Annotated in this window: 51 protein-coding genes (1 of these 51 running past the window's edge); 40 read left to right on the top strand and 11 right to left on the bottom strand. The window is 33.9% G+C overall.

All coding sequences use genetic code 11. The features are described 5' to 3' along the window. The 6 genes from rpoC to tuf form a co-directional block, all read left to right on the top strand. Positions 1-3413: the 3' portion of a DNA-directed RNA polymerase subunit beta' gene (gene rpoC / locus HMPREF2586_RS04110; RefSeq protein WP_169926877.1), read on the top strand. 181 nt of this gene lie to the left of the window's left edge; 3413 of the gene's 3594 nt are visible here — the last part of the coding sequence; its start codon lies beyond the left edge, outside the window; its stop codon occupies positions 3411-3413. Positions 3414-3696: 283 nt separating this feature from the next. Continuing rightward, positions 3697-3951: a ribosomal L7Ae/L30e/S12e/Gadd45 family protein gene (locus HMPREF2586_RS04105; RefSeq protein WP_070039467.1), complete on the top strand. Its 255-nt coding sequence runs from the start codon at positions 3697-3699 to the stop codon at positions 3949-3951. Positions 3952-4045: 94 nt separating this feature from the next. Continuing rightward, positions 4046-4459, top strand: coding sequence for a 30S ribosomal protein S12 (gene rpsL, locus HMPREF2586_RS04100; RefSeq protein ID WP_019468565.1), 414 nt, complete (start codon positions 4046-4048; stop codon positions 4457-4459). A 71-nt stretch (positions 4460-4530) separates the two neighbouring features. Next, the gene (rpsG, locus tag HMPREF2586_RS04095) at positions 4531-5001 is read left to right on the top strand and encodes a 30S ribosomal protein S7 (protein WP_019468564.1); all 471 of its coding nucleotides are present in this window, start codon (positions 4531-4533) and stop codon (positions 4999-5001) included. Positions 5002-5119: 118 nt separating this feature from the next. After that, positions 5120-7213: an elongation factor G gene (gene fusA, locus HMPREF2586_RS04090; protein WP_046207678.1), complete on the top strand. Its 2094-nt coding sequence runs from the start codon at positions 5120-5122 to the stop codon at positions 7211-7213. A 215-nt stretch (positions 7214-7428) separates the two neighbouring features. Continuing rightward, positions 7429-8616, top strand: coding sequence for an elongation factor Tu (tuf, locus tag HMPREF2586_RS04085; RefSeq protein WP_046207677.1), 1188 nt, complete (start codon positions 7429-7431; stop codon positions 8614-8616). A 154-nt stretch (positions 8617-8770) separates the two neighbouring features. Here tuf and HMPREF2586_RS04080 read toward each other — a convergent pair whose 3' ends face one another. Beyond that, entirely contained in the window at positions 8771-9949 is a 1179-nt protein-coding gene (locus HMPREF2586_RS04080; protein ID WP_070657488.1) for a M20 family metallopeptidase, read from the bottom strand. Positions 9950-10139: 190 nt separating this feature from the next. Here HMPREF2586_RS04080 and HMPREF2586_RS04075 point away from each other — a divergent pair, with 190 nt between their 5' ends. The 10 genes from HMPREF2586_RS04075 to HMPREF2586_RS04030 all read left to right on the top strand — a co-directional run bounded on the left by HMPREF2586_RS04075 (position 10140) and on the right by HMPREF2586_RS04030 (position 20193). Next, on the top strand, positions 10140-11327 hold the full coding sequence (locus HMPREF2586_RS04075; RefSeq protein ID WP_070812639.1) for a glycine C-acetyltransferase: 1188 nt from the start codon (positions 10140-10142) through the stop codon (positions 11325-11327). 194 nt (positions 11328-11521) lie between these two features. Beyond that, positions 11522-12016, top strand: coding sequence for an AAA family ATPase (locus tag HMPREF2586_RS04070; RefSeq protein ID WP_070657490.1), 495 nt, complete (start codon positions 11522-11524; stop codon positions 12014-12016). A 107-nt stretch (positions 12017-12123) separates the two neighbouring features. Continuing rightward, on the top strand, positions 12124-12693 hold the full coding sequence (locus HMPREF2586_RS04065) for a GNAT family N-acetyltransferase (RefSeq protein WP_070657492.1): 570 nt from the start codon (positions 12124-12126) through the stop codon (positions 12691-12693). A gap of 24 nt (positions 12694-12717) precedes the next feature. Next, positions 12718-13224 carry a GNAT family N-acetyltransferase gene (locus HMPREF2586_RS04060; protein ID WP_064209885.1) on the top strand — a complete coding sequence of 169 codons (507 nt, stop codon included), beginning with the start codon at positions 12718-12720 and terminating at the stop codon, positions 13222-13224. 150 nt (positions 13225-13374) lie between these two features. Continuing rightward, entirely contained in the window at positions 13375-14079 is a 705-nt protein-coding gene (locus tag HMPREF2586_RS04055) for a CoA transferase subunit A (RefSeq protein ID WP_070039461.1), read from the top strand. Next, entirely contained in the window at positions 14072-14722 is a 651-nt protein-coding gene (locus HMPREF2586_RS04050) for a 3-oxoacid CoA-transferase subunit B (protein ID WP_046207218.1), read from the top strand. Before HMPREF2586_RS04055 ends, HMPREF2586_RS04050 begins: the two co-directional genes overlap by 8 nt. 147 nt (positions 14723-14869) lie before the next feature. After that, on the top strand, positions 14870-15280 hold the full coding sequence (locus tag HMPREF2586_RS04045) for a hypothetical protein (protein ID WP_070657494.1): 411 nt from the start codon (positions 14870-14872) through the stop codon (positions 15278-15280). A 9-nt stretch (positions 15281-15289) separates the two neighbouring features. Beyond that, positions 15290-16255, top strand: a complete 966-nt coding sequence (locus HMPREF2586_RS04040) for an ornithine cyclodeaminase family protein (RefSeq protein ID WP_070657496.1) — start codon at positions 15290-15292, stop codon at positions 16253-16255. A gap of 468 nt (positions 16256-16723) precedes the next feature. After that, the gene (locus HMPREF2586_RS04035; protein WP_070657498.1) at positions 16724-17665 is read left to right on the top strand and encodes an NAD-dependent epimerase/dehydratase family protein; all 942 of its coding nucleotides are present in this window, start codon (positions 16724-16726) and stop codon (positions 17663-17665) included. Between the two features lie 11 nt (positions 17666-17676). Further along, the gene (locus HMPREF2586_RS04030) at positions 17677-20193 is read left to right on the top strand and encodes a glycosyltransferase (protein WP_070657500.1); all 2517 of its coding nucleotides are present in this window, start codon (positions 17677-17679) and stop codon (positions 20191-20193) included. Positions 20194-20349: 156 nt separating this feature from the next. Here HMPREF2586_RS04030 and HMPREF2586_RS04025 read toward each other — a convergent pair whose 3' ends face one another. Continuing rightward, positions 20350-21417 carry an acyltransferase family protein gene (locus tag HMPREF2586_RS04025; protein ID WP_046207223.1) on the bottom strand — a complete coding sequence of 356 codons (1068 nt, stop codon included), beginning with the start codon at positions 21415-21417 and terminating at the stop codon, positions 20350-20352. A gap of 229 nt (positions 21418-21646) precedes the next feature. Between HMPREF2586_RS04025 and HMPREF2586_RS04020 the strand changes: the two genes are divergently transcribed. Continuing rightward, positions 21647-22489 (top strand): sialate O-acetylesterase, encoded by an 843-nt coding sequence (locus HMPREF2586_RS04020; protein ID WP_040029904.1) that lies wholly within the window; start codon positions 21647-21649, stop codon positions 22487-22489. A gap of 129 nt (positions 22490-22618) precedes the next feature. Here the strand turns inward: HMPREF2586_RS04020 and HMPREF2586_RS04015 are convergent, their stop codons facing one another. Continuing rightward, complete coding sequence (locus HMPREF2586_RS04015; RefSeq protein ID WP_040029905.1) at positions 22619-22924, bottom strand: monooxygenase; 306 nt, start codon at positions 22922-22924, stop codon at positions 22619-22621. A 271-nt stretch (positions 22925-23195) separates the two neighbouring features. Between HMPREF2586_RS04015 and HMPREF2586_RS04010 the strand changes: the two genes are divergently transcribed. The 3 genes from HMPREF2586_RS04010 (at position 23196) to HMPREF2586_RS04000 (ending at position 25925) form a co-directional block, all read left to right on the top strand. Then, complete coding sequence (locus tag HMPREF2586_RS04010; RefSeq protein ID WP_070657502.1) at positions 23196-23783, top strand: immunodominant staphylococcal antigen IsaB family protein; 588 nt, start codon at positions 23196-23198, stop codon at positions 23781-23783. A 375-nt stretch (positions 23784-24158) separates the two neighbouring features. Next, positions 24159-25007 (top strand): class A beta-lactamase, encoded by an 849-nt coding sequence (gene bla, locus HMPREF2586_RS04005; protein ID WP_070657504.1) that lies wholly within the window; start codon positions 24159-24161, stop codon positions 25005-25007. 42 nt (positions 25008-25049) lie between these two features. Continuing rightward, a complete protein-coding gene (locus tag HMPREF2586_RS04000) occupies positions 25050-25925 on the top strand; it encodes a cidABC operon transcriptional activator CidR (RefSeq protein WP_040029908.1) in 876 nt (291 codons plus the stop codon). A gap of 443 nt (positions 25926-26368) precedes the next feature. Here HMPREF2586_RS04000 and HMPREF2586_RS03995 read toward each other — a convergent pair whose 3' ends face one another. Next, a complete protein-coding gene (locus tag HMPREF2586_RS03995; RefSeq protein WP_064209878.1) occupies positions 26369-27313 on the bottom strand; it encodes a LacI family DNA-binding transcriptional regulator in 945 nt (314 codons plus the stop codon). A 145-nt stretch (positions 27314-27458) separates the two neighbouring features. On the opposite strand from HMPREF2586_RS03995, the gene eda reads away from it, so the two are divergent. The 8 genes from eda to HMPREF2586_RS03955 are packed head-to-tail and all read left to right on the top strand — an operon-like array spanning position 27459 to position 35169. Beyond that, positions 27459-28076 (top strand): bifunctional 4-hydroxy-2-oxoglutarate aldolase/2-dehydro-3-deoxy-phosphogluconate aldolase, encoded by a 618-nt coding sequence (gene eda, locus HMPREF2586_RS03990; RefSeq protein WP_046207228.1) that lies wholly within the window; start codon positions 27459-27461, stop codon positions 28074-28076. Positions 28077-28078: 2 nt separating this feature from the next. After that, positions 28079-29050 carry a sugar kinase gene (locus HMPREF2586_RS03985; RefSeq protein ID WP_070657506.1) on the top strand — a complete coding sequence of 324 codons (972 nt, stop codon included), beginning with the start codon at positions 28079-28081 and terminating at the stop codon, positions 29048-29050. 28 nt (positions 29051-29078) lie between these two features. Continuing rightward, positions 29079-30116 carry a TRAP transporter substrate-binding protein gene (locus HMPREF2586_RS03980; protein WP_070657509.1) on the top strand — a complete coding sequence of 346 codons (1038 nt, stop codon included), beginning with the start codon at positions 29079-29081 and terminating at the stop codon, positions 30114-30116. Beyond that, complete coding sequence (locus tag HMPREF2586_RS03975) at positions 30091-30600, top strand: TRAP transporter small permease (RefSeq protein ID WP_070657511.1); 510 nt, start codon at positions 30091-30093, stop codon at positions 30598-30600. The genes HMPREF2586_RS03980 and HMPREF2586_RS03975 overlap by 26 nt, the downstream gene beginning before the upstream one ends. Then, on the top strand, positions 30597-31892 hold the full coding sequence (locus HMPREF2586_RS03970) for a TRAP transporter large permease (protein ID WP_070657513.1): 1296 nt from the start codon (positions 30597-30599) through the stop codon (positions 31890-31892). The genes HMPREF2586_RS03975 and HMPREF2586_RS03970 overlap by 4 nt, the downstream gene beginning before the upstream one ends. Before the next feature lie 15 nt (positions 31893-31907). Then, a complete protein-coding gene (uxaC, locus tag HMPREF2586_RS03965) occupies positions 31908-33314 on the top strand; it encodes a glucuronate isomerase (RefSeq protein ID WP_064209873.1) in 1407 nt (468 codons plus the stop codon). A gap of 2 nt (positions 33315-33316) precedes the next feature. Beyond that, positions 33317-34348, top strand: a complete 1032-nt coding sequence (gene uxuA, locus HMPREF2586_RS03960; RefSeq protein WP_070657515.1) for a mannonate dehydratase — start codon at positions 33317-33319, stop codon at positions 34346-34348. Continuing rightward, on the top strand, positions 34348-35169 hold the full coding sequence (locus HMPREF2586_RS03955; RefSeq protein ID WP_070657517.1) for an SDR family oxidoreductase: 822 nt from the start codon (positions 34348-34350) through the stop codon (positions 35167-35169). Before uxuA ends, HMPREF2586_RS03955 begins: the two co-directional genes overlap by 1 nt. Positions 35170-35269: 100 nt before the next feature. Here HMPREF2586_RS03955 and HMPREF2586_RS03950 read toward each other — a convergent pair whose 3' ends face one another. Continuing rightward, positions 35270-36130: a MurR/RpiR family transcriptional regulator gene (locus HMPREF2586_RS03950; protein ID WP_070657519.1), complete on the bottom strand. Its 861-nt coding sequence runs from the start codon at positions 36128-36130 to the stop codon at positions 35270-35272. 177 nt (positions 36131-36307) lie between these two features. Here HMPREF2586_RS03950 and HMPREF2586_RS03945 point away from each other — a divergent pair, with 177 nt between their 5' ends. From HMPREF2586_RS03945 to HMPREF2586_RS03925, 5 genes are all read left to right on the top strand, one after another. Continuing rightward, positions 36308-37798: an aldehyde dehydrogenase family protein gene (locus HMPREF2586_RS03945; protein ID WP_070039444.1), complete on the top strand. Its 1491-nt coding sequence runs from the start codon at positions 36308-36310 to the stop codon at positions 37796-37798. Positions 37799-37825: 27 nt separating this feature from the next. Then, complete coding sequence (gene dapA, locus HMPREF2586_RS03940) at positions 37826-38707, top strand: 4-hydroxy-tetrahydrodipicolinate synthase (RefSeq protein ID WP_070039443.1); 882 nt, start codon at positions 37826-37828, stop codon at positions 38705-38707. Between the two features lie 32 nt (positions 38708-38739). Continuing rightward, a complete protein-coding gene (locus HMPREF2586_RS03935) occupies positions 38740-40110 on the top strand; it encodes a flavin monoamine oxidase family protein (RefSeq protein WP_070812638.1) in 1371 nt (456 codons plus the stop codon). Positions 40111-40186: 76 nt separating this feature from the next. Further along, a complete protein-coding gene (locus HMPREF2586_RS03930; protein ID WP_256324332.1) occupies positions 40187-41461 on the top strand; it encodes an MFS transporter in 1275 nt (424 codons plus the stop codon). 291 nt (positions 41462-41752) lie between these two features. Continuing rightward, a complete protein-coding gene (locus tag HMPREF2586_RS03925; protein ID WP_070657524.1) occupies positions 41753-42826 on the top strand; it encodes a YkvI family membrane protein in 1074 nt (357 codons plus the stop codon). A 71-nt stretch (positions 42827-42897) separates the two neighbouring features. On the opposite strand, the gene HMPREF2586_RS03920 is transcribed toward HMPREF2586_RS03925, so the two are convergent. From HMPREF2586_RS03920 to HMPREF2586_RS03910, 3 genes are all read right to left on the bottom strand, one after another. Next, positions 42898-44073, bottom strand: a complete 1176-nt coding sequence (locus HMPREF2586_RS03920; protein WP_371090922.1) for an Nramp family divalent metal transporter — start codon at positions 44071-44073, stop codon at positions 42898-42900. 61 nt (positions 44074-44134) lie between these two features. After that, positions 44135-45079: an agmatinase family protein gene (locus HMPREF2586_RS03915; protein ID WP_040029920.1), complete on the bottom strand. Its 945-nt coding sequence runs from the start codon at positions 45077-45079 to the stop codon at positions 44135-44137. A 223-nt stretch (positions 45080-45302) separates the two neighbouring features. Next, on the bottom strand, positions 45303-46547 hold the full coding sequence (locus HMPREF2586_RS03910) for a Glu/Leu/Phe/Val family dehydrogenase (protein ID WP_070657526.1): 1245 nt from the start codon (positions 46545-46547) through the stop codon (positions 45303-45305). Between the two features lie 835 nt (positions 46548-47382). Between HMPREF2586_RS03910 and HMPREF2586_RS03905 the strand changes: the two genes are divergently transcribed. Next, positions 47383-48765 (top strand): amino acid permease, encoded by a 1383-nt coding sequence (locus HMPREF2586_RS03905; RefSeq protein WP_070657528.1) that lies wholly within the window; start codon positions 47383-47385, stop codon positions 48763-48765. A gap of 75 nt (positions 48766-48840) precedes the next feature. Beyond that, a complete protein-coding gene (locus tag HMPREF2586_RS03900; protein ID WP_040029923.1) occupies positions 48841-49317 on the top strand; it encodes an SRPBCC domain-containing protein in 477 nt (158 codons plus the stop codon). A gap of 151 nt (positions 49318-49468) precedes the next feature. Here HMPREF2586_RS03900 and HMPREF2586_RS03895 read toward each other — a convergent pair whose 3' ends face one another. Beyond that, positions 49469-50650 (bottom strand): MFS transporter, encoded by a 1182-nt coding sequence (locus HMPREF2586_RS03895; RefSeq protein WP_070657531.1) that lies wholly within the window; start codon positions 50648-50650, stop codon positions 49469-49471. A 123-nt stretch (positions 50651-50773) separates the two neighbouring features. Between HMPREF2586_RS03895 and HMPREF2586_RS03890 the strand changes: the two genes are divergently transcribed. Then, positions 50774-51664 carry a LysR family transcriptional regulator gene (locus HMPREF2586_RS03890; protein WP_040029925.1) on the top strand — a complete coding sequence of 297 codons (891 nt, stop codon included), beginning with the start codon at positions 50774-50776 and terminating at the stop codon, positions 51662-51664. A 250-nt stretch (positions 51665-51914) separates the two neighbouring features. Here the strand turns inward: HMPREF2586_RS03890 and fusF are convergent, their stop codons facing one another. Then, on the bottom strand, positions 51915-52559 hold the full coding sequence (gene fusF / locus HMPREF2586_RS03885) for a fusidic acid resistance EF-G-binding protein FusF (protein WP_070657533.1): 645 nt from the start codon (positions 52557-52559) through the stop codon (positions 51915-51917). Between the two features lie 408 nt (positions 52560-52967). Here fusF and HMPREF2586_RS03880 point away from each other — a divergent pair, with 408 nt between their 5' ends. Further along, positions 52968-53924, top strand: coding sequence for an NAD-dependent epimerase/dehydratase family protein (locus HMPREF2586_RS03880; RefSeq protein ID WP_046207245.1), 957 nt, complete (start codon positions 52968-52970; stop codon positions 53922-53924). 529 nt (positions 53925-54453) lie between these two features. Next, positions 54454-55530 (top strand): branched-chain amino acid aminotransferase, encoded by a 1077-nt coding sequence (locus HMPREF2586_RS03875; RefSeq protein ID WP_070657535.1) that lies wholly within the window; start codon positions 54454-54456, stop codon positions 55528-55530. 135 nt (positions 55531-55665) lie between these two features. Here the strand turns inward: HMPREF2586_RS03875 and HMPREF2586_RS03870 are convergent, their stop codons facing one another. Further along, complete coding sequence (locus HMPREF2586_RS03870; RefSeq protein WP_064209861.1) at positions 55666-56208, bottom strand: cupin domain-containing protein; 543 nt, start codon at positions 56206-56208, stop codon at positions 55666-55668. 138 nt (positions 56209-56346) lie between these two features. Between HMPREF2586_RS03870 and HMPREF2586_RS03865 the strand changes: the two genes are divergently transcribed. Both HMPREF2586_RS03865 and HMPREF2586_RS03860 read left to right on the top strand, forming a co-directional pair. Next, a complete protein-coding gene (locus HMPREF2586_RS03865; RefSeq protein ID WP_070657538.1) occupies positions 56347-57033 on the top strand; it encodes an HAD family hydrolase in 687 nt (228 codons plus the stop codon). 217 nt (positions 57034-57250) lie between these two features. Beyond that, entirely contained in the window at positions 57251-57640 is a 390-nt protein-coding gene (locus HMPREF2586_RS03860; protein WP_046207248.1) for a hypothetical protein, read from the top strand. Positions 57641-57671: the final 31 nt, after the last annotated feature.

Below are 57671 nucleotides of genomic sequence, written 5' to 3'. Positions count from 1 at the left end.
ATAAAGGTATGGTTTGTGATAGATGTGGAGTAGAAGTAACTAAATCTAAAGTGCGCCGTGAAAGAATGGGACACATTGAATTAGCTGCGCCAGTTTCACATATTTGGTACTTCAAAGGTATTCCAAGCCGCATGGGACTATTATTAGATATGTCACCAAGAGCATTAGAAGAAGTCATTTATTTTGCTTCTTATGTTGTTGTAAATCCTGGCCCAACTGGATTAGAGAAAAAGACGTTACTATCTGAAGCAGAATTCAGAGAGTACTATGATAAATTCCCTGGTCAATTTACAGCTAAAATGGGTGCTGAAGGTATCAAAGAATTATTAGATGAAATTGATTTGGATACAGAATTAAAAGAATTGCGTGATGAGTTAGAGTCTGCAACAGGACAAAGACTTACACGTGCGATTAAACGATTAGAAGTAGTTGAATCATTCAGACATTCTGGTAATAATCCAGCTTGGATGGTATTAGATGTACTTCCAATAATTCCACCAGAAATCAGACCAATGGTTCAATTAGACGGTGGACGTTTTGCAACAAGTGATTTAAATGATTTATATCGCCGTGTCATCAACCGTAACAACCGTTTAAAACGTTTATTAGATTTAGGTGCTCCTGGCATCATCGTACAAAACGAAAAACGTATGTTACAAGAAGCAGTTGATGCACTTATCGATAATGGTCGCCGTGGTCGTCCAGTAACTGGACCAGGTAACCGTCCATTAAAATCATTGTCACATATGCTTAAAGGTAAACAAGGTCGTTTCCGTCAAAACTTATTAGGTAAACGTGTTGACTATTCAGGCCGTTCCGTTATCGCTGTTGGACCAAGCTTGAAAATGTATCAATGTGGCTTACCTAAAGAAATGGCTTTAGAGTTGTTTAAACCTTTCATCATGAAAGAATTAGTTCAACGTGAAATTGCGACAAACATTAAAAATGCGAAAAGCAAGATTGAACGTATGGATGATGAAGTATGGGATGTACTAGAAGACGTCATTAAAGAACATCCAGTTCTTTTAAACCGTGCACCAACGCTGCATAGATTAGGTATCCAAGCATTTGAACCTACACTTGTAGAAGGTCGTGCGATTCGTCTACATCCACTTGCAACTACAGCTTATAACGCTGACTTTGATGGTGACCAAATGGCTGTTCACGTACCATTATCTAAAGAAGCACAAGCAGAAGCACGCATGCTCATGCTTGCAGCACAAAACATCTTAAACCCTAAAGATGGTAAACCTGTTGTTACACCATCACAAGATATGGTATTAGGTAACTATTACCTTACTTTAGAACGTAAAGATGCAGTAAATACTGGTACAATTTATAATGATACAAACGAAGTGTTGAAAGCTTATGCGAATGGTTATGTACATTTACACACACGTATAGGTGTGCATGCAAGTTCATTTAATAACCCAACATTTACAGAAGCGCAAAATCATAAAATTTTAACAACATCTGTTGGTAAAGTAATCTTTAATGAAATCATTCCTGATTCATTTGCATATATTAACGAACCAACAAAATATAACCTTGAAAACAGTACGCCAGACAAATACTTTGTTTCTGCGACAGAATTAGGTGAGGGTGGATTAAAAGCATATTTTGATGAACAACCACTCATCGAACCATTCAACAAGAATTTCTTAGGAAATATCATTGCAGAAGTCTTTAATCGATTCAGCATCACAGATACATCTATGATGTTAGATAGAATGAAAGACTTAGGATTCAAATTCTCTTCTAAAGCTGGTATCACTGTCGGTGTATCTGACATTGTGGTTTTACCAGATAAGCAACAAATTTTAGATGAACATGAAAAACTAGTTGAAAAAGTACAAAAACAATTCAACCGTGGTTTAATTACTGAATTTGAACGTTACAATGCAGTTGTTGAAATTTGGACTGATGCCAAAGACCAAATTCAAAACGAATTAATGGGGTCACTTGAAAAAACAAACCCAATCTTTATGATGAGTGACTCTGGTGCCCGTGGTAACGCATCTAACTTTACACAGTTAGCAGGTATGCGTGGACTTATGGCTGCACCATCCGGTAAGATTATTGAATTACCAATCACTTCATCATTCCGTGAAGGTTTAACAGTGTTAGAATACTTTATCTCTACACATGGTGCACGTAAAGGTCTTGCCGATACAGCACTTAAAACAGCGGACTCTGGTTATCTTACTCGTCGTCTTGTTGATGTGGCACAAGATGTTATCGTTCGTGAAGAAGACTGTGGTACGGACCGTGGTTTACTTGTATCTGATATTAAAGAAGGTACTGAAATGATTGAACCATTCAGCGAACGTATTGAAGGTCGTTATTCTAAAGAAACGATTCGCCATCCAGAAACAGATGAAGTCATCGTTCGTCCAGATGAGTTAGTAACAGCAGAAATTGCTAAGAAAATCACAGACGCTGGTATAGAAGAAATGTATATCCGTTCAGCATTCACATGTAATACACGTCATGGTGTATGTGAAAAATGTTATGGTAAAAACCTTGCTACTGGTGAAAAAGTTGAAGTTGGTGAAGCAGTTGGTACAATTGCTGCCCAATCCATCGGTGAACCAGGTACACAGCTTACAATGCGTACATTCCACACAGGTGGTGTAGCAGGTAGTGATATCACGCAAGGTCTTCCTCGTATCCAAGAGATTTTCGAGGCGCGTAACCCTAAAGGTCAAGCAGTCGTGACTGAAATTGAAGGTGTCGTAGATGACATTAGCGTTGCCAAAGATCGTCAACAAGAAATCGTCATCAAAGGCGCAAATGAAACGAAATCTTACCTAGCTTCAGGTACTTCAAGATTAAAAGTTGAAGTTGGCCAAAGTGTTGAACGTGGTGAAGCACTCACAGAAGGTTCAATTGAACCTAAGAACTTCTTATCTATATCTGGCTTGAATGCAACAGAAAGTTATTTATTAAAAGAAGTTCAAAAAGTTTACCGTATGCAAGGTGTTGAAATTGATGATAAACACGTTGAAGTTATGGTAAGACAAATGTTACGTAAAGTACGTATCATTGAAGCTGGAGATACGAAATTACTTCCAGGTGCACTTGTAGATATTCATAACTTTACAGATGCGAACCGTGAAGCATTCAAAGAACGTAAACGTCCAGCAACATCTAAACCTGTATTATTAGGTATAACAAAAGCTTCTCTTGAAACTGAAAGCTTCTTATCAGCAGCTTCATTCCAAGAAACAACACGTGTACTTACAGATGCTGCTATCAAAGGTAAACGTGATAACTTACTTGGACTTAAAGAGAACGTTATTATCGGTAAGCTCATCCCAGCTGGTACAGGTATGAGACGTTACAGTGATGTACAGTATGATAAAGCGACACCAGAAGAAGTTGTTGAAGAGATTCAACCAACTGAAATCTAGTATTGCTTTTAAAATATGAAATGGTTTAGCATTCATTTGAGCTTGTATAAACATATAGACATGTGTTGAAGTTGTAGGACTGCAACACGTGTCTATGTCTTAAGTGACTGACCATTTTACTTTGGGCGAAATAAAAGATGAGATGGTAACATTTGATCTTTATTTCGCTCTTTTATTTTTTTATATATTTTCTGCAAAAAATGTTAATTAAAGTTGACTACGCAGTAATTTTGATGTTATTATTATTAAGGTTGATGCAAGCAGAACTTTGGAGGATATTTAGATGTCTAATGAAAAAGTTGCACGCTTTAACAAACAACACTATGTTATTGGTCTTAAACAGACGCTAAAAGCTTTGAATAAAGATCAAGTGACATCATTGATTATCGCTGAAGACGTTGAAGTTCATCTAATGACTCGCGTGTTAAGTCAAATCAATCAAAAAAACATATCTATCTCATTTTTCGAGAGCAAACAAGCTTTAGGAAAGTATGTAGGTATAAACGTTAATGCGACTGTTGTTGCATTATTGAAATGAGATTAGTAAGATTTTTCTTACTAAATTTTATTTACCTTTAAAATGAACCACCTGGATGTGTGGGATTATAAAAGAAGAGAGGAGGACATATTTCATGCCAACTATTAACCAATTAGTACGTAAACCAAGACAAAGCAAATCAAAAAACTATGATTCACCAGCATTGAACAGAAACTACAACAGTAAAAAGAAAAAGTACACTAGCTTAAACTCACCGCAAAAACGTGGTGTTTGTACACGTGTAGGTACTATGACACCTAAAAAACCTAACTCTGCGTTACGTAAATATGCTCGTGTGCGTTTGTCTAACAACATCGAAATTAACGCGTATATCCCTGGTATCGGACACAACTTACAAGAACACAGTGTTGTACTTGTACGTGGTGGACGTGTAAAAGACTTACCTGGTGTGCGTTACCACATCGTACGTGGTGCACTTGATACTTCAGGTGTTGACGGTCGTAGACAAGGTCGTTCATTATACGGAACTAAAAAACCTAAAAAATAAGTTTAAGATTGCGTAAATTTTCGTTATAAAGAATGAAAATATATTATAATTAGGAAGGGAGGATTTATATTATGCCTCGTAAAGGATCAGTACCAAAAAGAGACGTATTACCAGATCCAATTCATAACTCAAAATTAGTTACTAAATTAATTAACAAAATTATGTTAGATGGTAAACGTGGAACAGCTCAAAAAATTCTTTATTCTGCATTTGAATTAGTTCAAGAACGCAGTGGTCGTGAAGCTATCGAAGTTTTCGAAGAAGCTATCGACAACATTATGCCAGTATTAGAAGTTAAAGCACGTCGTGTAGGTGGCTCTAACTATCAAGTACCTGTAGAAGTTCGTCCAGAACGTCGTACTACTTTAGGCCTTCGTTGGTTAGTTAACTATTCACGTCTTCGTGGTGAAAAAACGATGGAAGAACGTTTAGCTAACGAAATTTTAGACGCTGCAAACAACACTGGTGGTGCAGTTAAGAAACGTGAAGACGTTCATAAAATGGCTGAAGCTAACAAAGCCTTCGCTCACTATCGTTGGTAGGATAGTAGGTTTTTCCCTGAGCATGTTCCACATTGATAGTTTACTATCTAGGTGCATGCTTAGGGCATCGCCATATTTATAGTATTTATTCGCAGTTATACTGGAAGGAGAAAAATACATGGCTAGAGATTTTAGTTTAGAAAGAACTCGTAATATCGGTATCATGGCTCACATCGATGCTGGTAAAACAACTACGACTGAACGTATTCTTTACTATACTGGACGTATCCATAAAATTGGTGAAACTCATGAAGGAGCTTCACAAATGGACTGGATGGAACAGGAGCAAGACCGCGGTATTACAATCACATCAGCTGCAACAACAGCTTCATGGGATGATCACCGTGTAAACATCATCGATACACCTGGACACGTAGACTTCACTGTTGAAGTTGAACGTTCATTACGTGTACTTGATGGTGCGGTTACAGTACTTGATGCGCAATCAGGTGTTGAACCTCAAACTGAAACAGTTTGGCGTCAAGCAACAACTTACGGCGTTCCTCGTATTGTATTCGTAAACAAAATGGACAAACTAGGTGCGAACTTTGAATATGCTGTAAGCACAATTCATGATCGCCTACAAGCGAATGCACAACCAATCCAATTACCAATTGGTGCGGAAGATGAATTTGAAGCAATCATCGACTTAGTTGAAATGAAATGTTTCAAATACAACAATGACTTAGGAACTGAAATTGAAGAAATTGAAATTCCTGAAGATCAAAAAGAAAGAGCTGAAGAAGCTCGTGCAACACTTATTGAAGCAGTAGCTGAAACAAGTGATGAATTAATGGAAAAATATCTTGGTGACGAAGAAATTACTGTAGCTGAATTAAAAGACGCTATTCGTCAAGCAACTAATAATATTGAATTCTACCCAGTTCTTGTTGGTACTGCCTTCAAAAACAAAGGTGTTCAATTAATGCTTAACGCAGTAATTGATTATTTACCTTCACCATTAGATGTTAAACCAATTATCGGTCACCGTGCTGATGATCCAGAAGAAGAAGTTATCGCAAAAGCGGATGACAATGCTGAGTTCGCTGCACTAGCGTTCAAAGTAATGACTGACCCTTATGTTGGTAAGTTAACATTCTTCCGTGTGTACTCAGGTACATTAACTTCTGGTTCTTATGTTAAAAACTCTACGAAGAATAAACGTGAACGTGTAGGTCGTTTACTACAAATGCACGCTAACTCTCGTCAAGAGCTTAACACAGTTTACTCAGGAGATATCGCTGCTGCAGTAGGTCTAAAAGAAACTGGTACTGGTGATACTTTATGTGGTGAGAAAAATGACATTATCTTGGAATCAATGGACTTCCCAGAACCTGTTATTCACTTATCAGTTGAACCAAAATCTAAAGCTGACCAAGACAAAATGACTACAGCTTTAGTTAAATTACAAGAAGAAGACCCAACATTCCATGCACACACTGACGAAGAAACTGGACAAGTTATCATCGGTGGTATGGGTGAGCTTCACTTAGACATCTTAGTTGACCGTATGAAAAAAGAATTTAACGTTGAATGTAATGTTGGTGCGCCAATGGTTTCATACCGTGAAACATTTAAGCAATCAGCACAAGTTCAAGGTAAATTCGCGCGTCAATCTGGTGGTCGTGGACAATACGGTGACGTTAAAATTGAATTTGAACCGAACGAAACAGGCGGCGGTTTCGAATTCGAAAACGCTATCGTTGGTGGTGTAGTTCCTCGTGAATACATTCCATCAGTTGAAGCAGGACTTAAAGATGCTATGGAAAACGGTGTATTAGCTGGTTATCCATTAATTGATGTTAAAGCAAAATTATTTGATGGTTCATACCATGATGTCGATTCATCAGAAATGGCCTTCAAAATCGCTGCATCATTAGCGCTTAAAGAAGCAGCTAAAAAATGTGAACCAGTTATCTTAGAACCAATGATGAAAGTTACAATTGAAATGCCTGAAGAATACATGGGTGACATCATGGGTGATGTAACATCTCGTCGTGGACGTGTTGATGGTATGGAACCTCGTGGTAATGCACAAGTTGTAAATGCCTTTGTACCACTTTCAGAAATGTTCGGTTATGCAACTTCATTACGTTCTAATACACAAGGTCGTGGAACATACACAATGTACTTCGATCACTATGCAGAAGTTCCAAAATCAATTTCTGAAGATATAATTAAGAAAAACAGTGGTAATAAAACAGCTGAATAATTAGACTTGTATTGTGCAGTGACAGTCTGTACAATACATGTAAAGCATAATTATATGGCTTACAGTTTTATTAATTGATTTTTTAGGGAAAATGCATTATAAAGGTACTGTATGGTCCTTTTAAACTAAATTAATCATCTTCTCATGATGGTGAGAAACTGTCATGAGAGATAAATTTAACAATTATTTTTCTAACGAATAGGAGAGATTTTATAATGGCTAAAGAAAAATTCGATCGCTCAAAAGAACATGCCAATATTGGTACAATCGGACACGTTGACCATGGTAAAACTACTTTAACAGCTGCTATCGCAACTGTTTTAGCAAAAAATGGTGACACTGTTGCACAATCATACGACATGATTGACAACGCTCCAGAAGAAAAAGAACGTGGTATTACAATTAATACTGCACACATCGAGTATACTACTGACAAACGTCACTATGCTCACGTTGACTGCCCAGGACACGCTGACTATGTTAAAAACATGATCACTGGTGCTGCACAAATGGACGGAGCTATCTTAGTAGTATCTGCTGCAGATGGTCCAATGCCACAAACTCGTGAACACATCCTTTTATCACGTAACGTTGGTGTTCCAGCATTAGTTGTATTCTTAAACAAAGTTGACATGGTTGACGATGAAGAATTATTAGAATTAGTAGAAATGGAAGTTCGTGACTTATTAAGCGAATATGACTTCCCAGGTGACGATGTACCTGTAATCTCTGGTTCAGCATTAAAAGCACTTGAAGGCGACGCTGACTATGAGCAAAAAATCTTAGACTTAATGCAAGCTGTTGACGAATTCATTCCAACACCAGAACGTGATTCTGACAAACCATTCATGATGCCAGTTGAGGACGTATTCTCAATCACTGGTCGTGGTACTGTTGCTACAGGCCGTGTTGAACGTGGTCAAATCAAAGTCGGTGAAGAAGTTGAAATCATCGGTATGCAAGAAGAATCAAGCAAAACAACTGTTACTGGTGTAGAAATGTTCCGTAAATTATTAGACTATGCTGAAGCTGGTGACAACATTGGTGCGTTATTACGTGGTGTTGCACGTGAAGACATCCAACGTGGTCAAGTTTTAGCTGCTCCTGGTTCAATTACACCACATACAAAGTTTAAAGCGGAAGTTTACGTTTTATCTAAAGATGAAGGTGGACGTCATACTCCATTCTTCAGTAACTACCGCCCACAATTCTATTTCCGTACTACTGACGTAACAGGCGTTGTTACTTTACCAGAAGGTACTGAAATGGTTATGCCTGGCGACAATGTTGAAATGGAAGTTGAACTAATTTCTCCAATCGCTATCGAAGACGGTACACGTTTCTCTATCCGTGAAGGTGGACGTACTGTTGGATCAGGCGTTGTAACTGAAATCTACAAATAAGATATCTTATCTTTAATATAGATTTGAAGAGTCTCCATGTTGGAGGCTCTTTTTTTATTTTTGATGTAATATTTATTTTTCAACTGAATAATATTATGACCAAGGTTGAAATTTAAAGTGTGAGATATTTGGAAATAAAAAGACCCTAGGCTATTCAGGCCTTGGGCTTAATTACATTTTCCAACTCTAATATTTTTAAAAACTGGCTGGCACTATATTTTAATGCTTTTTCATCTAGATTGAAATATGGGCTATGGTGTGGATGTGTGGTATCTTTTTCAGGGTTACCACAACCTGTTAAAAAGAATGCACCTGGACGTACTTTTTGATAATGTGAAAAGTCCTCGCCAATCATCATTAATTCAGATTCGTTAAATCTTAAATTCATCTCATTTGAAGCTTGTTTAACGATGTCAAAGCATTTAGGATTATTGTGGACAGGCAAATAACCTTTAATATAATCAAAATCATAAGTAATATCATTCGCAACAGCCAACCCTTGCAATAGCTTATCCATCTTGTGCATCACATGTGCTTGTACTTCTGTATCAAAAGTACGCACCGTTCCTTTACAAAATGCAGTATCTGGAATGACATTATCTGCCGAACCAGATTGTACCATGCCGAAGCTAATAACAGCTTGTTTTACCGGATCAATCGTTCTAGAAACAATTTTTTGCGCACTAATGATAAATTCAGCCATAATGACAACAGGATCGATGGTTTCGTGTGGCTTCGCACCGTGTCCACCTTGACCATGAATCGTTACGTTGAATTCATCTGGAGAGGCCATCATCGCGCCAGGACGAGAATAAATTGTGCCGGTAGGGTAACCACTCCACAAATGGTTTCCATATATTCTATCTACGTTTTGTAAGCAGCCATCATCAATCATTTCTTGTGAGCCACCCGGCATAATTTCTTCACCATATTGGAAAATTAGCACGACATCACCATTTAATTTGCTTTTATGTGCGTCGATGATTTCAGCAACGGCTAGTAGTATTGCAGTATGACCATCGTGCCCACATGCATGCATTGCACCAGGATTTTTAGACTTGTAATCTACTTCAGTGAGTTCATTGATAGGTAAAGCATCAAAATCAGCACGTAATGCAATCGTTGGACCGTCTCCTTGTGCACTAAATGTTGCGACAATACCATTTCTTCCAACGGGCGACCGTACCTCGCATGATAGTTGGCTGAGTTGATTTAGGATGTAGTCACGTGTATGATACTCCTCAAATGATAATTCAGGATATTGATGCAAATAGCGACGTATTTGTATCATTCTGTTTTCCTTTTCTCTTGCTAGTTGAAACCAATCAAACAACTTCAACCCTTCTTCCTTAAAATGATTATTCTATTATATCATTTTAAATGACTTTACTGTAGAGACAATTATTGTGACTTTAATTAGATTGTAGAAAACGCTTTAATAAATCGTGTGATTCTACTTTCCTGATACAAGAAAATGGGTTATGATAGGATTAAATAGTAGATAACTCAAAGGGGGATTTCCAGTGGTACAGTCACTACATGCCTTTTTAGATGAAAACATTCAGTATTTGAAAGATAATGGACTTTATAACGAAATTGATACAATTGAAGGTGCGAATGGACCAGAGATTAAGATTAACGGGAAAAATTATGTCAATTTATCTTCAAATAACTATTTAGGACTTGCAACAGATGAAGATTTAAAACAAGCTGCCAAAGATGCCATAGACACTCATGGCGTAGGTGCAGGTGCAGTAAGATCTATTAACGGTACATTAGACCTTCATGACGAATTGGAAGAAACACTTGCGAAGTTTAAAGGTACAGAGGCAGCGATTGCATACCAATCAGGTTTTAATTGTAATATGGCAGCCATTTCAGCTGTGATGAATAAAAATGATGCTATCCTATCAGATGAATTAAACCACGCATCAATTATTGATGGATGTCGTTTATCTAAAGCGAAAATTATACGCGTCAACCATTCAGATATGGACGATTTACGCGCTAAAGCGAAAGAAGCTGTTGAATCTGGACAATACAATAAAGTAATGTATATTACTGACGGTGTATTTAGTATGGATGGCGATGTTGCTAAATTACCAGAAATCGTAGAAATTGCAGAAGAATTCGGTTTAATCACATATGTTGATGACGCACATGGCTCTGGTGTCATGGGCAATGGTGCAGGTACAGTGAAACATTTTGGTCTTCAAGATAAAATTGACTTCCAAATCGGTACATTATCTAAAGCGATTGGTGTTGTCGGTGGTTATGTAGCTGGTACACAATCATTGATCGATTGGTTGAAAGCACAATCAAGACCATTCTTATTCTCAACATCACTAGCGCCTGGTGATACAAAAGCCATCACTGAAGCTGTTAAGAAATTAATGGCATCAACAGAATTACACGATAAACTTTGGGAAAATGGTAATTACTTAAAAGACGGATTGAAAAAATTAGGTTTTGACATTGGTAATTCTGAATCACCAATTACACCAGTAATCATAGGTGACGAAAAAGAAACACAAGCATTTAGTAGCCGCTTAAAAGATGAAGGTATCTATGTGAAATCCATCGTCTTTCCAACAGTGCCTAAAGGTACGGGCCGTGTTCGTAATATGCCTACAGCTGCACATACAAAAGAAATGCTTGATCAAGCATTAGCGGCATATGAAAAAGTAGGTAAAGAACTAGGCACAATTTAACGCTAACTCTAATTTATAAAACGAATGAATAAAAAAATAAATGAAGCAACAAAATGCTAGACTGCTTATGTCCTATTTGTATGGATATAAAGGGTCTAGCTTTTTTGATTTTAATCACTTTGATAGGGTATAAGTTTAACACTTATGAAAGTATATACATAAATCACAATTTATCTAGAAGATAGGGTGATACAATGACAAAACTAATATTATTAAGAGGTAACTCTGGTAGTGGCAAAACGACTATTGCCCGTAACTTACAAAGCATGTTGGGTAATGGTGTCATGCGCGTGGGTCAAGATGAAATAAGACGCCATATGTTAAACGTCTCAGATAGACCAGACAATTTAGCAATTGAGCTAATAAAATACATTACACTATTTGGCATAGCACATTGCAAATATGTTATTGTAGAGGGTATTTTCAACAAAGAAAAATATGGTAATATGTTACAGAGCATTATTTCAAGTACGCATATTAAAAGCTATATTTATTATTTCGACTTACCTTATGCAGAAACCGTGAGAAGACATCACTCAAAAACATATACGGATTTCAGTGCACAAAAACTTGCAAGCTGGTTTGTTGAAAAAGATACACTAAATGTAAAAAATGAGAAATTGATTACTGAAATGATGACACAAAATGATATACTCACGATGATCATGAATGATCTTCATGACGAGTGAAATCGTCCTTAGAAGCAGTTCATATTTTTAATAAATTAAAAGGTTGATTTTATGCCAAATGATGTTATAGTTTTGGTTGCTGACGCCTTATGTTAAGGGGTTTTTCAATGAAAAATAATTTAGGGTTGCATTTCACTACACAACGGCTTATCATTAGACCGTTAGAAGAAAATGATTATGAGTCATGGTTGTCAGGATTTGTAAATCGTTATCCTGCGCAATACAAGCATGATAAAGGCCAAGTCGACATGTCAGATGCCACGGAACCATGGTTTGCGGCAATGGTTTTAAAGCATCAACAAGCGATTATAGATGATGATTTGTATATATTTGGCATATTTGATAAAACGGGACGTCATCTTGGTATGCTTAACATTAAAAATTTAAGCCGCGATCAATTTCAATGGGCAGAAATCGGTTATTTTATCCATAATCAATACTGGCATCAAGGGTATGCTTATGAAGCTTTATCAGAACTTGTGAAACAAACGAAAGAGACTTTAAAGTTTCATAGAATAGAAGCACACATCAATTTGGATAATCAACCTTCTATTCAGTTAATTGAAAAATTAGGCTTTGAATTTGAATGTATTCGAAAAGGATTTATTTTCGAACATGGACAATGGACTGACAACTACGTGTATTATCTCAATACACATGACGAACCAATGGGATAGCAACTAAAAGGAAGGAGTGTCAACATGGTTGAATTTAGAGAGTTAACAATGGCTGACGAAACATTATATTGTGATTATATGAAAGAATGGATAGATCACGATGAAAAGGTAGTGCCTGAGATTACGAATATTACCAAATACAATAATTTTGAAGAAATTGTACATGAATTAGCAGATAACAAATCTAATGATGAGACAGTAGATAATACGACATTGTTTTTAATTGATGATGATAAGATTATTGGCGCTGCCAATATTCGCCATCATTTGAATGAAAAATTAAAAATCATTGGCGGCCATGTTGGCTACGGTGTTCGTAAGAGCTACCGAGGCAAGGGCTTTGGTAATAAAATTTTGAAAAAGTCATTAGACTACTTATCACGTATTGGCGTACAAGAAGCGCTGATTACTTGTGAAAAAAATAATGAAGCCTCTGCAGCTGTCATCTTACACAATGGTGGGGAAGAAATAGAATCTTCAACATTAGATGATGGCACAGTCGTTCGTCGTTTCCAGATAGAAATCGCATAATTATTAAAAGTTGCCATGTAAGAAAATGGCAACTTTTTTTATGTTTATTTATGAAAACGGCAACATAAAATAAAAGACTTCGCAAAAAATTTCAAGTATAATTGTTTTTAATACTAGGTATTAATTTTAAAAAAGAAGTGAGGTTATAACATGTCTAAAGTCATTCAAGACATACATACAGCATTTGAGCATTTAGAAAATGGCATGACAGTACTTGCCGGTGGTTTTGGGCTATGCGGGATACCAGAGCATGCTATTGAAGCGATTCGTACAAAAGGTACAAAAGGATTAACCGTAGTGAGTAATAACTGTGGTGTAGATGATTTTGGATTGGGCCGTTTACTTGAGAAAAAACAAATAGATAAAATGGTTAGCTCGTATGTGGGTGAAAATAAAATATTTGAGCAACAACTGATCAATGGTGAGTTAGATGTAACACTAACACCTCAAGGTACGTTGGCTGAAAAACTACGTGCAGGCGGTGCAGGTATTCCAGCATTTTACACAAAAACAGGTGTGGGTACTTTGATTGCTGAAGGTAAAGAATCACGAGAATTTGACGGTGAAACGTACATTATGGAACGTGCCATTACAGGCGATTTTGGTATTGTGAAGGCTCAAAAGGCGGATACATTTGGTAATTTAGTATTTGAAAAAACAGCGCGTAATTTTAATCCTTTATGTGCTATGGCCGCCAAGACTACTGTCGTTGAAGTAGAAGAAATTGTTGAATTAGGTGAAATTGACCCAGATGATGTACATCTGTCAGGTGTATATGTGGATTATATCTATCTAGGAAAACATTTTGAAAAACGCATAGAAAAACGTACAGTGAAGGAGGTACAACATGGATAAACAAACACAACGTAAGAAGATTATCCAGCGTGCAGCACAAGAAATTCATAGTGATATGGTAATAAATTTAGGTATTGGTATGCCAACCCTTGTAGCAAATGAGATGAATGATCATGTGGAAAATGTCTTTTTCCAATCTGAAAATGGTTTGCTTGGTATTGGCCCATATCCTACTGAAGATGAAGTGGATCCAGATTTGATTAATGCAGGTAAAGAAACGGTTACTGCTGCTAAAGGGGCTTCCTATTTCGACAATGCAGAATCATTTGCCATGATACGTGGGGGGCATATTGATTTAGCAATTCTTGGAGGCATGGAAGTTTCGGAAACAGGAGATTTAGCAAACTACATGATTCCTGGCAAGCTCGTAAAAGGTATGGGCGGTGCGATGGATTTGGTGGTTGGAGCTCAAAAAGTGGTCGTTATCATGGACCATATGAATAAACATGGTGAATCTAAGATAAAATCAAAATGTGAGTTGCCTTTAACAGGCGCAGGTGTTGTTAATACGTTAATCACAGATTTAGCTGTTTTTAAATTTGAAGATAAAGTTATGAAATTGGTTGAACTTCAAGAAGGTGCCACACTTGAACAGGTACAAACCCATACAGATGCTTATTTTATAAATTGCTTGAATCATTAGCTGTTTTTCCACATATTGTACGATGTATTCATAGGTAGATCATTATCTATTTTTAAAAGATTAGCTCTTAGTCAAACTTAAAATTCCGAGTAAGTATGTTATTGTAACAATAGAGGTTGAATTAATGACAAAGGTTCGGAGATTGATATGAAGAAAAATGCAGAACTGAAAAGTATTGTTATCGCTATTATATTTGCAGCGGCTGCAGATGTGGTTCCTAACGGCATATTTCATAAAATCTTGTTGGTAATCGGTATTTTAGCATTTATTTATATGTTGATTACACATTTAAAGTTTACGTTATATCATATTAAAATAGAAGATAATCAGCAACAAACATGGTTTAGTGTGAAAACGGATTATTGGTTGCTGTTTATTAAAAATATGTTGGCCATAACACTATTATTAGCGATATATTGTGTGTCTGTGTATGTCGATAATCATATGGCTTGGATTATCATTCCTTTACTTGTCGTTGGATTTATAGGAATAATCTTATTTGAAAATAAATTTGAAAAGAAGAGCAACATTTTAGAGTCAGAAAATGTAAAAGAATAGAGGTGGCTTATGAAATTTATTGATGCACATGAACAAGCTGAATTATTAAACATGGAAGAAGTCGTTGAAGCAGTAGCTGAATCTTTACAGGCCTATTCTGAAGGGAAGACGGATACCCCTTTACGTTATGTACTTCCTTTTAATGAAGACAATCGTTATCTAGTTATGCCGGCTTTATCTGATGAATTGAAAGTTGTGGGGCTTAAAACAGTAACAATGGCCCCTAATAATACAAAGATAGGTAAAAATACCATTGTTGGTTCTGTGATATTATCAGATTATGAAACTGGTGAAACATTAGCTGTATTAGAAGGTTCTTACTTAACTAAAATTCGTACAGGCGCAATTTCTGGCGTAGCTACAAAATACCTTGCTCGTCAAAATGCAGAAACATTATGTGTCATAGGGACAGGCGATCAAGCACAAGGATTAATTGAAGCTGTATTAGCTGTTAGAGATATCAAACATATTCAACTGTATAATAGAACTCACCGTAAAGCAGTGACATTTGCAGAAACGATTCAACAGCAATATCAATCCGTAGATGTGACAGTGATGGAAGATGTTGATGATGCTATAGCTAATGCTGATGTTATTGTCACTGCAACCAACGCCACACAACCTGTTTTTAATAAATCATTAGAAGCTGGGGTCCATGTGAATGCTGTAGGTTCTTTTAAATCAGATATGCAAGAGTTGCCTTCACACGCTATAGCAAATGCAGATAAAGTAGTTGTAGAAGCATCGGAAGCGGCGTTAGAAGAAACAGGGGATTTAATTACCCCTATGGATGAAGGTTTATTTGGAGAAAAAGATTTATATGGAGAATTAGGTGAAATCGTCGGTTCTCATTTAGCTGGACGCGAAAGTGATGAAGAAATTACCGTATTTAAATCTGTAGGTGTAGCCATTGTAGATATTATTGTGGCTAACTATTTTTATCAAAAAGCACAGAAAAATAATGACGTGCAGTAATTTATATATAAGGTCGATAAAGTAAAATTTTGATAGGCTATAGTAAAATTATTAAGCGTTTCGCTGTATTGCTTTATAGTATAATGTAGGTATTATTTTATACTTTAAAGGATACTTATGGCGGAACGCTTTTTATAATGATTTTTAAAATCAAAATTTTCAAACTATACTTAGACCAAAAATAAAACATATTATAAATAACTTTATTTAAATAAGGATCAAAAGATTTTTTGTAAAGTTCTTGGTAGCATTATTCAATTATTATTACAATTTCACCTCGATTTCTTTTGATTTGTTCGTCAAAATTGTTAAACTCATACTAATATATAGAAGACGTAAATTAACTGAATTTATAATTTTATTTGTAATACTATTTTATTTTTATAATAAAAATCAGGTGTTCAACGTATTATATTAATAAAATTGACGATAAGTATATTATGACTTGAGTATATAGGAGGATGAAAAATGAAACTACTAATTACAGGTGGTGCTGGATTTATTGGCTCGCACTTAGCAGAACACTTTAACAAAGCTAATGAGGTGTTTATATTAGACAATTTAAGCACAGGGCATCGTTCGAATGTCGAATTTATAGATGATGCGCATTTCATTGAAAATGATGTAATTAATACATCATTTGTGACATCCTTAGTGGAGAAAGAACAATTTGATATCGTCATTCATTTAGCAGCCGTAGTTAGTGTTGTAGAAACAATAAATGACCCTATAAAGTCTCAGTCTGTCAATATAAATGGCACATTAAATCTCTTAGAAGCCAATCGTCAATATAATCATAATTTGAAGAAATTTATTTTTGCATCGTCAGCAGCCGTATATGGTAATACCGAAGGATTACCAAAACAAGTCGAAACGTTCATTGATCCTGAATCACCTTACGCTGTGGAAAAATATGCTGGGGAACAATATACAAAAATTTACAATACACTATATCAACTGCCAACAACTGCTTTAAGATTCTTTAATATATATGGACCGAGACAAGATCCTCATTCACCATACTCTGGTGTATTATCTATTATAGATAATAAATTTAAAAATAACGAAACATTCACATTTTTTGGGGATGGAGAGCAAACGAGAGATTTTGTATATGTAAAGGATTTGGTGCGAGCAGTTTCAATAGTGTTAGATAATAAAGTAACGAATGGCAAAATTTACAACTTAGCTACTGGTAAACAAATATCATTATTAGAAATTTTCGATAAGTTCAAAATGGTTTATAATAAAACTATAAATTATCAGTTTGCTGAATCAAGAAGCGGGGATATTAAACATTCTTGTGCTGATATCAAAGGTTTGGAAGCGCTAGGATTTAATCCACAATATGATATTATGTCAGGTTTAACTGAATATATTAATTACTCGAATACAGATAAGATAAATTAAGAGGTGGAAGAATGATTGGTAAAACGAAAAAGTTTGTATTAAATCAAACAAAAAGAAAATTAAAATTCATTTCGGAACCATTGAAATTACAACTTAGAAGTAAATACACAAGAAATATTATGCATTATGCAAATCTATATAAAACGATTGAAGTAGATGACAAGCATATTTTGTATCAAGTTAGAGATGGACAAAGTATGACAGATAGTCCTTATGCAATATTTAAATATTTAATGAACCATCCTGATTATCAAAAATATATACATATTTGGGTCGTAGCATCTCAAAAAATGCAAAAAGCATTTTCTAAAAAATATAGTAAATATAAAAATGTAAAATTTATAGTTAAAGAAAGTGAAGACTATTTACATTATTTAACAAAGTGTAAATATCTCATCAATAATGCGACGTTTCCAACGTATTTTACGAAAAAGCCAAATCAAATATATGTTAATACTTGGCATGGTACACCTTTAAAAGCAATGGGGTTAGATATCAAACATAATTTATTAGAATCACAAAATACAATTCGTAACTTTTTAAGTTCTGACTATATTATTTCACCTAACCAACATACGACAGATATTTTTAAAAAAGCATTTAAATTAGACGGTTTAAATGATGAAGCAATTTTAGAAATTGGTTATCCTAGAATAGATGCAACGCTAAATGCACAGTCAAAAGAAGTTATGCAGAAATTAAAGCAACAAGGCATTAAATTAACAGATGCGCCGATTTTACTCTTTTCACCGACATGGCGTGGCCAAACGGTCAGTATACCAGAAGATAATATTGAAGAAATTGAAGCGCTGATTGAGTCATTAAATAAACAAACACATTATCAAGTATTATTAAAAGTGCATCCGTTTATTTATAAAAAAGCAGTAGGTAATAAAAAATTAAAAAAATACTTAGTGGAAGATACATTTGATACGAATGAATTACTCAGTATTGTTGATTTGCTTGTAACTGATTACTCAAGTATCTTTTTTGATTATTTAGTTACAGATAAACCTATTATTTTTTATACACCTGATTATAAAGCCTATGAAGAAGACAGAGGATTTTACCTTCCTGTGGATAGTCTTCCAGGTCCAAGTGTGCACTCAATTGAAGCATTGGTAGCTACTGTCCAAGAGTCACAGCGCATGCTAGCACAATATAAGGGGAACTATCAAAAATATAAACAAAAATTTGTGAATTACGATGATGGACAAGTAACGGAAAGAGTTGTCAATCAAGTGTTTCATCATGATGCACCCAAAAATGGCGTTCAAAACAACAGAAAAGAGCGTATTTTAATATATCCAGGTGGTATGAAACCTAATGGCATAACAACATCGATCCTGAATTTATTAGAAAATGTTGATTATGATAGATATGATATTACGGTTTATCTTGGATTCAATAGAAATAAAGATGTGATAGATAATCTATATAGCTTAAATGACAATGTGAGGGTTATTTTAAGAAAAGGACCATTGTTGGCAAACACTTCAGAATACTATCGTAACCTATTGGTACGCAATAGAGGCATCAAGTCGAAAATTGAAGAAAAAATTTATCCGGATGCTTTGTATCAACGCGAATTTAGAAAAGTGTTTGGTAACTCAGCGTTTGATGTCGTTATGGATTTCAGTGGCTATGCGATGTTTTGGTCTGAAATCTTGTTAGCGAGCAAAGCTAAAAGAAAATTAATCTACTTGCACAGTGATATGAAAATGGATATGGAGCGTAAAGTGAACGGTGTGAGACCGCATTACGCTAATCTAAAAGGTGTGATGTCCTTATATCCTTATTATGATAAGCTCGTAAGTGTGTCTGAAGTGACTAAGCAGGAAAATGTTAAAAAAATAGCGAATAGAAAAACAAAAGATAAATTTAAATCATCGATGAATACCATTAACTTAGATAGAATTTATAATTTGGAGGATGAAGATAATGATATCTTTATGAAAAATGGGGAACGTGTCATTGTAAGAGAACAGGATAAGCAAATTACAAGCGTACCGTTCCATAAATCCGATTATAAAGTGATGACAATGGGAAGATTATCTCCTGAAAAAGGATTTGATAATTTGATTCAAGCGTTTAGCGGCGTGGTGGAAGCAAATCCTAACGCGAAATTATACATTTTAGGTGATGGCCCACTCAAAAATCAACTAAATAAACTAATTACGTCATTAGATTTATCAGAGCATGTATTTTTAATGGGACAAAAAAGAAATCCATTTAATATTATGAGAGATTGTGATTTATTTGTTTTACCGTCTTATTACGAAGGGCAATCAATGGTCTTATTAGAGGCGTTGACTGTTGGTATAGATATTCTGGCATCAGATATACCAGCCAATCAATATGTACTTGATTATGGCAAGTATGGAATGTTGAGTTTTAATGATGCTGAATCATTACAAACAAGCATACAACAGTTTATTAATAAGGAAACACCTGTTTATGCCAAATTTGATCCAGAATTATATAATAAAGAAGCGATTGAACAATTTTATCATTTATTAGATGACTAAAGTATCATATAACTGAGGGATGAGAAATAATGCTCAAGCCCAAAATAAAGGACGCATCCATATGAAATGGATGCGTCCTTTTTATATTTAAAAGCCTTCAATTTATACTGTGCTTGTTTATTTGAAATGCCATGTTTATATAGTAACTTTTACACTTTAACTATGATGTTTATAATTATTGATAACCATAGGCTGTAGTGTATTTCTTCCTACAACAATTCTTATATATGGAATAAAAGATAGTATTATCGCTAATCCAATACAAAATCCAAGTGTGAAAATAGAACTTAAGATTAAAAATAGTGGTGGGAATGTAACAAATGATGCTAGCGATCTAGAAATAAAATCTACAATGATTTGGTGTGCTAAGTATATGAAAAATGATATTTCGCTTATTAAAAACACAAATACTAAATTAAACCGAGTTAAAAATTTAGATAAATAGACGATAAATACAAAACTGATTGCAGAAAATAAGACTAAATCAAATCGATTAGACTCATTTAGATGTACGTCTAAATAAGAAAAATTAAATGCCATATAGGATAAAGCCAATAGCCAAATCAATAGAAGCCAAACTAAATGACGCTTTAAAAAATGAATAACAGTATCATAATATTTACCGAAGTAGAAACCAACAACAAAGTAAAATAGCCAATATAAAATAATGGTTCTACTGAATAAAGGATAAAAATCCCAGAATTCAAGATAAGCAGTACTGTAATACATTAAATAAGAATGTCCAAAACTAATGATAAAGGTAACAACAAGTACAAAAATAGGATTGGCTTTACTCAATAATTTATAAAATAAGCGATGTAATATATAAAACTGAAAAATAACAAGTACAAACCATCCGAAAAATTTACCTTCCACTACGATATTTAAAAAGATTTCCCAAAATGATTTATCTGAATTATCACCAAGAAATAGTCTAAAAGTGATAAATAAACCAAATATAGCATAAGGAATTAAAATAAATTTCATGCGTTTAAGTAAAAAATTTTGCGGAATTTTAGTTGAATATCGCATACCTAATAATGTTTCGGACAAAATAATAAAGCAAGGTGTTGCAAATAATAAAATAACTTGTAAAAAACTATAAAATGATTTTTCAAATTGTGAAATGTGATAATCGTTTACTAAACCGGTTAAACAATGGACGATGACTATTGCGATACAAAATATCGCTCTAGCATAGGTGAGTTCCATTTTCCTCTCCAAAATAAAAACTCCTCTCAAAATCCATTCCATAATATGATAATTAGTATTAAAAGTAAAGTTTATATGAATTTATTTTTATAATAATTATATATAAAGCGTGGCACTTTCTAATATGAAATTTGGGTAAGTTTAAGAAAAAAATGATATGCTTACATATATTTAAAATATTCACTGAAAAATAGCTACTAGCAGTTAATTAAAAAACTAAAAAATTGAAAGGAACAACGTTATGAAATCAATCTTACTAATTGGTCAATCAAATATGGCAGGAAGAGGATTTTTAGATAGTGTAAATCCCATCATTGATGAACGTATTTTTATGCTTAGAAATGGTAGATGGCAAATGATGGAAGAACCGATACATAGCGATCGTTCTGTCGCTGGTATTGGACCAGCTGCATCGTTTGCAAAGCAATGGCTCGATGATCATCCAAATGAAACAATAGGGTTCATTCCATGTGCTGATGGAGGTACTTCTATTGAAGAATGGTCAGATGAAAGTATGCTGACGCGGCATGCTGTAAGTGAAGCGAGATTTGCTATGGAAACGTCTGAATTGATTGGTGTTTTATGGCATCAAGGTGAAAGTGATAGTCAAAATAATAAATTTCAAACATATGAAACAAAATTATCACACCTCATTGATTATTTTAGAGAAGCACTTGAATTGCCTAAACTTACTTTTGTCATTGGATTGTTAGGAACGTTTTTAGGAAAAGAAGGGTTTGGCGCTAGTGCTACAGAGTATCAAGAAATTAATAACAGTATCAAGAACGTCGCGCAGAAACAACATGATTGTTACTTTGTTACAGCAGAAGGCTTAACGGCAAATCCAGATGGTATTCATATAGATGGATTCTCACAACGCTTGTTTGGGATTAGGTATTATGATGCATTTTCAAAATCAAAGGACGTCGTCAATCCTTTAGATAATGAGAGCGAAAGAGAACAAGATTTATATAAAACTGAATTTACTAAAAATGAACAAATGTATATGCTTGTGGCTAGGTTATCTAAAAATGAAATCACGTATCAAGATTTTATCAATGAAATGTCACAAATGAATAAATAATAATCTGGAAAATTATCATTTTTAAAAATATTTATTTTTTTCGTTCAATCTATGTCTAAAAAGCCTTTCAAAACACACGAGATGTGTGTACATTTGAAAGGCTTGTTGTATTTTATCATCCCAATACGGTTATGTTAATCGTCCATGTGTGATTTTAGTAAGTGCGTCATTTGTAGCAAATATTTTAGCATTTACAGTTGGGACACCCATGGATTGTAGGCGCTCACTATGCATATTTAAATAGTTTTTAGCATTTTTGTAACTATCAAATGCATAAATACCACCCGCTTCTTTTTCATCAGCATTTTCTGTCCAAATTTTCCATAAAAAACCTGGTTCTCCATTTATAGATTTCGCTAAATCAGCGAATTGTCTGGACATCTCTTGTCCAAAAGGACCATCGATTGGAAAATCAACTTGTAAAATATAGATCATGATAAACCATCCTTTTTAAATTATTTATTATGTTTACTATACCAATTAAAAATACATTGCAGTATGGTTTTAGCTCAAGCACTTTTCTAATATAAACAATAAAATGTTTAACATAACATCAAAGCTACATCAATAAAGTATTTTCATATTTAATTTGTACTAATATTCATAAAAAGTGTAATTTTACTTGAAAATAAAATGGAGAGGTGTATGATGAAAGTGAACAATTATACTTTGCATATGGAAGACTACAAATAAGGAGTGATTTATTATGCGGAAAGTTGGAAAGTTAATTTCAGCAACTGTCGTTGTATCTACACTGGTTGTCGGTTCTTCAGCAGCATATATCTCAACGAGTAGTCCAACAGCGCAAGCAGCAGAGCAAGTCCAAAAGTGGGGACACGGTGAAGGTGGCGCAAGCGGTGCAAATAGTGAAAATGGTGTTCGTTCACAAGCACAAACAACACCTTGGTATAATTACGAAGGTTATACAACATATGATCCAACTTTTACACAAGATTATAACTTCGTACGTGCTTTAAAATATGACAATGTTACGATTGATGGTTATAAAGTTGACACTAATGCCAAGAAAGAATTTGATCATTCTAAGAAAATTTATGATACAAGCGTAGAATTTAATAGTGACAATGAAGTGGTGCAACTTACTTTCTTCACAAAACCTGATTCAGTATCTAAGTCAACATTTAAGAAGGCTCATACTTCAAATGAAATCATAAGAGAAGGTAAATTAGGCAATAAAGATGGCACTTATGTGAAATATGAAACAAATAATGGCTTTTATACTGCTTTCTTTGATCAAAATGATAATTTGGTGGAAATAACAATTGGTCAGTAGTTTAAATAGTATTAAAAAAGTTAAGATTCAACTCAGAGATGATTTGAAATCGCACGTTTTTGAGATTATAGAACAGTTACTTTAATTGAAATTGTATGCTTTGGCTGGGGCAAATTAAATGTCTCAGCCTATTCTGTTGTATAGTCAATAAAATAAAGTATTCATTAAGAGTGAATGTAGCAGATTTTGTTGATGAAATGCTTAATTGCAGTATTTTTAAATTTTAAAGTTACTGAAGTATATATTTAGTCCCAATTATTTCTACTCGTTAATGGTTAGGCGTAATAAAGATAATTGTGTTTTGTTATATTTATGATTATAGTTAAACGTAAGTATAGCGTATTGCTTTCAAATGTGAATAGGGGGATTGAAAACTTGAAAAAATTCTATTTAAGTGTTTTGTTTGGGCTTTTTTTACTCACAGTGACAGGAAAGGTCGCTGATGCAAAAAGTTTTGATCAAATAGAACAAGATAATGATACAATTGTAGGGGTTTATGGTGTCAATACAGCTAATGGCAAAGTGGTACAGCACAGGTCAGGTGAACGGTTTGCATTTGCATCTACATATAAAGCAATTTCAAGTGGTATATTATTACAAAACACGCCAACGTCAGAACTAAATAAAAAAATAGTGATATCCAAAGATGACATTGTCGCTTATTCACCCGTCACTGAAAAATATATCGGCAAGCAAATGACTTTAAAAGCATTAATAAAAGCTTCTATGTTGCAGAGTGATAATACAGCTAATAATAAAGTCATCGAAGAAATAGGTGGAATTAAAGAATTTCAACAAGCACTCATACATCGTGGAGACCATATATCTAATCCACAAAGACTCGAACCAGATTTAAATTTATATGATCCACAAAGTACAGATGATACAACCACACCTAAAAGAGCTGCAACAACGTTCAATCATCTTCTACAGAGTGAAAATATGAGCAAAGCTAACCTTGAATTACTAAAGCATACAATGATTCATAATGAAACTGGAGGTACGTTAATAAAAGCAGCTGTATCTAAGGATGATGTTGTAGGAGATAAAAGTGGTCAAGGTTTAACCTATGGTAGCCGAAACGATTTAGCTTTTATATATCCAAAAAAGCAAAATAAGCCAATTATTCTTGCTATTTACACGAAAAAATCAGATAAAGATGCGAAACCTGATGATAAAGTTATTCAAACAGCGGCAGAAACAGCTATTAAGTCATTAAAATAAATTCAAGTAAGCGAAACTTAGATTGGTGCAGAGGGGTTAAACATGGAAATAAAGCAAATGAAATATTTTGTAGAAGTTGTGAAAAATGGGGGGATGACACAAGCATCCGAGCATTTATATATTGCGCAATCTACAATAAGTAAAAATATTAAAAGTATTGAAGACGAATTTAATATCACTTTATTTGATAGAAGAAAAAAGCATATTATTTTAACGGATATCGGCCAGATTTTTTATGATAAATGCGTGGAAGCTTTAGCGGTGCTAGATGATTTATCATTAGAAATGGGAGATGTAACAAATTTAGAAAAAGGCCATATTAGAGTTGGTATATCAGCAATTATGAACGTGAGACTTTTTACAGAAAGTTTAAATCATTTTCATAGTAAATATCCAAAAGTGACATACGAAGTTATTGAAGGTGGAGGCAAAGCTGTAGAGTCTTATTTAAATAATGATGAAATTGATGTAGGCATTACTACGTTACCTGTAGATAATGATATCTACCATGCTATCCCACTATATAATGAAAAGTTATTGCTAGTCGTAAATAAAGATGCGATGCTTGCGAAACAAGGACCAGTCTATCTAGGTGATTTGAAAAATGAACGTTTTATTATGTTTCATGATGATTACTATTTAAAAGATCAAATTATTGAAAGTTGTAGAAAAGTTGGTTTTCATCCAAAAACGGTTGCTAAAATGTCTCAAATTACTTTTATTGAAAATATGATCCGAGATGGCATCGGTGTGAGTATATTACCAGAAAGTATCGTAAATATTTTAAATGAAGACCTTGTGGGTATAGAAATTTCAGGTGCAGATGTGTCATGGAATTTGGGAGTTATTTGGAAAAAAGATAGCTATATGAATTATGTAACTCACGAATGGATTAAATTTTTAAAAGATACTAGATAATGATGCTTAACAAAGCGATTATAGTTTATGAAATATGTATTCCATAAGAGAATGTTATATATTCCAACTATGTATTTTAATCATATTTCAGTGCGTAATATAATAGACATATAGAGGTAGTAAGTACTGATGATTAATAGAAGAATAAAAGTTAAAACATTTATGATAATCCCTAGCGCCAAAATATTAACTATATAAGCGTTTCATAATTTAAAGCTCATAACAAATTTATATAGAATTTAACTAATATAATAACTCTCCCCATTCATTCACTAAAATAAGGACACCCTATTCTTATTCATTATTATATTATTGAGCAATGATATTTAAAAACTAAGCTTATCTTCTAAATCAGTACAGTTTAATAAACGACCCTCTTGTCAAACATCAAACAAACATATAAACATGCCCAAACCTTAGCAATAGGTTTGGGCATGTTTATTTTAAATGTTTTTTTGTATTTTAGGGTGAAGATGATAGGCCGACTCAGTTGCTTCATCTTTAATAACTTTATCTAAAGTTGCTACAATCGTTTGAGCAATTTCAGCGGTTGGAACGCCAATCGCGTTGACTGGGTAATCTAATTTTTTAATTTGAGGGATATTGTCATAAGAATACAAGATAGGGTGATCTTGTGGTCCTAGTGCATTTATTGTACCGACTGTTATATCATAGCTGCCACAAATCACGCCTGGTGCAAGTGCGTGTGTTTGTAAAAATTGTTTAACGGCAGATTCCGTTTCAATTGCATTCAAACTTGTAGAATCAATGATACGATAATTTATCTTGTGTTTGTCACAATATTGAGCAATCGCTTCTTTTTTTGCGATTTGACGTGTATCATTTGTATGTATATCACCAATATAATCAATGTGATCAATGTCCTGATCGACCAATGCTTCAATTGCCATGATCATCGCTTCTGAATGGTTTACGTTTATAATCGGATAAGGGATGTCACGATCGACACCATAGGCAACGACTGGGACATTGTTATAAATTTCTGGAGATAAGTTTGTTGCGTCACCTTCATCAAAAATGACGATACCATCACAACCGAATTCAACAAATTTTTTCGAAGCGGCAGCGACATCGTCTATCGACACAAACATGACATAACCTAAATCTTTGATAGCGTGATTGATTTCTGAAATAAGGTGTGTAACCGCTACACGATCTACAGAAGGCCAGATTAATCCAATTGTGCCACTTTTCTTTGAAACAAGTGCTCTAGCAGAATGATTAGGTATATAATTCATTTCTAAAGCTTTTTGTTGAATTAAATTTTTGGTTTTTGGTTTTACGAGATGAGAATTTTTAAGTGCTTTACTAACTGTGGAATAGCTGACACCACAGGCTTCAGCAACATCTTTTAAAGTTACAGCCATAAAATTTCTCCTTGAAATTGATTGATTTAAATGCAAATTAATTATACCATAGAGATAAGCATTACAATATTTTTTTGTACAAAAATAACAACGTTGTTATTTTGAAGGGTATTGTAATTGATATCATTTTTGAGGGGTTGAAGACATGGATTCAATGAATACAATGAAAGAGATTCAACAAGGCAAACACATTGCTGTCATGCGAACTGAAGATGCAAAATCTTTTTTAGATATTGCACATACCATTATTGATAAAGGCCTACACACAATTGAGGTTACTTTAACAACGCCGAACGCTATAGAAATTATAGCTGAATTATCAAAAAGAGACGACGCATTGATTGGTGCAGGAACAGTGTTAGACAGTATTTCTGCACGTACTGCCATTTTAAATGGTGCGAAATTTATCGTTAGCCCATCTTTTGATAAAGAAACAGCGAAAATCGCTAACTTATATGATGTGCCATATATTCCGGGCTGTATGACTGTTAAAGAAATGGTTGAATCATTACGTTATGGTTGCAAAGTCCTTAAATTATTCCCAGCGACGCAATTCACACCTAAGTCAATTAAAGATTTCAAAGGGCCATTACCACAAATTGAAATTGTGCCTACAGGTGGCGTTGGTAAAGAAAACCATAAAGCATGGTTAGATGCTGGAAGTTTTGCAGTTGGCATTGGAAGCGAAATAACAAAAATTTATCAACAAGAAGGAAAAGATGCTTTAGAAAGATATATTTCAGAAATAAAAAGTGAGGTATAACAATGACGGTCTATGGTTTTGGTGAAGTATTATTACGTTACACGCCACCAAATTATGAACAGTTGAAAGATGCCAATACGTTTAAAGTAAATGTTGGTGGTGCAGAATTGAACGCACTTGTGACACTAGCACAATTTGGACATACGACTGAAATGTTAACGGTATTACCCAATCACGCGCTAGGACATTTAGCATTACAAAAAATGTTTCAAACACGTGTAGGTACTGCTTCAGTGAAATATAATAATGGCCGAATTGGTACATATTATATGGAAGAGAGTTTCGGATTTCGTAGCGGCAAAGTGATTTATGATCGCGAACATTCAACATTTGCGAATCATGGTGAAGATGTAATGGAAGAAATTAATGCTCAAAGTGGAGATTTCTTTGTATTTACAGGTATTACGTTAGCTGTAAATAAAATGATTCGTCATCAAATTGTCGATGTATTAAAGCAACTAAAGCAACAAGGCGTTAACATAGTGTTCGATATTAATTTTAGAAGTAACTTATGGTCAAAAGAAACAGCAGTACCAATAATAAAGTCAATTTTACCATTTGTCGATGTTCTATTTTTTGGAAAAAAAGATGCTACACATTTGCTTGAAACTAATGATTTAGATGATGATATACAGATATGTGCAAAAACAATTCAATCCGAATACGACATTGATTTGATGGCTTCAAGTAATAGAAATATAGAACAAAGTACATTACAAGGTATTATGCTGACAAAAGAAAAATATATTGAAGGCCAAGCATATACTTACACTGTTTTAAACAGAATCGGTGCTGGTGATGCATTTATGGCAGGTGTATTACATGGATTGAATAAAGCATGGCAACCAGAAGATACAGTAGATTTTGCAACAAAATGTTCTGTTCTACAACATACGACAAATGAAGATGCACTAAGTGTACAAGAAAGTGATGTATTTAATTTATCAACGCATTTTGGAGAACTGAAACGATAAAAATTGCAATATAAGGGGTATAATCTTTATGAAGAAATTTACACTCCTTCTTGTAAGCGCATTCTTTACGATGGGGATGGTATCGATGTTGCTTACAAATAAGGAGACGATTGCTAAAACAAAGACAAAAGAGATCATGTTAGCGCATAATCAGCCAACGGAACATCCTGTCCATAAATCTTTAAAAATTTTTAAAGATAGATTAGAAAAAGAATCACATGGTCAAATAAAAGTGAATATTTATCCGAATGGTCAGCTCGGTAGTGAGCGTGAAGCAATAGAAATGACACAGACGAATGCAATCCAAATGACTAAAGTTTCGGCTGGGGCATTGGAAAGTTTTTCGCCAACGTATTCATTATTTAATATGCCGTATTTATTTGAGTCAGAAGAAAATTATCGACACGTAATGAAACGTAAAAACGTACAAGACGCTTTCTTTAAATCGACAGGGGACCAAGGATTTTTAGGTATTACTTATTATGATGCAGGTATGCGTAATATCTATACGAAAGACAAAGAAATCAAAGACAACAAAGATTTGAAAGGCTTGAAGATTCGTGTTCAGCCAGGCAAAACAAGTGTAGATTTAATTAAATCGTTAGGTGGCACGCCAACACCGATGGATTATGGTGAAGTGTATACTGCAATGCAATCAGGTGTTATTGATGCAGCAGAAAATAATGAAACATCTTTAACAACGAATAACCATGGTGAAGTTGCAAAAAATTATTACTACACAGAACATGCAACCGTACCTGATATTTTAATCATGAACAAAGAGACCTATGACAGCTTGACGAAACAACAACAAAAATGGTTAGAAGATGCAGCAGATTATTCCACAAAAAAACATGAAGTAATTTGGGATAAAGCAGTGAGCGATGCTAAAAAAACAGCGACAGAAAAAATGGACGTGAAGTTTCACGATGTAGACAAATCTACATTTAAAGCGACTTCAAAACCTCTTCAAGATGAATTTAAAAATAATCCGGATACGAAAGCGGATTATAAACTAATCGAGAAGGAGGAACAGCGCTATGAAAAAAGCAAAGCAAATCATTGATAAATTGTTGTTAACGCTAGCTGGTATAACGCTTTTTGTTATGGTTATTTTATCGGTTTATCAAGTTGCAACACGCTTTATTTTTAACACACCGAGTACGACGAGTGAAGAAATTGTTAGATTCTTGTTGATATGGTTTGGGTTATTGAGTGCAAGCTATGTCTTTGGAATTAAACAGCATATTGCCATTGTATTTATCAGAGAAAAATTGCCTGAGAAAGTACAGTTATACTTGGAAAAGATTTCGGACATTATATTAATTATCGTGGCACTCGTGCTCATGATTTGGGGCGGTTTTGAAGTTGTGAAGTTAACTTGGTCTCAAATCGCGCCGTCAACAGGTTTATCAATGGCTGCAATGTATGGTGCATTGCCAGTTTCAGGAATATTTATTATTTTCTATGCATTTTATAATTTATTTAGTAAAGAGACAATGACTACAATTCAAGCGCGTGATGAGATTGAAGGCGGTGATGGCTTATGACAATGATTGCGGGATTAGTATTATTCATCACTTTCTTCATCTTTCTTATCATTGGCTTACCGATTGCATTAGCGATTATTTTAAGTTCTATTATTACGCTATTATTGATCTTACCATTCGATGTCACTATCGTAACTGCAGCACAGCGTATGGTTACGGGCATTGATGATTTTACGATGTTAGCGATTCCGTTATTTGTGCTAGCAGGTATCATCATGAATAACGGCGGCATTGCATTTAGATTAGTTAACTTTGCGAAGGTACTCGTTGGCAGATTGCCAGGATCATTAGCGCATACCAACATTGTTGGGAATATGCTTTTTGGTTCCATTTCTGGTTCTAGTGTTGCAGCTGCTGCTGCCATGGGTCGTATCATGGGACCAATGGAAAAAGTACAAGGTTATAAAAAAGAATATTCAGCAGCAGCAAATATCGCTTCAGCACCGTCAGGTTTACTTATCCCACCGAGTTCACTATTGATTGTTTATTCATTAGTCAGCGGCGGGACATCCATTGCAGCGTTATTTATCGCGGGTTATATTCCAGGAATTCTATGGGGTATTGCTTGTATGATTGTTGCTTATGTCATGGCGAAAAAACAAGGTTATAAAGTATCAGAGAAAATTAGTTGGAAAGATAGATTATTCTTAACATTGGATGCATTACCGAGTTTATTTTTAATAGTAGTAGTGATTGGTGGTATTGTCGGAGGTATCTTTACAGCAACAGAAGGTGCAGCGGTCGCAGTTTTATATTCTGTAGTACTTTCGCTAATTTATAAAAGCTTAAAAATCAAACAATTATCCAACGTTATCAAAGAAACAGCTGAAATTAGCGGTATGATTTTATTTCTAATCACCGCTTCGGCGTTATTTTCACTTGTGATGAGTTATACCGGCTTACCGGAAGCAATATCCAATGGCATTATCTCAATGACTGACAATCCAATTGCACTGTTATTATTAATCAACGTTATCTTATTAGTCATTGGTACTTTTATGGACATTACACCAGCAGTACTTATATTTACACCAATCTTTTTACCGATTTCAGAAGTATTAGGTCTTGATCCCATTCATTTTGGTATCATTATCGCGTTTAACTTATGTATTGGTAATATCACACCACCAGTTGGTAGTGCGTTGTTTGTAGGAGCAAGTGTAGGCGGTGTACGTGTTGAATCAGTATTTAAATATTTAATTCCATATTTTGTAGCTTTAATTATTTTAATGCTAATCATTACTTTTATACCACAAATATCATTATTCCTTCCAAAATTATTAGGATTATAGAAAAGGAGCAATTATATGACTTTAATTAATGACAATTTTTTATTAAATAGTAAAACAGCAGTAAAACTATACCAGAAAGTTAAAGATTTACCGATTTATGATTTTCATTGTCACTTAGATCCAAAAGAAATTTACGAAAATAAAAATTATGACAATATTACACAGTTATGGCTAGGTGGAGATCATTATAAATGGCGTTTAATGAGAGCTTATGGCATTGAGGAAGCTTTTATTACAGGCAGTGTTGATGATTTTGATAAATTCCAAGCATTTATGCATATGTTACCGTATGCGATTGTAAATCCGATGTATCATTGGTGTGCATTAGAATTAAAACGCTATTTTAATGAGGATACAGATTTAGATAAAGTGAATATCAGTAAATTATATAAATCATTAAATAAAAAGTTAGCAAAACCTTCACATACACCACAAAATCTAATTAAGCAAAGTAATGTTAAGGTGGTATGTACGACAGATGATCCATGTGATGACTTAAAGTATCATAAGTTATTAAACGAAGATAGCAACGTTACATTTAAAGTTATACCTACATTTAGACCGGATAGTTATGTTTTCTTAAATCATGAATCTATCAATACAAAAATTGACCAATTGAATCAAGCGACTGATTGCGACATCCAAGATTTAAATACTTATATTGATGCATTAAAAGCACGTGTACATTATTTTGATAGACAAGGTGCGCGCAGTTCAGACCAAAGTTTTGAAAAGACACCTTTAGTAACAGCAACGGTTGACACAGCAACTGAAATTTATAATGCGCTCAAACGTGGCGAACAAGTAACAGAAACTGAACAATATGAATTAGCAGGTTATATATTAACTGAAATTAGTAAAGTTTATGAAGAATTAGGTTGGGTTGTACAATTCCACCTTGGACCAACAAGAAATAATAACTCAAACATGTTTAAAATTACAGGAGCAGACAGTGGTTTTGATAGTGTAGGTGAACAGTTGAGTGCTAAAAAATTAAATGCATTACTAGATCATCTTGAGCAAAATCATGCGTTATCAGATACCATCATTTACCCAAATAATGGCAATGATCATTTAATGGTACAAGCAACTGCAGGGAACTTTACAAATAGTCATCACAAAGTCCAACTCGGTGCTGCATGGTGGTTTAACGATACAAAAGAAGGTATGGAACAACATTTAGTAGAGTATGCTAATGTCGGTTTATTATCTAAATTTGTAGGCATGCTCACAGATTCACGTAGTATGATTTCGTATACACGTCATGAGTACTTTAGAAGAATATTATGTAATTTCTTAGGAGATAGAATTGAAAAAGGTGAGATTCAATTATCAGAAGAAACTATCACTCAAATAGTGAAAGATATTTGTTATAACAATGCAGTAAAATTATTCAAAATAGAAGGCGTTGAGGAGGTATAACCATGGAATTATCATTTCGTTGGTATGGGGAAGATGACCCAGTAACATTAAATAATATTAGACAAATTCCAGATATGAAACAAATTGTTACAGCAATTTATGACATTCCAGTTGGAGAAGTTTGGACTAAAGAAAGAATTGCAGCATTAAAACAGTCAATTGAAGATGCAGGTTTGAAATTTGAAGTTGTAGAAAGTTTACCTGTCAGTGAGGAAATAAAGCTTGGTACAGAGAAACGCGATCAACTCATTGAAAACTATAAAACTTCATTGATTAATCTCGCAGAAAATGGTGTTAAAACAGTAACTTATAACTTTATGCCGGTATTTGATTGGACACGTTCACAATTAGACTATGACTTGCCAGATGGTTCCAATACACTGATTTATAACCATGATCAAATTAAAGATATTGATCCACTAACGACGAATTTAAATCTACCAGGTTGGGATGAAAGTTACTCGCGTGAAGAGATGAATCAACTGATTACATCCTATCGTGAAACCTCAGATGAACAATTATGGGACAATCTGAAGTACTTCTTAGATGCTGTGTTACCCACTGCTATCGAACATGATGTGGATCTGGCGATACATCCGGACGATCCACCTTGGCCGATATTTGGCATACCACGTATCATTAAAAACAAAGAAAGCTACGAACGCTTATTAGCTATTAGTAATGATACACATAATGGTATTTGTTTCTGTACTGGTTCATTAGGTTCATTAGCAGAAAACGATTTACCGAATATGATTCGTACATTTGGTGATCACATTCATTTTGTACACATGCGCAATGTTAAACGTATTGGTGATAATTCATTTATAGAAACAGGCCACTTATCTAAAGATGGCTCAGTAGATATGAAAGCTGTTACTGAAGCACTGAGAGATATTGATTACAAAGGGACTATCAGACCTGACCATGGACGTATGATCTGGGGAGAAACAGGTAAAGCTGGTTATGGCTTGTTTGATAGAGCTTTAGGTGCAACTTATATTAATGGCTTAATAGAAGGAGTGAGTAAATAATGGCAATACGATTCAAAGATGTTAATGTCGTTATTACAGGTGCGACAGGTGTGATTGGTTCTACTTTTGTCAAAGCACTTGTAGAAAAAGGTGCTAATGTGGGTATATTAGGTCGTTCAGAAGACAAAATTATAGAATTACAAGATGAAATTGATAAAAATAGACAACAAACTGTAGCGCTCGTTGCAGATGTGCTAGATAAATCAGCTTTAGAGCAAGCGAAACAAACATTCAATGATAAATTTGGTGCAATTACAATACTTATCAATGGCGCCGGTGGTAATCATCCTGATGCGACAACGAATGATGAAATGTACGATAAAGCAGGCGACAAAACGTTCTTTGATCTCACAGAAGAAGGTGTAGATAATGTATTTAAATTAAACTATACTGGAACATTTTTACCATCACAAGTATTCGGCAAAGATGTTGTGGCATCTGAAACAGGAACAATTATCAATATTTCATCTATGAACGCCTTTACGCCGTTGACAAAAATTCCAGCCTACAGCGGTGCAAAAGCTTCAGTAAGTAACTTTACTCAATGGTTGAGCACTTATTTTGCAGGGCAAATTCGTGTTAATGCAATTGCACCAGGATTTTTCGAAACAAATCAAAATAAGGCATTGCTAAGAAATGAAGACGGTTCTTATTCAGAACGTGCTCAAAAAATTCTTTCACAAACGCCAATGGATCGTTTTGGTGTACCTGAAGATATTTTAGGTACATTGTATTGGTTAATGGACCATGATATGAGCGGCTTTGTAACAGGTATTGTGGTTCCAGTAGATGGTGGCTTCTCATCATATTCTGGCGTATAAATTAAATAAAATAAACCAAATAAAAATCAACACTTTCATTGTTATAAGGATGAAAGTGTTGATTTTTTTGTTTGATTGTCTGGTTAACATTGTTGTTATTCTATGTGTCATGGTAAGTAATATTATTGCGATATAATACATCTTCTAATTTTTCTAAATTGGATAATGCATTAGCTGAAGTACGTCTGCCGAGTTCTAATACTAATGCATCAATCAGCGCAATAATTGGAATGATTGAAAAATGATCCTTTCTAACGGAAAGCTTTAAAGTAATAGTTGCATGTTCTAAAACTGGTGAAGAGTCATAATCTGTGATTAAAATAATATGGTTGCCTTGACGTTTTGTTTCTTTGACAGCTTGAATCACTGAATTTGTGTAGGGTTCAAAAGCAAAAACAATTAATATATCATTTTTAGTCATTTTAGTAATTTTATCAAAAATAGCATCAGTATCATTACTAAGCTGATGAATATTTAAATAAAATTCGTTTAGTAAATGCTCAAAATATAAAGCGGTCGCCCTATAAGGACGGGTGCCAAGGATACATACACTCGTTGCATTTTCTATATATTCAACAGCAGTAACAAAATTTTCAATCAAATCAGGTTTTAATGACTGATTTAATAAATCAACGCTTTTATCCCAAACATCAGTCAACGCATAACCTTGTTCACGATTGATGTCTCCAAAAGCATTTTTAAGAGAAAACTTAGTTTCATTTGGTAAGGCTTCACTGTAAATATCTTTACGAAAATCATTGAAATTTTCATAGTCTAAAGCGTGCATGGTACGCATAACTGTAGAAACGCCTACTTCAGCCTGTTGAGACAATTCTTTAATTGTTATTAAGCCTAAGTCTTCAAAATGTTTAAGTATAAAGTCGCAGAGTTTTTGCTGTTTTTTAGGTAAACTTTTTTTAACTTTTACAATTTTTGATTTTAAATCTGGATTTTGATTCATAAAAACTAAGCGCCTCGTTTCTGTTGATTCAAATAACTTTATCTATATCATAACAAAGGTTTATTGCAAATAAAAATTCTGAAAAAGAACAAAAACAATCCCTTTATTAATGTAAGGGTTTACATTTATTCATATAAATGATAATATTCTATTTAATAAAAACAAGGGGGTATAATATTGTTAAATTATAAATTTGAAAATTTAAAACCAAAAGTGCAATCTTTTTTGAAAGAAGATATTCAACTTTATATTAATGGCGCTTATTGTAATGCAAAAAAAGGCAAGCTGTTTGAAGTTTTGGATCCTTCTACTGAAAAAGTAATAACTAAAGTTCATGAAGCAGATGAAGTAGATATTGATTATGCAGTTGATTCAGCTAGAGCAGCTTTTGATACTGGTGAATGGACAAAAATGGAAGCGCATACAAGGAGTAATATTATTTATGCTTTTGCACAGTTGTTAAAAGCGCATCGAGAAGAACTGGCTCAACTTGAGTCTATTGATAGTGGTAAGCCATATGATGTTGCATTAGCTGATGATATTGATGGAACAATTCAACAATTTGAATATTATGCTGGATTTGCAACAAAAATTAGTGGTAAAACCACTCAAATTTCAAATGATTTAGTCAGTTATACGGTTCATGAACCTATTGGGGTTGTGGGACAAATTATTCCTTGGAATTTCCCGTTATTAATGGCTTCCTGGAAATTAGGTGCCGCGTTAGCTGTGGGTTGTACGATTGTTATTAAACCAGCGACTGAAACACCATTATCGTTATTGTATGCAGCTCAGTTATTTAAACAGGCAGGATTTCCTGATGGGGTTGTTAATATTGTGCCTGGACCTGGTAACACAGCAGGTGAGGCTATCGTTAATCATTCTAAAATAGATAAAATTGCTTTTACTGGTTCTACAAATGTAGGCAAGAATGTCATGAAGGGTGCAGCAGATGAAATAAAAAATGTCACATTAGAATTAGGTGGTAAATCGCCAGCTATTTTATTGAAAGATGCTGACTTAGATGAAGCGATCGAAGGTGCATTTGCTGGCACAATGTATAACCAAGGACAGAATTGTAGTGCTTGTACACGTGTTTATGTTCATAGAGATATTTATGAAACTGTTTTAGAGGGATTAAAGAAAAAAGCAGCGTCAATAAAACTAGGTCCAAGCATGGATGATAATTATAATATGGGACCATTGATTTCTAAAAGACAACAAGACAAGGTAATAGATTATATAGAAAAAGGAAAAAAAGAAGGTGCCAGATTAATATTTGGTGGTCAGCAAACATATGAACATGGCTATTATGTTGAACCTACTATTTTTGCAGATGTAGAAGATGATATGACCATTGCGAGAGAAGAAATATTTGGTCCAGTAATGTCTGTCTTTGTGTTTGATGATATTGATGAAGTCATTAATAGAGCTAATGATAGTCAGTATGGTTTAGCCTCTAGTGTTTGGACACAAAATATTAAACACGGTCATTATATATCTAAAAAGCTAGAAGCGGGAACAGTGTGGATTAACACGGTCGGTCTTGAAATAGAAACGATGCCATTCGGCGGTTATAAACAATCTGGTATTGGTAGAGAGATGGGCGGAGAGTATGGTTTACAAAGCTATACATCAGTTAAAAGTGTCATGATTAATATAGATTAAAATATAAAGAGATTAGGAGAATATATTATGTATAAACCTTATGGAATGATTGCAGCATTACCTACTCCAATGTTAGAAAACGGAGACATTGATTTTGAATCATTTGAAAAATTAATAGAACATGTGATTGCAGGTGGAATTCATGGTGTACTTGTCGGCGGTAGTACTGGAGAATATTCATTGATGACTTTCGAGGAACGGAAAAAAATCATAGCATTTGTAACATCCCAAGTGAATCAAAGAGTTCAAGTTATGGCTGGAACGGGGTGTCATAGGACACTTGATACAATCGAATTGACGAAATTTGCAGAACATGTTGGTGCAGACTCAGCATTAGTTATCAATCCGTATTATATGGTTACAAGTGACGATGGAATATTAGATCATTATAAAGCTGTAGCAAAAAACACTGACATTGGTATCGTTATTTATCATTATCCAGACGCAACAGGCGTAGAACTTTCACCTGAATTAATACATGAAATTAGTAAAATTGAAGGTGTGATTGGTATTAAAAATACAGCAGATGGTATTCATACATCTAAATTACTTAACCTAGTGAAAGATAATACAGATTTTGCGTTATTAAATGGTTTTGAAGATTTATTTTTACCTTCATTATCAATAGGAGCAAATGGTGCAATAGGGCTAGTACATAATTTAGTTCCGGATAAAATTGCAAAATTGTATGAGCTAGTCCAAGAAAATAATGTAAAAGAAGCTGCTGAATTAAATAAAAAATTACTGCCTTTATTTAATTTATTAGAAGAAGAAACTGTACCTGGAACAGTTAAAGCTGGTTTGAAAGCGTTAGGAATTTCAGACACTACATGTCGATTACCATTACAACCAGCATCTAAATCATTTGAGAAAAAAATGACACAATTATTGAATGAAATAAATAACTAAGTGCAAGAAAATTAGAATAAGAAGGTGCTAATATGAAAGATGTCATTATTATCGGTGGTGGATTGGCAGGATTATCAGCAGCATGGAGATTAAGTAACCACGATATACTATTATTAGAATCAGAAAATCGTGTTGGTGGACGTGTAATGTCTGAAAGACGTGGTAATTATTGGATGAATTGGGGTGGACACGTTTATGCTGGTGAAGGATCAGCAACTGACGATTTATTAAAATCGGTAGGTGTTAAATCATTACCAGTGCCTGGAAAACTTTCTGCTATGCATTTAAATGGAAAACTTTTATTAGATGGTCGAGTAGAATTATATCCATTTAGAGTACCTATGTCATGGAAATCGAGATTAGCAATGTTAACTGCAGGTGCAAAAGTAAGAGCTGCAGTGATGAAATATGCAAAAGTTGCTCAAAAGAAAGAAGTTGAAGATTATTGTGTCCAACAACAACGTATTTTAGATTTTATGAATAATAAAACATTTTCAGAATTCACAGGAAAATTACCGATTGATGCAGATGCTATTTTTAGACCAACCGTAAGTAGATCAACAGGTGAATCTGAACAAATTTCGGCTGGAGCAGGCATCGGTTACTTTCATATGATTTGGAATAAAAAAGGCGGGCTATCTCAAAATATAATGGGTGGGCCATCTACATTAACAAACACAATAGCCAACCATTTAAAAAATAAAGTTGAAATCAATGCACACGTACAAGAAATCATTCATAACCAAGACTTTGTAACAGTAAAGTATCAACAAAATGGAACTGAGTTTGTGGAAACTGCAAAGTACGCCATCATAACTACGCCGGCACCCATCACACGTAAAATCACAAAAAATTTAAGTGCAAAGCTAGATTATGCACTTAGCCAAATTAAATATGGACCGCATGTAAGTGCGTCATTTTTAACGAATGAACAAGGTAAACAAATTTGGGATGATGTATACGCATTTGCTACGCCGAAGCGGTCATTTGATATATTAATACACAATTCTAATGTCATTCATGCCCAACAGAAAAATCGTGAACAGGGTAGTAGTTTTATGACATTTTCACCTGCGAATAGAGGTAAAGCATTGATTGACAAATCTGAAGATGAAATATTAGAAATATACCTGAATGATTTAGAAGAGATTCTTCCTGGTTTTAGAGATTATGTTATAGAAGCTAAGGTGAATAAATTTCCTTATGGATCGGCGTATGTGTATCCTGGACGCGCTGATATACAATCAACATTAATAGAACCAGAAGGACGTTTATTTTTAGCAGGTGATTATTTAGGTACGTTTTATACTGAAACAGCCATTCAAACTGGGTATACCGCTGCGCAAAATATTAATAGTCTATTAGGTTTTACCAAAAATGAAGATTTACGAGAAGTTTTGTAAGCGTTTACAAAAATGATGTGGAGGCTTTTTTATGACAAATAAATCTATGGAGGATATGCCCTTTTGCAAATTTCACATGAAAATCTTTTCTTATGCGAGTGGCAGTTCTTTTGTTGATGGCTATAGTTTAGGAATTATAGCCATCGCACTTTCAGTAATGCAAAATGATTTTGAAATGTCTGTGACGATGGTTGGCTTACTAGGTATGGGGACATTAGCTGGGATGATCATTGGCGGTTTAGTTGGTGGTTATTTTACAGACATATTAGGACGTAAGAAAATGTTTATTATTGATATGTTGTTATTAGGTGTTTTTACCACTGCGCAATTTTTTGTTACAGATCCAATGCAGTTAGTAGTGTTGAGACTGTTGATTGGTATTGCTCTAGGTACAGATTATCCTATAGCTGGTTCATTAATGAGCGAATTTGCGCCTAAAAAGCATAGAGGAGCATTGTTAGGCGGCATTAATGCGTTTTGGTTTATTGGCTATGCCATTTCATATCTTGTTGGTTATTTTATGCTTCCATTAGGTGCAGATAGTTGGAGATGGATGTTATTAAGCGGGGCTTTACCGATTATCTTTTTATTATTAGCTCGACTTAATATGCCAGAATCTCCACATTGGTTAACAAAACAAGGTAAAAGTGTAGAAGCAGCCCAGATTGTTAAAAAAATATTTGGTGACGACGTGATTGTTTCAAATACAAACCATGAACATAAAAAAACAAGTTTGGCAGATATTTTTAAAAATGGTTATGGCAGACGTACATTTTTTGTTTCCATGTTTTGGTCATTACAAGTGATGACTACATTTGCTATTGGAACGTATATCCCTGAGATTCTTTCACAATTTGGATTCCATGAAGGTTCACAAAAATATTTAGGATCTGCTGTTATTAATATGTTTTATTTAATAGGTATTTTTCCAGCATTATACTTAGTTGAAAAATATGGAAGAAGACCTACTTTGATATGGCCCTTCTTGATTACTGCGCTAGCTTTGTTATCATTAGGTATAGTATCTGGTGGCAACGCTCCATTTTTAATGATACTTGTACTATTTATTATTTACGGTATTTTCAATACAGCTATGGGCAGTCATCAATGGATTTATCCATATGAACTATTCCCTACATATGTACGTGGTACAGGTGGAGGTTTTACTACTACTGTGAGTCGATCAGCATCTGCTTTAAGTACATTTTTCTTTCCGATGATTTTAGAAAATTATGGATTAAGTGTAACAATGTATATTTCATCGGCACTATTATTTATTGGTTTTATACTGTCGATTTATATGGCACCGGAAACAAAAGGGAAAAATTTAGAAGAGGCAGGAGCTATTTAGGTTGAAATTTAAAGTGTTGTGGTGTTTTTTAAGCATCGCTAAATGGCCTTGATTTGATTGAATATGATTGTTATATGTTGAATGAAGTGAAAAGTTGACTAGATGAACTGTACTTTCATCCTAGTTACTTTTGTTGGGCGGGACAAAGGAATCTACTAGAAAAGTATGATGTTTGTCTCGCTCTTATTTGCTTCGACATATGTATTTTTAATCTTTTAGCACAATGATTGTTTGTTTTGAAAACCTGATAAATAGTACATAGTAACTAACTTCGAAGGGGATGTATGATCAATGAGTAAAGATAATAAGGCAGCAGTTAAGACTGCGCTCGCTTATCTTAGTTTTATAGTTGGCGCAGGATTTACAACTGGCCAAGAACTTTTACAATTCTTTGTTAACCATGGAAATTATGCATATATTGCAGTGATTCTTACAGGTATTATTGTAACGTTTGCGACTAGGCAAATTTCAAAAATGGGTTATCGCTTGGATGCGAATACATATGAAATTTCATTGAACCATATTTTCGGAAAGTATGTAGGTAAGATTATTGATTATTTAACTATTTTCTTTTTATTTGGCTTAACTGTTGTTATGATTGCAGGCGGCGGCTCTGCACTTTATCAAGGATTTGGGCTTCCAATGTGGACAGGTTCATTAGCAATTGTAATTTTGCTTTTTATTGTGCTACAACTTAGATTTAATAAAATCATGACAATACTAAGTGTAGTGACACCATTTTTAGTCATCGCAGTTTTAGTGATTGCGGGCTATAATATTATCAATCCTACAATTCCATTTTCAGAGGTAGAACATTACACAAAACCATCTAAAACATCTAGTTCCATATGGTGGTGGGATGCGATTGTTTATGGAGGATTAATCATTGGCAATAGCTTTAGCTTCCTAACCATCGTTGGTAGTGATGCTATGAGTCATAAAACAGCACGCAGGGGAGCATTTTATGGTGGCCTATCTTTTAGTATATTGTTATTAATTATGACGTGTGGATTAATGGCTAATATCCACAACGCCAATAGTGTAGATATTCCTACATTATTATTGGCAAATGATATACATCCTTATATAGGTGTATTTATGTCAGCGGTGATGATTGGTGTTATTTTCAATAGCTGTATCGGTATGTTGTATCCATTTTTAAGTAGATTTACACGACCAAGTAGTAAAGGCTATGTTGCACTATTAACAATTTCTTTAATTGTGGCGTTTATCTTAAGTTTTATTGGCTTTGTCGATCTAGTGAATTTCGTGTTTAAAACATTCGGTTATATCGGCCTGTTTATCAGTGCTGCGCTATTAGTTAGATGGGTTTATAATAAATTTAGTGAAAAACGTTTAATGTAATCACTAAAAACATAAATAAAAGACGTATAGTAACCAATTTTGTATATAATTGGACTATACGTCTTTTTTATTTAAGATAGAAAGCTAGTAATTGCGTCGACTAGACTATAAAGACCTAAGAAAGTAACGATTAAAACGACAACAAAACCGATAATATTAAGCCAAATGTTATTGACAAAACGGCCCATTAGATTTTTCTTGTTGATGATAATAAAAATTAATATAGCAACGATGGGTAAAATAATACCATTTAAGGCTTGTGCCACTAATAATACTTCTAATGGTTCAAATCCGAGTGAGGATGTTGTAATACCAATAAGGATAATGACTGCAAAGACAATCTTGTATTTTTTGCTTTCCATGCCACCTTTCCACCCTAATAAGCTGCTTATTGTAGCTGCCGCTCCAGTAGGGGAAGCAATAGCAGATGAAAGCCCTGCTGCAAACAAACCGATGCTAATTGCAAAGGGAGCGGCATCGCCTAAAACAGGTTTGAGTGGACCAGAAAGTTGAATAATACTTTTGACTTCATCACCACGAATTAATGTGGCAGCAGCAATAAGAATAGCTGCTGAAATGATACCACCAACAGTAATCGAAATAATAGTATCCCAACGCGCAAATTTGAGTTCTTTTATACCATTAAAACGTTCGTGTACCGCTGTGGAATGGATGAAGAAATTATAAGGAACTACAGTCGTTCCGATTAATGCTATGACAGTTATTATAGAACCGTTCGGAATTGTAGGTACAAATACACCTTTTAAAATACCAAAAATATCAGGCTTAATGACGATCATAGTTGTAATAAAGATAATGCCCATGATGACCATCAAGAAAATCATTATTTTTTCTAAAAATTTATAATTACCAAATAACCCGATGAGTAAAATAATAAAACCGATAATAGGTGCTACTAGGTTTTCTGGTAAATTTAATAGATATGCTGCACCAAGTGAAGTTCCAATTAAATCGCCACTGATGTAAGCAGCACAACCAATGGTTACAGCTATTAATGTAAACCATACAATAATTAGTTTTCCTACTTTATGAGCGAATAATTCTTGTATCGCTTCGCCTAAACCTTCTCTTGTTACAAGAGATAGTCGAATAATCATTTCTTGGAGTACGATGGTTGCAACAATTGAGAATACAACAGCCCATAACAAGCTATAACCAAACCCCGCACCACCTTGTGTCATCGTTGTAACGGTTCCGGGACCTATAAATGAAGCGGTGATAATCATACCAGGACCGAGAGATTTAATAATCTTCCTTACATTTTTGACCAATGTCATCACCCCTCATTTATTTTGTGTTATTTAAATAATTCACATGTCCCGCAAGTACATATAATACAGCTGTTGAAACGAAGTGGGCAGAGTTCTGGTTAGCATCTTGCATTGGGTAAACTTCAACATAATCCATACCACATAAGCCTAATGCACCAAACTCATATATCATTGTTAATAGCTCATAAGAACTTAGTCCATTGCCATCTACTGGGCCACCTGGATTGAAGGCAAAGTCTAGTACATCACTGCAAATGGTTAAATATACGACATCTACATCTTTACTCGCCTGTGCATAAATATCTCTAGCATATTGTTTTAAATCCTTAGCAGCTCTAATATCATTGATCGTAAGTGTTACTGCACCAGCTTCTTGAGCGTAACGGCCTGTTTCTGGTTTGTTTCTAGGACCATGAATACCTGTATGAATGATACTTTCATTACGTATACCATCTGTTTCATATAGTCTCATGAATGGAGTGTTACGTGCGTAGGGTTCTCCTTCATAATCGGGCATGTTATCATAATGCGCATCCAAATGTATAATGCCCACTTTTTTACCCGTTTCCGCCAGTGACTTCAGAATAGGGTAAGTGACACCATGTTCACCACCAAAACCAACTAAAAATTTCTCACTTTCCCATAGCTTTTTAGTGAATTTTTCAATGTTTTCGTAGCTTTGTTGATTATTGTGCGCAACAAAAGGCACATCACCTACATCGCCCATTGTTAAATGTTCACTAATATCAATATGGTTTAATTCTGGTAAATATTGACTGTAACGTGCTGAGCAAACTCTAATTTGCTTTGGACCTAATTCAACGCCAGTATAGTCACCCCAAGTGCTTTCACCTTCAAAAGGCGCACCATAAATTATGACATCTGTATCTAAATTATCTGTAGATGTGAGATTTTTACTATTTAAAAAGCATGGTACATTACCATAAATATTGTTTTTCATATTGTATAACCTCCCCTTTGTTGTAAATAAGTATATATTGGATAATTTTTTATTTCAAATAAATTCAGAAAATTCTATTTTTAAACCTTTTGAAAATGTAAATATTTTAATAGGAAAGTATTTTTATATAGAAATTTAGTCTGAGTGTGAAAATTAATGTATAAAAAATAAGCTGATTCAAATTTGAATCAGCTTGTTGCAACATGGAATAGGGAATAAAGTATTATGCCCAACCACGGAAACGCGTTGCTTCAGCCGTACGTTTTAGACCTACAACATAAGCTGCTAAACGCATATCCATTTTTCTATTTTCTGCTAAATCATAAATTTTATTAAATGCTTCAACCATTTTTTCTTCAAGTTTCGTGATGATTTCTTCTTCCGACCAATAATAGCCTTGATTATTTTGCACCCATTCGAAGTAAGACACTGTTACACCACCTGCACTAGCAAGTACATCTGGTATGATTAAAACGTCACGGTGGGTTAATATTTTAGTCGCTTCTTGTGTCGTAGGGCCATTAGCTGCTTCTGCCACAATCTTAGCTTGAATTAAATGGGCGTTTGCTTCTGTAATTTGATTAGATAGTGCAGCAGGAATCAAAATGTCGCAGTCGAGTTCAAATAATTTTTCATTAGGAATGACGTCTTCAAATAATGGTGTTACACGACCATGTTGTTCTTTTAATGCTAGAAGATGTTCAATATCCAGCCCCTCAGGATTATATAAAGCGCCTCGACTTTCTGATATCGCGACAATTTTAGCCCCTTTATCATGCAAAATTTTAGCAATAAAACTTCCGGCATTGCCAAAACCTTGAATCGCTACACGAGAACCTTCGATATTAATATTTCGATGTTTCGCAGCTTCTTCAATTGTGATTACAGCACCTAGCGCTGTGGCTCGATTACGTCCTTGTGAACCACCTAATGAAAGCGGTTTGCCTGTAATAAATGCAAATGCATTTGAGCGGTTGATTTTACTGTATTCGTCCATCATCCAAGACATGATTTGTGGGTTTGTATAAACATCTGGTGCTGGAATATCACTGGCAGCTCCTACAAATTGTGAAATAGCTTTAACATAACCACGTGATAAACGTTCTAGTTCTAAATTACTCATTTCTCTTGGATCACATATGACACCACCTTTACCACCACCAAAAGGTAAGTTTGTGATGCCGCACTTCATTGTCATCCACATGGATAATGCTTTCACTTCTTCAACATTCACATCAGGATGGAAGCGGATACCACCTTTGGTAGGTCCTACGGCTTGATTGTGTTGTGCACGATAGCCTTTAAAAGTTTTAACGGTGCCATCATCCATACGCACAGGAATTCGTATTTCTAAAAATCTTAAAGGTTCTTTGACAAGTTCATACATACCATCGTCAAACCCTAATTTATGTAAGGCTTCTTTCATAATTTCTTGAGTCGAAGTTACTAAGTTATTGTTTTCTGTCATGTTTATCTCCTCTATCATTACTTCAATACTTATAAGTTACTTATATATAAATGTTATCGATAATAAGATATAAAATCAATACATAATGACTGAATTTTTATAAAAGTTTGAAAATTCAATTAATACAAAATATATGATTTTTTGGAGAGAAATTGTCTAGTTTTATGCTTGGATATGGGGTGATTATAGCCGAGAACTTTAAGTGATTGCTTATAGTGTTGAAAAACAGCGTCGTAAATTGATTAATTATACTGAAAAATTAATAGATATAGAAAAGTATATGATGCTGTAGATAGTAAAATTTAATGTTACTTAAATATGAATAATCGTTTATAGTTACAATCGACTTATAGGGGATGAGAAAATGGATAGTAATGATTAAATGCATGTATATTTATTATAAAGGCTATATTTTTTGTTACACATTGTACTGTAACTTGTCTATCTGAGTTAAGAACTATGCCATAATTTAACTACTTTATTATAGCTGTGAATCATTAGGAGACATACTTTTTTTAATTTGAATTATTTACAATTACCATAGACTTTAGCACACAACAAAGATATAGCACGTAAATATCATGATGTACAATGAAAGTAAAAATAAATAAAATAGTAAATTACTAATAAACTTTATGGTATAAATAAAACAATAGTGTAATAACACATTTTTATTTAAAATAATTTTGAAGAATAGTTGTAATTTTCAGAAAAAAATAATATTATACAATCAAACATTTTTGATTTATAGTATTTTGCAATTTGAAATTAAGGGGTATGATTTTAAGTTCTATATGTTGATTATGTTTTAAAACAAAGGAATTGGAGCAAATTTATGACAAATAAATTAAACAGAGAGTTAAGCAATAGACACATTCAACTTATTGCTATTGGTGGCGCCATTGGAACTGGCCTATTTTTAGGGGCGGGTCAGTCTATCAGTTTGACTGGACCATCGATATTACTCACTTACATAATTGTAGGTTTTGTTTTATTTTTATTTATGCGCGCAATGGGGGAAATGTTACTTGCTAATACGAAATACAAAACATTTGCAGATATAGCTCATGATCAAATTGGAGCTTTTGCTGGTTTTGTAACAGGATGGACGTACTGGTTAACATGGATAACTTCAGGTATGGCAGAAATTACAGCTGTTGCTAAATATGTAGAATATTGGGTTCCAGATTTACCAAATTGGATTACATCATTAGCTTGTATCTTGATACTCATGACTTTCAACTTAACGAGTACGAAAATGTTTGGTGAGTTAGAATTTTGGTTTGCCATTATTAAAGTTGTGACTATACTAGCACTCATAATTGTAGGTGTAGTGATGATTATATTTGCGATCCAAACGCCATTTGGAAAAACGAGTATATCTAATATTTATAGTAATGGTGGATTATTTACACATGGTGCTTCAGGTTTCTTTATGTCATTTCAAATGGTTGTTTTTTCATTTACAGGTATAGAAATTCTAGGTATTACAGCAGGTGAAACGAGAAATCCACATAAGACGATACCTAAAGCAATCAATAGTGTGCCTTTACGTATCTTATTGTTTTATGTAGGGGCTTTAGCAGTTATGATGTCAATTATTCCTTGGCAAGATATAGATCCGAACAATAGTCCATTTGTCAGCTTATTCGCGTTAATAGGCGTACCATTTGCGGCTGGTTTAATCAATTTTGTAGTACTTACTGCAGCATCATCAGCTTGTAATAGTGGTATTTTTGCGAATAGTAGAATACTATTTGGACTATCAGAAAAAGGTCAAACACACCATTTGCTAATGAAGACGAATCATAGAGGTGTCCCTTTTGTTGCAATACTTGTCACTTGTGCATTACTGTCTATAACTGTACTGTTAAATTATTTTATTCCAAATGCGACTCAAGTATTTTTCTATGTAACGGCAATTTCAACTATTTTGTTAGTTGTTGTATGGATGTTCATCATGCATGCGTATGCAAAATATGCGAAATCAAATCCTAACCATCACAAAGAAAGTCAGTTTAAGTTACCAGGTGGTATTCACACTGCAAGATTTGTACAATTATTCTTTGTCTTTGTGTTGTTGATATTGTTTATTGTACCTGACACAAGAATGGGTGTTGTATTATCACCAATATGGTTTATCATACTGGGGCTTATCTATTTTAATTACACGAAAAAAGAAAGAGCGATTCAATCACAAGTTAAAGAAAAAGTATAATAAAAATAATTTTAGGGAATATAACCAAAGTAATGATTACTGATAGGTTATATTCCTATTTTTAGGAGGGAAAAAATGGCAATACAGTATGCTAAAGATAAATCAGGCGTTTATCAAACAATAAATTTGAAAATTAAGAGTGACGTACATCGTATTTTTGATTATTTAAGTACTACAGAAGGGATACAGCAATGGTTTCCACAATTGTCATTTCAAGAACGAATAGAAGGCGGGAAAATGTTGTTTCACTTAGACGATAGTGAAGATTTAGAAATGCGTATTACACATTTCGAACCAAATAAAACGATTGGTTTTACATGGGATATTGGAAAAGTGAAATTTGAATTATTTGAACATCAATCATATGTAGAACTCATTTTTTATGAATATTTACCTTTTGAATTTCCACATATTACATTAGATTTTGCTGGTTGGCAATTCCAAACCGAAAGTATCAAAAGTATTGCCGAAACAGGCAAGCCATTATCACAACAGGATTGTGATTTTGATGCGAAAAAAACTGAAATTGAAGCCAGCTTAGCTGTGATTTAAAGTGAAAGGCATTAAAAATGCTTCCAAAACATAAGGCAAGCAAACGACAGTTCGTTTTCGTTTGCTTGCCTTATTAATGTGATACAAGTATATGGTAGATGACAAATTTTGTTACATCCACATTTAGATGATTAGATTATAAATGATTATATTAATAATTGTTGTTTTTAGCTGATTTTTTTCCATGTAATAGGAAATAAAGTACAATTGATAAAATAACGAGCGCAGCCATGGTGATATATAGGTTACGATAACCCATAATTGGAATAATCACACCTAAAATAAATGGTCCTATACCAGCGCCGAAATCTGCAAACATATAGAAAGTAGAAGTCGCGAGTCCAATTTTTTTAACTGGAGACTGTTGTATAGCAATGGCTTGTGCGCTTGGAATGATAGTACCATATCCAACGCCAATGAAAATTGCTGAAATAAGCAATAATAAACTTGTGTGTGTTGCGCTTAAAAGTATAAGTCCAAGCATGAAACTAATTAATACTGGATACATCACTTTATTTTCACCGTAATGATCATAAATTTTTCCAGTAAACGGACGTGTAACAAATGTACTTACTGCATATACAATAAAGAAGAAACTAGATGCCGTAGCAAGATTGATTTGTTCTGTATAAACAGTTAAAAATGATAGTACACTAGAATAAGCGATACCAACGAATATGATTACAACAGATATTGGTAATGCTTCTTTTTGGATATAAGCACTAAGTCCTTTTTCCTTGGAATCATTGTCTGTTGTTGACGGTTCTGCTTTTGGTAACCCATTGATAAACAATGAGATAACAAAAGCAAAAATAATGACTGCCAAGCTAACGATAAAAATAGATTCAAAACCAAATCTTTGATTTAATATAATACCAGTGAATGGTCCGATTGCTGAAGCGGTCGTTACGCTTAATGCATAATAACCGATACCTTCACCTTTTCGTTTATCTGGAATAATTCTAGATGAAATGGTTCCAGTTGCAGTTGACGATAAACCAAAAGCAATACCATGCAGTAATCTTACGATCATTAATATAAGAAGACTGTTGATTGCAAAGTATAAGCCAACTGTAATAATTGAGAAAATAATACCATATATTAATACTTTTTTAGGCTGCAGATTATCGATGATTCTGCCAGAAACTAAGCGTCCAAATAACATACCGATGATAAATATACCAGCTGCTAAACCACCCATACTTTCTGAAGCGTGGTATTTATCAATTGTAAATATAGTGACAGTTACGATTAATGTATAATGGATTAAATACATTAAAAAGTTTGTCATTGTAATGAAGATAAAATCTTTTGACCAGAGTTTATCGTACATATTTAATACCGTCCTTTAATATAAATTTTTTCAACCATCATTTATTATAATAGATAATGTATACTAATGTATAATTAGAATTTTTTAAGTTTACATAAGCTTTACTGATATAAGGAGGATACAATGAATTTTGAACAATTATCGTATGTTAAAAAGATTTATGAGTTAGAATCTATTGTTCACGCTTCGGAAGCAATGCATATTAGCCAATCAGCGATGAGTCAGTCTATTGCTAATTTAGAGTCAGAGTTAGGGTATAAAATTTTTAATCGTTCACGTAAAGGGACATTGCCAACGGAAGTTGGAAAGCGACTTATACCTTTAATTATAGATATTTTAGAAGCTCAGACGAGTTTATTATCGGAAGTAGAGGCATTGCATAGTAATATCAAAGGTTCATTAAAAATAGCGACGATACCAACCTTATTTAATAAAATTGTACCAAAAGCTTTATCAAATTTTAAAAAAGACTATGCGCATATTGACGTAGAAGTATTTGAAAGTGATAGACAAGAAATTATAAAAATGATTGAAAATAATGAGATTGATATCGGACTTATAGGAAAAACTGAAAATGAAACTTTTAGTCATCACATCGTCCCACACTCATTGAATTTATCTACTGACTTTAAATTAATTGTACCTAAAAAATCTAAACTTTCATTAAAAAGCATGGTTGAAATGGAATCAATTAAACAATTTCCTTTTGTCTTGTATGATCGCAATTTTTATCATAATAATTTTAAAGCATTTGAAGATGAAAATGGTCCATTAAAAATTGTGTTTAGAACGAATAATCCAAGTGTATTGATTAAAACAGTTTCCGAGGGGTTGGGTGTAAGTATTGTATCGAGTTTGATGCTAGAAGATGATCCGTTCATACTTAATGGTTTGATTGAGATGCTCCCCATTGGCTCACCATTTGATTATTATATTTATTTTACAGCTTTAACAAATGTTGATCGCGTGAACGAACAAACCATTCGTACTTTTATTGAGTATTTGAAAAATTAAAGTCCCACTTCCCAACTTGTTGGGTTAGTGGGACTTATGCATGAGCGAAAGCTCAAGTAACCCTTTAAAGCACTTCCCAACTTGTTGGGTTAGTGGGACTTATGCATGAGCGGAAGCTCAGGTAAACCTTTGAAACACTTCCCAACTTGTTGGGTTAGTGGGACTTATGCATGAGCGGAAGCTCAGGTAAACCTTTGTATTTTGAAGTTAAAGTACTAACATAATGATCATACTAGCGGAACTATAAAACTTATGAGTGGATTTTATCGACGAATTGATAAAATTGTGTAATATCCGACAATTGTTGATTACATTTGATACTGTCAAAACAAATATAGTCACCTTTTTTGGTATATTGTCCATCACCAGAAGTACGTGTTTTACGCATAAATAGAGCGACATTAGATTCTTTATTACAAATTGCGCAATAGCCCTTAACGGTTTGGTTAGCAATGTCGCCATAAAAACCTGTTAAAGTTCCTTGCTCGTTATAATAGATGATAAATTTTCTGTTTGAAGCGATATCGTTCCATCCGATATAAGTACTTTCCAAAAGAATTTCATCACTAATAAGCGGTGATTTAAGTTTTTTAATTTTACGAAAAGTTTTTTCGACTTGTTTTTTTGAAGGGTGTTCAAAGGGTATAACGTATGTCTGTAAAATTTCTAATATTTTATCTACTTGTACTTTAGTAATACGTATGTTCATTAATTTTTCAATCGCTTCAGTCAACGTATCATCTGTTTGATGAAACTGCTGATAAATGTCTATTTTAGTTGTTTCTTTTATAGAAGCAATTGTATTTAAGTCATTTACTGATTTATAAGCATTAAGTAAATGTGCGATTCGTTCTTTAATATAGTTAAATTGATATGGATAAATTTGTTTTTCCAATTTTTTTAAATTCCTTTCACATTATAATTCTTAAAAGCAAAAGATGCTTTGTGAAAAGAAATTTTAAACAAAGCATCATACTATAGACAGTAATTGCTTTGTATTAATAATGAAGCATTGTTATGCAACATATCATCATCTCCACATATTGTATTTGTTTGTTTTATATCAAATTACCAAAGAAATGTCAAAATCTATATATTATAAAAATTTCCTATATAGCGAGAAGTCAAAAGCTTAACAATCATTAGCTTACAACGACAATATCGTAAAATATAATTAGTTGATTCATGTACACGCGTAGTATACAAAAAAGCGCTTTTATAGTACAATGTTTGTAAATGATAGATGTTTGTCCACTACGAAAATACATTACGATTTCTGTAATAAACAAGGGAGTTTTTGATTATGAAAAAGATAATGATTACAGGTGCTTTAGGTCAAATTGGTACTGAGCTCGTAGTAAAATGTAGAGCGTTATATGGCAATGATAATGTACTTGCCACAGATATTAGAGAGCCAGAAACAGGTTCGGCGATTGCTAATGGACCATTTGAAATTTTAGATGTTACAGATAAAAACAGAATGACGGAAATTGTTGAGTCTTTTAAACCAGATACATTTATGCATATGGCGGCATTATTATCTGCAACAGCTGAAAAAAATCCACAATTTGCATGGGATTTAAATATGGGTGGTCTTTTAAATGCTTTAGAAGTAGCTCGAGAATATGACTTACAGTTCTTTACACCAAGTTCAATTGGAGCTTTTGGACCTTCAACACCGAAAGTGAACACACCACAGGTTACGATTCAACGACCAACTTCTATGTATGGCGTTAACAAAGTTGCTGGTGAGCTATTATGCCAATATTACTTTGATAAATTTGGTGTAGATACAAGAAGTGTTAGATTCCCTGGATTAATATCACATATTAAAGAGCCTGGTGGCGGTACAACAGATTATGCAGTAGATATTTATTTTAAAGCAGTTCGTGAAGGTCAGTATACAAGCTATATTGCTAAAGATACATTTATGGATATGATGTATATGGAAGATGCAATTGACGCTATTATCAAGTTAATGGAAGCAGACGGCGTAAAATTAATTAATCGTAACGCCTATAATTTGAGTGCGATGAGCATTGAACCAGAAATGGTCAAAGCGGCAATTCAAGAGCATTACCCAGATTTTAAATTAAATTACGAAGTTGACCCAGACAGACAAGGTATTGCTGACAGTTGGCCAAATAGTATTGATACAAGTTGTGCTAGAGCAGAGTGGGGCTTTAATCCTAAATATGATTTGACTAAAATGACAGAAGTTATGCTTAAAGAAATCTCAAATAAAGATAAAGTAAGATAATTACTTTTGAAATAATCGATGACAAAGCGATTAAGGTATAAACTTTTAAAAAGTAAGAGCGCTAATTCACTTTGGATTAGTGCTTTTTATATTTGAAGTTATATCATCATGTACGTGAATGCTTCTTGTCTGATATATGGTTTAGCCATATAATCTTGCAGTTATGACGTTCCTTGAGTGTTAGTGTTGTACAATACCTTTGTACAGCTTTTAATACTCAAAAAAGCCTTTTTCCTATCGTTCACTACACAATATCAATGAAAATTTTGAACTTAGTTACTAATATTAATAGATTGTGAAATATCAATATCGATTTCCGTAGTATCTCAAAAAATGTGAACGTTCATGCTTTAATCAGTGACATCTATGTATTATCTTCTATATGATGTTACACTTGAATCAATTAATTTCATTAGTTTAACCAAAGATGTTGTTATTTTTTAAATTTTTTGAAAATTATTGAATGAAACTATTCTGATTGGTATAATTTAATGTATTAGTTATTAATAGAACATTGGAGGAAACAGTCATGTCAGAAAAAATAAAATTGATACAGCGTGAAAGCCTTAAAGAAAAACCAGATCCAAGTAATTTAGGATTTGGGGAATATTTCACAGATTATATGCTAAGTTTCGATTACGATACTGATCAAGGATGGCATGATTTGAAAATTGTGCCTTATGGACCGATTGAACTTTCTCCAGCGGCCCAAGTATTACATTATGGACAAGCAGTATTCGAAGGATTGAAAGCTTATAAACATGACGACGAAGTAGATTTATTCCGTCCATCTGAAAATTTTAAACGTATTAACAATTCTTTAGCACGTCTAGATATGCCTCAAGTTGATGAAGATACGTTATTAGAAGGTTTAAAACAATTAGTAGATATCGAACGTGATTGGGTACCAGAAGGAGAAGGACAATCATTATACATACGACCATATGTATTTGCTACAGAGGGTATTTTAGGTGTACGACCTTCATATTCATATAAATTATTAATTATTTTATCACCTTCAGGTTCTTATTACGGTGGTGACTCTTTAAATCCGACAAAAATTTATGTAGAAGATGAATATGTACGTGCAGTCCGTGGTGGTGTTGGTCATGCAAAAGTAGCTGGTAACTATGCGGCTAGCCTTTTAGCACAAACAAATGCATCAGCACAAGGCTATGACCAAGTACTATGGTTAGATGGTGTAGAGCAGAAATATGTGGAAGAAGTCGGCAGTATGAATATCTTCTTTGTAGAAAATGGAAAAGTGGTAACACCTGCATTAAATGGTAGTATTTTACCAGGTATCACACGAAAAACAGTTATTGAATTAGCGCAAAACTTAGGTTATGAGGTAGAAGAACGTCGTGTATCTATCGATGAATTGATTGAAGCGCATCATAATGGTGAATTGACTGAGGTGTTCGGTACTGGAACAGCAGCGGTGATTTCACCAGTTGGTCAATTAAAATACGGCGATACTGAAATCGTTATTAATAATAATGAAACAGGAGAAGTAACTCAAAATTTATATGATCATTATGTTGGTATTCAAAGTGGTAAGCTTGAGGATCCGAATGGTTGGAGAGTAGTCGTACCAAGATATTAAATTTCTCCCCAAAAGATAACAATAAACAGCACAATAAAAGGAGCAAGTCAGAAATCTCACGTTACTAAAGATTTCAGCGTCTTGCTCCTTCTTTTTTGTTGAAAACTATTAACAGACAGTCTGCGATGGTTTAACTTAATGCCAATATTTAAATAGCGGGCCATCTTTGCCATATATTGGATCTGTGTCAGGTAAACTTGCGTTTTTGATGTTCTCTATATTTTGTGGCCATTCGTCAGGGTTTCCAGTACAAAAATCATAATCTTGACCATTTGGATAGGCACCTATTACTGCAAAATTATGGTAACTGTGAACTCGTTTATGACCATAACCAGCTGGTATGATAATGACATCGCCTTGCTGAATATCTACATGAGGACCAAATTCACCACCTAGTTGTACGATGGCATTTCCTGAAACGACAATTAGGACTTCATGTGTATTGCTATGATAATGATGTACTGGAAATATGCCGCTACGCCAAGCGTTTGACCAATTGTTTTTATTTAAAATATCTAGAGGACTTTCTTCTTGTTTGATTACATTTTTATATAGCAGTACGGCATATTTAGGGTTGTTTGGAATTGAATCATCACTGTCGCAAGAAATGGTTTCGATTTGAACATTAGGGTTAGGTACCAAACTATTCACCTCTTTTATGGTATTACTATAACTCATAACCTAAATATTAGGATTTTAAACGGTGTTCACAGTCAGTATGTTAGTTGAGTTATTTGTTTTAGGAACGATTTTTATATTAAAATTAAGTAGTAAGTTGAGGGATACATATTGTTAAACATAGGAGCTGTTTAAAACATGGAATGGATATTATTTGATAAAGATGGCACAATCATATATTTTGATCGCAGTTGGATGAAAATCGGATTGCAACTCGTTGATGATTTTATGGAAACATATAAGGATGCAATTGACGATATAGATGAAGGTTACGCGTATTTAGGTGTTATAGATGGTGAAATTCAACCAGGTACGATTATGGCTTCAGGTGCATTAGATGAAATGATTGAGGCATTTTGTAAAATTGCAAATCAAGATGTAACAAGTTGGGCTCAACAAAGAAGTCAAGTGCTCGTCGATAATAGGGTGCCAGAAAATGTTTTAGTTGAAGGCATCAGTGAAACATTAGATACGTTAAAGCAAAGAGGTTACAAACTAGGTATTGTGACAAGTGATTCTAAAAGAGGGGTAGAACAATTCTTGGAATACACGCAATTCGACCATTACTTCGATATTGTGATTTCTACTGAAGCGGATGCCGTTGAAAAACCAAATCCTGAAGTGCTAAATCCACTTTTTTATAGATATGATGTAGAACCTGAAAATGTAGCCATTATCGGTGATACTGCGAATGATATCCAAACTGGCATCAATGCTAAATTAGGGTTGAAAGTTGCAGTTTTAACAGGTGTTGGTTTAAAAGAATCATTTACTAAAGCGGATTATATTTTTGAAACTGCAAATAGTGTAGTGGACATATTATAATAATAGGACTAATCCACAAAATATAGGAGCGGGACAGAAATCTAATTTTATTAAATAGATTTCGTCGTTCCACCTTGGCAAGTATGGCTAGAATTGAAAAAACTTGATTTAAAGCGCATTTTCAGTTCAATCACCTACTGTCAATATGGGATTGGGCTGGCACGAATCCATTATGTCTTAGTCTCTATTTGTAAAAAAACGTAAACGAGGTGGTTGAATGATTGATGGAAGATATGCAAATTATCGCGGTGAAACATATAAAGTTGTAGAAATTGTAAGTAATGAAGTATTGTTAGTCACTGAGGATGAACGAGCTACGGAACATGGTTTTGAAGCACAAACGCATCGTCACGCTGCACATACATTATATTATAAACATGTAGCGAGAGATGATGTTGATGAACTTTATGAACTATATCAAGAAGCGAGATATAGTGGTGCTATTTTTGATTTATATCAAGACTTAGAGGGGCAATTATATATAGGTACTGAAGACGAAGATAAAGCAAGTACATTTGGTCTCGACCAAACTGATGAATATTATTATAGTAAGTATGTAGATGAAGACGAGATAGAAAAGATTATTTATCGTAAACATATTGAATAAAGTCCCACTTCCCAACTTGTTGGGTTAGTGG

The organism is Staphylococcus sp. HMSC034G07 (genome assembly GCF_001835975.1).
In the GTDB taxonomy this organism is placed as follows: domain Bacteria; phylum Bacillota; class Bacilli; order Staphylococcales; family Staphylococcaceae; genus Staphylococcus; species Staphylococcus ureilyticus.
The sequence above is the reverse complement of the archived record's forward strand: the minus strand, read 5'-3'. Positions and strand labels throughout refer to the sequence as shown.

Bases quoted from the DNA above. Each gene is read 5' to 3' on its own strand.
- uxaC (WP_064209873.1), top strand. From the start codon at position 31,908: ATGACTTTAATTAATGACAATTTTTTATTAAATAGTAAAACAGCAGTA.
- rpsL (WP_019468565.1), top strand. From the start codon at position 4,046: ATGCCAACTATTAACCAATTAGTACGTAAACCAAGACAAAGCAAATCA.
- HMPREF2586_RS04060 (WP_064209885.1), top strand. From the start codon at position 12,718: ATGGTTGAATTTAGAGAGTTAACAATGGCTGACGAAACATTATATTGT.
- HMPREF2586_RS03860 (WP_046207248.1), top strand. From the start codon at position 57,251: ATGATTGATGGAAGATATGCAAATTATCGCGGTGAAACATATAAAGTT.
- HMPREF2586_RS03895 (WP_070657531.1), bottom strand. From the start codon at position 50,650: ATGTACGATAAACTCTGGTCAAAAGATTTTATCTTCATTACAATGACA.
- dapA (WP_070039443.1), top strand. From the start codon at position 37,826: ATGTATAAACCTTATGGAATGATTGCAGCATTACCTACTCCAATGTTA.
- HMPREF2586_RS03980 (WP_070657509.1), top strand. From the start codon at position 29,079: ATGAAGAAATTTACACTCCTTCTTGTAAGCGCATTCTTTACGATGGGG.
- HMPREF2586_RS03935 (WP_070812638.1), top strand. From the start codon at position 38,740: ATGAAAGATGTCATTATTATCGGTGGTGGATTGGCAGGATTATCAGCA.
- HMPREF2586_RS03920 (WP_371090922.1), bottom strand. From the start codon at position 44,073: ATGATTATCACCGCTTCATTTATAGGTCCCGGAACCGTTACAACGATG.
- HMPREF2586_RS03875 (WP_070657535.1), top strand. From the start codon at position 54,454: ATGTCAGAAAAAATAAAATTGATACAGCGTGAAAGCCTTAAAGAAAAA.
- HMPREF2586_RS03995 (WP_064209878.1), bottom strand. From the start codon at position 27,313: ATGGCTGTAACTTTAAAAGATGTTGCTGAAGCCTGTGGTGTCAGCTAT.
- HMPREF2586_RS03890 (WP_040029925.1), top strand. From the start codon at position 50,774: ATGAATTTTGAACAATTATCGTATGTTAAAAAGATTTATGAGTTAGAA.
- HMPREF2586_RS03950 (WP_070657519.1), bottom strand. From the start codon at position 36,130: ATGAATCAAAATCCAGATTTAAAATCAAAAATTGTAAAAGTTAAAAAA.
- HMPREF2586_RS03900 (WP_040029923.1), top strand. From the start codon at position 48,841: ATGGCAATACAGTATGCTAAAGATAAATCAGGCGTTTATCAAACAATA.
- HMPREF2586_RS04045 (WP_070657494.1), top strand. From the start codon at position 14,870: ATGAAGAAAAATGCAGAACTGAAAAGTATTGTTATCGCTATTATATTT.
- HMPREF2586_RS04070 (WP_070657490.1), top strand. From the start codon at position 11,522: ATGACAAAACTAATATTATTAAGAGGTAACTCTGGTAGTGGCAAAACG.
- HMPREF2586_RS03910 (WP_070657526.1), bottom strand. From the start codon at position 46,547: ATGACAGAAAACAATAACTTAGTAACTTCGACTCAAGAAATTATGAAA.
- HMPREF2586_RS03970 (WP_070657513.1), top strand. From the start codon at position 30,597: ATGACAATGATTGCGGGATTAGTATTATTCATCACTTTCTTCATCTTT.
- HMPREF2586_RS03915 (WP_040029920.1), bottom strand. From the start codon at position 45,079: ATGAAAAACAATATTTATGGTAATGTACCATGCTTTTTAAATAGTAAA.
- uxuA (WP_070657515.1), top strand. From the start codon at position 33,317: ATGGAATTATCATTTCGTTGGTATGGGGAAGATGACCCAGTAACATTA.
- HMPREF2586_RS04015 (WP_040029905.1), bottom strand. From the start codon at position 22,924: ATGATCTATATTTTACAAGTTGATTTTCCAATCGATGGTCCTTTTGGA.
- fusA (WP_046207678.1), top strand. From the start codon at position 5,120: ATGGCTAGAGATTTTAGTTTAGAAAGAACTCGTAATATCGGTATCATG.
- HMPREF2586_RS04065 (WP_070657492.1), top strand. From the start codon at position 12,124: ATGAAAAATAATTTAGGGTTGCATTTCACTACACAACGGCTTATCATT.
- tuf (WP_046207677.1), top strand. From the start codon at position 7,429: ATGGCTAAAGAAAAATTCGATCGCTCAAAAGAACATGCCAATATTGGT.
- HMPREF2586_RS04040 (WP_070657496.1), top strand. From the start codon at position 15,290: ATGAAATTTATTGATGCACATGAACAAGCTGAATTATTAAACATGGAA.
- rpsG (WP_019468564.1), top strand. From the start codon at position 4,531: ATGCCTCGTAAAGGATCAGTACCAAAAAGAGACGTATTACCAGATCCA.
- HMPREF2586_RS04050 (WP_046207218.1), top strand. From the start codon at position 14,072: ATGGATAAACAAACACAACGTAAGAAGATTATCCAGCGTGCAGCACAA.
- HMPREF2586_RS03930 (WP_256324332.1), top strand. From the start codon at position 40,187: ATGAAAATCTTTTCTTATGCGAGTGGCAGTTCTTTTGTTGATGGCTAT.
- HMPREF2586_RS04055 (WP_070039461.1), top strand. From the start codon at position 13,375: ATGTCTAAAGTCATTCAAGACATACATACAGCATTTGAGCATTTAGAA.
- HMPREF2586_RS04000 (WP_040029908.1), top strand. From the start codon at position 25,050: ATGGAAATAAAGCAAATGAAATATTTTGTAGAAGTTGTGAAAAATGGG.
- HMPREF2586_RS03985 (WP_070657506.1), top strand. From the start codon at position 28,079: ATGACGGTCTATGGTTTTGGTGAAGTATTATTACGTTACACGCCACCA.
- HMPREF2586_RS04035 (WP_070657498.1), top strand. From the start codon at position 16,724: ATGAAACTACTAATTACAGGTGGTGCTGGATTTATTGGCTCGCACTTA.
- HMPREF2586_RS04105 (WP_070039467.1), top strand. From the start codon at position 3,697: ATGTCTAATGAAAAAGTTGCACGCTTTAACAAACAACACTATGTTATT.
- eda (WP_046207228.1), top strand. From the start codon at position 27,459: ATGGATTCAATGAATACAATGAAAGAGATTCAACAAGGCAAACACATT.
- HMPREF2586_RS03870 (WP_064209861.1), bottom strand. From the start codon at position 56,208: ATGAGTTATAGTAATACCATAAAAGAGGTGAATAGTTTGGTACCTAAC.
- HMPREF2586_RS03955 (WP_070657517.1), top strand. From the start codon at position 34,348: ATGGCAATACGATTCAAAGATGTTAATGTCGTTATTACAGGTGCGACA.
- HMPREF2586_RS04030 (WP_070657500.1), top strand. From the start codon at position 17,677: ATGATTGGTAAAACGAAAAAGTTTGTATTAAATCAAACAAAAAGAAAA.
- HMPREF2586_RS03880 (WP_046207245.1), top strand. From the start codon at position 52,968: ATGAAAAAGATAATGATTACAGGTGCTTTAGGTCAAATTGGTACTGAG.
- HMPREF2586_RS03975 (WP_070657511.1), top strand. From the start codon at position 30,091: ATGAAAAAAGCAAAGCAAATCATTGATAAATTGTTGTTAACGCTAGCT.
- HMPREF2586_RS04020 (WP_040029904.1), top strand. From the start codon at position 21,647: ATGAAATCAATCTTACTAATTGGTCAATCAAATATGGCAGGAAGAGGA.
- HMPREF2586_RS03905 (WP_070657528.1), top strand. From the start codon at position 47,383: ATGACAAATAAATTAAACAGAGAGTTAAGCAATAGACACATTCAACTT.
- HMPREF2586_RS03925 (WP_070657524.1), top strand. From the start codon at position 41,753: ATGAGTAAAGATAATAAGGCAGCAGTTAAGACTGCGCTCGCTTATCTT.
- HMPREF2586_RS03865 (WP_070657538.1), top strand. From the start codon at position 56,347: ATGGAATGGATATTATTTGATAAAGATGGCACAATCATATATTTTGAT.
- HMPREF2586_RS04010 (WP_070657502.1), top strand. From the start codon at position 23,196: ATGCGGAAAGTTGGAAAGTTAATTTCAGCAACTGTCGTTGTATCTACA.